Source organism: Magnetococcales bacterium, from assembly GCA_015228815.1.
Lineage (GTDB): Bacteria > Pseudomonadota > Magnetococcia > Magnetococcales > UBA8363 > UBA8363.
The window spans coordinates 42104-90052 of record JADGCV010000014.1; the positions used below are offsets into that span (position 1 = coordinate 42104).

19 protein-coding genes are annotated in these 47949 nt (G+C 58.4%); 15 read left to right on the forward strand and 4 right to left on the reverse strand.

The window, feature by feature from the left end; genetic code table 11:
- Window positions 1–357: 357 nt before the first annotated feature.
- Window positions 358–570, reverse strand: coding sequence for a hypothetical protein (locus HQL76_07805; protein MBF0109062.1), 213 nt, complete (start codon window positions 568–570; stop codon window positions 358–360).
- Window positions 571–911: 341 nt separating this feature from the next.
- Between HQL76_07805 and HQL76_07810 the strand changes: the two genes are divergently transcribed.
- Complete coding sequence (locus tag HQL76_07810; protein ID MBF0109063.1) at window positions 912–3320, forward strand: DNA internalization-related competence protein ComEC/Rec2; 2409 nt, start codon at window positions 912–914, stop codon at window positions 3318–3320.
- 13 nt (window positions 3321–3333) lie between these two features.
- Here the strand turns inward: HQL76_07810 and HQL76_07815 are convergent, their stop codons facing one another.
- Together HQL76_07815 and HQL76_07820 are read right to left on the reverse strand one after the other, a co-directional pair.
- Window positions 3334–3549: a hypothetical protein gene (locus HQL76_07815; protein MBF0109064.1), complete on the reverse strand. Its 216-nt coding sequence runs from the start codon at window positions 3547–3549 to the stop codon at window positions 3334–3336.
- Window positions 3550–3673: 124 nt separating this feature from the next.
- Window positions 3674–5656 carry a hypothetical protein gene (locus HQL76_07820; GenBank protein ID MBF0109065.1) on the reverse strand — a complete coding sequence of 661 codons (1983 nt, stop codon included), beginning with the start codon at window positions 5654–5656 and terminating at the stop codon, window positions 3674–3676.
- 310 nt (window positions 5657–5966) lie between these two features.
- Between HQL76_07820 and HQL76_07825 the strand changes: the two genes are divergently transcribed.
- The 6 genes from HQL76_07825 (at window position 5967) to HQL76_07850 (ending at window position 18769) form a co-directional block, all read left to right on the forward strand.
- Entirely contained in the window at window positions 5967–6578 is a 612-nt protein-coding gene (locus HQL76_07825; protein ID MBF0109066.1) for a response regulator, read from the forward strand.
- A gap of 191 nt (window positions 6579–6769) precedes the next feature.
- The gene (locus tag HQL76_07830) at window positions 6770–10111 is read left to right on the forward strand and encodes a PAS domain S-box protein (GenBank protein ID MBF0109067.1); all 3342 of its coding nucleotides are present in this window, start codon (window positions 6770–6772) and stop codon (window positions 10109–10111) included.
- A 19-nt stretch (window positions 10112–10130) separates the two neighbouring features.
- On the forward strand, window positions 10131–11387 hold the full coding sequence (locus tag HQL76_07835) for an extracellular solute-binding protein (GenBank protein ID MBF0109068.1): 1257 nt from the start codon (window positions 10131–10133) through the stop codon (window positions 11385–11387).
- Window positions 11388–11424: 37 nt separating this feature from the next.
- On the forward strand, window positions 11425–14289 hold the full coding sequence (locus tag HQL76_07840; GenBank protein ID MBF0109069.1) for a response regulator: 2865 nt from the start codon (window positions 11425–11427) through the stop codon (window positions 14287–14289).
- A gap of 5 nt (window positions 14290–14294) precedes the next feature.
- Window positions 14295–17648 (forward strand): response regulator, encoded by a 3354-nt coding sequence (locus tag HQL76_07845; protein ID MBF0109070.1) that lies wholly within the window; start codon window positions 14295–14297, stop codon window positions 17646–17648.
- Window positions 17645–18769 carry a cytosolic protein gene (locus HQL76_07850; protein MBF0109071.1) on the forward strand — a complete coding sequence of 375 codons (1125 nt, stop codon included), beginning with the start codon at window positions 17645–17647 and terminating at the stop codon, window positions 18767–18769. Before HQL76_07845 ends, HQL76_07850 begins: the two co-directional genes overlap by 4 nt.
- Before the next feature lie 92 nt (window positions 18770–18861).
- Here the strand turns inward: HQL76_07850 and HQL76_07855 are convergent, their stop codons facing one another.
- Window positions 18862–19191, reverse strand: coding sequence for a hypothetical protein (locus HQL76_07855; protein ID MBF0109072.1), 330 nt, complete (start codon window positions 19189–19191; stop codon window positions 18862–18864).
- Between the two features lie 42 nt (window positions 19192–19233).
- Here HQL76_07855 and HQL76_07860 point away from each other — a divergent pair, with 42 nt between their 5' ends.
- The 8 genes from HQL76_07860 (at window position 19234) to HQL76_07895 (ending at window position 47760) form a co-directional block, all read left to right on the forward strand.
- Window positions 19234–19980: a cytosolic protein gene (locus HQL76_07860; GenBank protein ID MBF0109073.1), complete on the forward strand. Its 747-nt coding sequence runs from the start codon at window positions 19234–19236 to the stop codon at window positions 19978–19980.
- Between the two features lie 90 nt (window positions 19981–20070).
- On the forward strand, window positions 20071–21579 hold the full coding sequence (locus tag HQL76_07865) for a SpoIIE family protein phosphatase (protein ID MBF0109074.1): 1509 nt from the start codon (window positions 20071–20073) through the stop codon (window positions 21577–21579).
- 85 nt (window positions 21580–21664) lie between these two features.
- Window positions 21665–21961 (forward strand): STAS domain-containing protein, encoded by a 297-nt coding sequence (locus HQL76_07870; GenBank protein MBF0109075.1) that lies wholly within the window; start codon window positions 21665–21667, stop codon window positions 21959–21961.
- 67 nt (window positions 21962–22028) lie between these two features.
- Complete coding sequence (locus HQL76_07875) at window positions 22029–22223, forward strand: hypothetical protein (protein ID MBF0109076.1); 195 nt, start codon at window positions 22029–22031, stop codon at window positions 22221–22223.
- A 273-nt stretch (window positions 22224–22496) separates the two neighbouring features.
- Complete coding sequence (locus HQL76_07880; protein ID MBF0109077.1) at window positions 22497–44921, forward strand: DUF4347 domain-containing protein; 22425 nt, start codon at window positions 22497–22499, stop codon at window positions 44919–44921.
- Window positions 44922–45280: 359 nt separating this feature from the next.
- On the forward strand, window positions 45281–45442 hold the full coding sequence (locus tag HQL76_07885) for a hypothetical protein (protein ID MBF0109078.1): 162 nt from the start codon (window positions 45281–45283) through the stop codon (window positions 45440–45442).
- A gap of 125 nt (window positions 45443–45567) precedes the next feature.
- Entirely contained in the window at window positions 45568–45873 is a 306-nt protein-coding gene (locus tag HQL76_07890; GenBank protein ID MBF0109079.1) for a DUF3467 domain-containing protein, read from the forward strand.
- An 18-nt stretch (window positions 45874–45891) separates the two neighbouring features.
- Window positions 45892–47760, forward strand: coding sequence for an efflux RND transporter periplasmic adaptor subunit (locus tag HQL76_07895; GenBank protein MBF0109080.1), 1869 nt, complete (start codon window positions 45892–45894; stop codon window positions 47758–47760).
- Window positions 47761–47949 lie beyond the last annotated feature (189 nt).

Below are 47949 nucleotides of genomic sequence, written 5' to 3' on the forward strand. Positions count from 1 at the left end.
GAAGGACGACAGGAGGGACGACAGGAGGGACGACAGGAAGAAGCCACCTCCATGCTTCTCAATCAGATGCGTCACAAGTTTGGTCAGATACCAGACTGGGTAAACGACAAGGTACGATCGGCAAGTCTGGAACTCATCGGGACATGGAGTAAGAACATCTTGTTCGCAAATTCCGTGGACGAGGTATTCTCGTCATGACACGGACCATCGGACAAAAGCGCACATGCGATTCTTCCTAAAGACATGGCGTTGAAGTCCCCATCAACGGCCATCGCCTTCCAGATTGGAAGTGGAATTGCGCCCCTGCTTAGGACCCGGTGACGCATCCGCCCTGACCCCGAACCGCCGTGAACCAGGTCATTGATGGGGGTGGACCCGGCGTTTCCAAAACATGATTTTGCCGCAATGGGCACACTTTTTGACCGTGGCAAGATAGTAAATCAGCCCGATCACGGCAAACATGGGAAACAAAATGCGCACGGCGGCGATCATGGGTCCCATGCGCACATCCTCGCGGATCAGGTCGGCATAATTGCTCGACAACCCCAGAAGGGTAACCCCCATGATCATCAGTCCTCCAATAAATATGAGAACACGACTCTTGAGCAGGGGTTTGGATTGGTGATTCATGGTTGGGCTGCCTCTTCGAGAATAGTTCCAGGGTGGCGGGTCAGGACATCCAAACCGTCTTCATCGGGATCGTTTTTTTATTGTGTCTTTATCGCACGCCGATCCTCCTTGACGACATGCTAACATGGTTCAATCATGAAGCAAGGAAAAAATCATTTTCAGATGAATGATTTACCATTATCTTTCTTTCTTGGGGTATAAATGGAACTGCTTGCGGACTCTTTACGAAAACCCTTTCTTTCCTTAAAAAAACAACTCCGCGAACAATGAATCGACCCGACATGCGGGCATCGATGACCGACTGGGAAGGGAACGCATCACCCCCTTCAGCAGATCAAAACGCCCCCTCCCGCACCGCAGCGGGTGGAGCGGCGCTCTTTCTGTGCGGCATGATCACCATTCTATTGTCATGGTTTTTCATTCATGACGAAATCGACGTTCCTCCGGTGGTTGCGAGCGGAGCGTTATCGTTCTTTTTTCTTTGGACGCAAATTGCAAAAAAAGGTTCCCTTTGGCCCGCCCCCGCCGGAATCGCGGCAGGTTTTTTTGCCATCGGTTTCAATATCACCGATCCCGGAGCGCTGCCCGATGAAGCCTATGGACCGATGCTCCGGCTCCGGGGAACGGTTCATGATCGCGTCGATCGTCGGGACTCGGTCGTCCTGGAACTGACCCGGCTGGAATGCCCCGACCAGGGATGGGCCAGTGATGCCTGGATTCGCCTGACCGGAAAAGTGGAATCCATCGGTCCGGTGGTCCCGGGAGACCGGATCGAGGCAGTCGTGCGGCTGCGGCGTCCCGAAGGACACCAGGCCCCCGGGGTTCTGGATTACGGCAAATGGTTGCGCCGTCACGGCCATGTTGCCACCGGTTGGGTCGGGAAAACTCCGGTCTCGACCATCGCCTGGGACGGCGGCGCCTATTGGAATCGCCAGCGCAACAAAATTTCCCATTGGATCATGGAACGGTTGCCGGCAGTCAGTGAAGGCCTGGCCGAGGGACTTCTCGTTGGAAAACGGGGGCTGGTCGGAACAGAACTCAACGAAGCCCTTCAGGTCACGGGAACCTACCATCTTCTGGCCATATCGGGGCAACACCTGTCGATGGTGGCGGGATGGAGTTTTCTCGTCCTGCGCTGGTTGCTGACCTTCATCATTCCCGCGTCGCGACGATGGGACATGAAAAAAATCGCGGCCATTCTTTCCTTCCCGCCGCTCCTGGTCTACAGCCAGTTGGCGGGCTGGTCGGTTTCGACGCAACGGGCCACCCTGGCCACCGGTCTGGTGTTGCTCGGTTTTCTCGTGTGGCGTCGGAGTCTGGGCGTCAACACCATGATCCTCTCCGCCATCCTGATCCTGTTCTTCTGGCCCGAGGAATTGTTTGGGGCGGGATTTCATCTGACCTATGTCGCGGTGGTGGCGCTGCTTTTTTTCTTCCATTCCATCCCTTATGGTGGAACCTACCGGCGCCGGATGTTCTGGATGGCCGCCCTGACCTTGTTCATGAGTCTCGCCACCGCTCCAATCGTCGCCTATCATTTCCATCGGTTCGCCCCCTATGGATTTCCGGCCAATCTGTTTGCGATCCCCTGGATCGGCTTCGTCTCCCTGCCGCTCGGATTCGCGGCATTGGCGACACAACCGATTCTGCCCTGGTTGTCCAACTGGCTGCTCGACGGAATGGGATTGAGTCTGGAGGTCTTTGTCCTCTGGATCGAAGGGTTGTCCCGCTTGCCCCACGCCTGGCAACGTCTTCCGGGACCATCACTTTGGGGAATTTCCCTGAGTTTGGCCCTCCTCGCCGCCTGTTTCATCCTCCCCTGGAAACGTGGACGAAGCGGATTGGCGGCACTGGCGGCACTGGCCTTGTTCTGGCCCCGAGGCACCCCTCCACCCGGAAGATTGCACGTCGCCTGTCTCGATGTCGGTCAGGCGATGGCGGCGGTGGTCCGCGGACCGGACAACGAATGGATGGTCATCGACGCGGGTGGGGTGGACACACCCCGGTTCAACGTGGGCGAGGGGGTGATTTCACCCTATCTTTGGCACCACGGGGTTCATTCCCTCGCACGTATCGTGATCAGCCATCCTGAACAGGACCACATGGCGGGCGCCCTCGCCCTGCTGCGTAATTTCCACGTCCGCGAACTTTGGCTCGGCTTTTTTCCCGAACAGGAAACAAACCGAATCTTCTACCGCCGCATCATTCGATACGCCGAAAACCATGGCGTCAAACTCCACAGAATCGATTCAGCGCTGGAAAGAAAATCCCTCATGACCGTGAACGCCGTATCACCCCGCGTCACGGGAACAGGAACAGAGGTCAACGATCGCTCGCTGATCGTCACCATCACCCTTGGCCAACAGCGATTCCTCTTTCCGGGAGACATCGAGGCCCGCGGCGAACGATGGTTTCTCGACCAGGACCCCGCCGTCCCGTTCACGGTGGTCGTCGCCCCCCACCATGGCAGCATCACCTCCAGTTCCCAACGATTTGTCACCACGCTCGCGGCGCAACACGTCGTCTTCAGCAGCGATGCCTCCCGCAACCGGAACATCCCTCATCCACGGGTCCTCGACCGATGGCAGCGATCAGGCGCCCGCCCGTGGCGCACCGACACGGCGGGAACCATCATCTGGGAAGCGGACGGGGAACAACTCTGGTTTCAACCACCCGACCGCGGCGGTTGAACCTGACAACGGTTCAGTGAAAAGAAAGACATCCAGGGACAATCCGCCAGACGCCCGCATCCCGGTCCTCCTCGCGGCATACCGGTTCGGGACGACCACTCCGCGTCAGTTCGTCAAAAATCGTCAGCGCATCCTCCATGCGCCGAATGTCGGAAACCAACTCCTGGGCGTCAATGGCGCGGGCGATGGCATAGCTGTCTTTCTTGATGAGAATTTGCAGGGGAATCATGGAACAACTCCATTGGTTCGATGGGCCACGGTCCATCGTCGGTCGGTTGGCGATCTTGATCGAACACTAAAAGTTAAAGCAAAAAACATACCAAACGACCGAAAACCGTATCCCTCCACCAGGATCAAAACCGTTCAAACGAATCCGCCTCGGCCAGCAACGCCGGTTCGGAACGGGGAGCCACCCCCCCTCTCGTTCCGGAAAGCGCCGTCCCGGCCACACCCGTCCGTCCCGGCGAAATGGCCCCCGAAGTATGCCCCGTCCTGAAAAAGCGGATGGAATTGGCGAGGATCTCCGCCTGGGAAGACAATTCCTCCGCCGTCGCCGCCATCTCTTCCGAAGACCCGGCATTTTGTTGAATCGCCAAATCCAACTGCTGCAACGCCTGGTTGACCTGGGAAATCCCCTGATTCTGCTCCGAACTGGCGGCGGCGATCTCCTGGATCAGTTCGGCGGTCTTGCCGATGTCCGGAACCAGTTTTTCGATGATTTGCCCCGCCTTCTCGGCAACCTGCACACTCGAAGAGGACAAATGGCTGATTTCCCCCGCCGCCTGCTGGCTCCGTTCGGCCAGCTTCCGGACCTCGGCCGCAACCACCGCAAATCCCTTGCCATGCTCCCCCGCCCGCGCCGCCTCGATGGCTGCATTCAATGCCAGAAGGTTGGTCTGACGTGAAATTTCCTCGATGATGGAAATCTTGCCGGCGATCTCCTTCATCGCCGCCACTGCCTGTTTGACGGCATCCCCACCTTCCCGGGCATCGTTGGACGCACGAGAGGCCAAGGTATCGGTGGTTTGGGCATTGTCGGTGTTCTGCTGCACATTGGCCCCCATTTCCTCCATGGCCGCGGAGGTCTCCTCGACCGAGGCCGCCTGTAGGGTGGTTGCTTCGGACAATTTCTGCGCGGCATCCGACATTTCATTGCTCCCCGCCGCCACCTGTTGCGACGCGGCCATGATTTCCCCAACGACCTTCAACAGATTCATCTTCATCCCCTGAATGGCGTTGGTGATCTGTCCCAGTTCGTCGTTCCGATTCAAGATGCACTCGACCGTCAAATCGCCCTGACCGATTTCATGAATGTTGCCCTTGCAGGTATGCAGCGGCTGCACGATGTCTTGCGTCAAAAACCAACCCAGAACGATGGATACCAGAAACGCGGCGATCATGGCGACAATCAGGAACGTCGAGGAATCTCCAAACACCTCATCGGCCCGTTTCATCGCCGCGTCCATTTCGCCCGCCACCACCTCCTCCAGATGCTCCAGGGCCGAATGGAGCTTGTCCCCCGATGCGTCAAGCTGCTGCATGTTTTCCCGCGCCAGGGACCGGGCCGCCAGGGCCTGGTCCTTGTTGTCCATGATGGCCAGACTGTCGGTAACGAATTGGACATATCCACTCTGAATCTCGTTTGGCAACCGTTGTTGCAATCCTTCGAAGTCCTCCTTCAATGTTTGAAATTCCTTGCGCAATTCCCGGGTCCCATCCCCCTGCGTCAGCCCCTGGTATTTCTCGACCAGCCCCTTCTGTTCGAACAGGATCGCCTTGGATTCCATGGCGGCGTCAACCCGAGGATCCACGGCAACCTCGCGGGTGATCGACTCCTCATGGCGCAACAACAGATCCCGCATCCGACCGGCCTGGGTATCGTAGCGGGAAGAAATGGCCGCTCTCGCCGATTCCAGGGTGGCATACCCTTTCTGCGCCACCATCAACCGTTGCGCCATTTCGCTCGATGCAGTCAGGTTTCCCATCTGCTCCCTGGCCATCCGGGCAATCGTTTCACTCCCCTTCGTCTCCAAAGCGCGCAGATTTTCTCCCAGACCGGTCACCGACGCGCCATGGCTCTTGGCGATCGCTTCCTGGGCCCCCGGTTCGTCGGCCAACAAAAACTCCCCCATCAGGTCACGCATCGACACCATGTCGATGATCGCCTCCATGGCGGCATCCGCCAGGGGAACCTTTTCTTCGAAAATCAGGTCCGCCTCCCGCATCAATCCCCCAAGGCTTCGCAACCCAAGCCCCCCCATCAATGCCCCGATGAGGGCCACCAGAATGAAACCGGACAACAATTTGGTACCAACCTTGAAATCGGAAAAGCGCATTTCCCCCTCCTGAACAATGATTAATATTTTTTTATATTGTTTTCGCGATTATCCTGCCGAAGCATTCATTGCGGCAAGGAACTTTTTCCGTGCGAATCATGTTTACCTTTGACAATTTAAACAATAACTTAGTGTAAAAGCAATGCTGAAACAACCATGATTTCATCATTTTTCTTGTATTATATTTTTCATGTATTTTACGAATTACACAATTTACATACTTTGCACATTTATTCTATAGTGACAGAGTTCTTTTCCAATCGAACCCATGATCGCAACGATGCAAAAGGACCCGATCCGGGAAATCACGATGGCGTCAATCCTTTCTCCCGAGCCTGAACAGGTTGTCACGGTCGGCGAGGCGTCGCTCCTCCTCGGCGTATCGCGACGGACGATTCACAATTGGCTCGAACGGAACACACTGAAATTCTGGAGAACGCCCGGTGGGCATGTCCGTATCGCCCGCGCCTCGGTGAATGATCTCCTCGAAGATCGCCAACGACAGCTCGACCGCCAGGATCAATCGACCCACTGTTGTGTTCTCGTCGTGGACGACGATCCGACGATTGTGGACTACTATGTTTCAAGCGTGGAACACTGGGGACTGCCGGTCCAGCTGGAGACGGCGGAAAACGGGTTCCAGGGTTTGATCCAACTGGCCCGGAAACGTCCCGATCTGATATTGACCGACCTGCGCATGCAGGGAATGGATGGTTTCGAACTGATCCGGCATCTCCAGTCCCGTGACGATTTTCAGGCGTTGCGCATGGTCGTGGTCACCGAACTGAGCCAAGAGACAATCCAGGAACGTGGGGGATTGCCCGAGGGAATCCTGAAACTGGACAAGCCCCCCCCCATGGATCGGATCCGGGCGATCATCGAGGAAATCCTGACCTCTCAAAAATCTGGAAAATGTTCGTGATGACCGGTTCGTTTCATGGCGGACGTCCAATCGGATTCCATCGGGAATCCATCGAGGGGGAGAGCAAAAATGTCGCAGTACCCATCACGCCCAGGGCGCCGGAAAAAAGCAACCTCGAATGCCCGAACGAATGATCGCGCCACCGGGCCTCGCTTCATCCCGGAATCGATCACCCGGTCCGAGGTGCAATCATGATCAGGATCACGGGGCAACGCCTGTCGAACGGCATCGGTATCATCTATTTCACGCTGATCGTGATTATGTTTTTGATATTGAACACCTGGTTCACCCTTTCCGATCATCGCAAGGCACTCACGGAAACGCATCACCATCACATTCAGGAAGAATTGACACTCATCGGGAACCTTGTTCGGGAAGCCTATGTCCATGGCGACCTGGTCAACGTCAAGAACATCCTGGTTCGATGGGGCGAAGCCCGCCGGGAAATCGCGTCCATCACTCTCAAATCTCCCGATGGTGTCCCATCGGTCGAATTTCACCGGGAAATCACTCATGACCGGGTTCTGTACCATCAAGAGACAATCTTGTCGAACGACCGGGTCGTCTTCCAACTGGAAATTGGTCACGATCTCGACATCATGGATCACGACATCGCCCAGATGGAGGGAAAGATCGGTCTGTTGACCGTTTTCCTGACGGGGGCGATGGGACTGGCGCTATGGCTGATCCTGCGTATTTTGTCGATGCGCCCCCTGGAACAGGAAATCCTTCGCCGCGAACTGACGGAACGGACGCTGCTTCAAGCCCAGAAGGATCATCACATCATCTTCGAATCGGTCGGGGCCATGATCTGGTTTCTCGATCGTCAACTGCAAATCCGCCAGGTCAACACACTCGCCGCCACCCTCACCGGCAACAAACCGGAGGAGATCATCGGCAAAACCGCCTTCGACCTGTTTCCCGGAGAGTTTGCCCGCAAATATCATGAAGACAATCAACGAGTCATAGACAGCGCCATTCCCATGCTGGGCATCATCGAGGCCGCTCCCCTCGCCACGGGGGAAGTGCATTGGTTCCGGACCGACAAGGTTCCCTATCTGGATGAACACAACCAGGTCGTCGGCATCACGGTCATCGCCAAGGACATCACCGACATCAAGGAAATGGAGGTCCGGTTTCGCAAAAGCGAGGAACGCTACCGGCAACTTTTCGAAAACAGCCCCGATGGTCTCTTGATCGCCGATCATGAAACCGGCCAGATCGAGACAGTCAACCTGAAAATGGCCAACATGATGGGGTATGATCGCCATGAAATGCCCGGTCTGCCGGTCCCGGTCCTTTCCATGGACCCCGACGAAACCCGAAAAGCCCTTCGGGAACTTCCCGAGGCACGTCATCTCCATATTCCCCTGAGGAAGGGACGGCGAAAAAACGGAACGATCCTGCCCCTGGAAATCACCGTTTGGACATTCCTGGAGGAAAACCGGCTGAAGTTTACCGGAAGTTTTCGCGACATCAGTCGCAAGCTGGCCATCGAGGAGACATTGAAGGACCTGCATTACCGCAATGAATTGATTCTCAGCGCCGCGGGTGAAGGCATTCATGGAATGAATGAAAAGGGGGAAACAATTTTCATCAACCCGGCGGGGGCACGAATGCTCGGGCGACGTCCGGAAGAGGTGATCGGTCGGGAAAGCCACGCCCTGGTGCATCACAGTCACCCCGATGGCACGCCATTCCCCGAAGATCGATGCCCCATTTACGCCACCTTCCGCGATGGTCGTCTGCGCCATGTCGAGGAGGATTATTTCTGGCGCGCCGACGGCACCGGTTTTCCGGTGGAATATGTCTCCTCTCCGATGATGGACGATGGCCGGATCACCGGCGCGGTCGTGGTGTTTCGCGACATTTCGGAACGGTTGCGGATGGAAAAGGAACTCAAGACCAGCCAGGAACGGTTCAAACGTCTTTCCGATTCTGCCTTCGAAGGGATTGTCATCATCGAGGATGGCATCATCCGCGATGGCAACGCCGCCTTTGCGAAACTTTTTGGTTGCACACTTCAAGAAATGCTTACGACCAGTCCCCTGCAATGGATCGCCGCCGAGGAACAAACACGGGTCGCGGCGTACATGAACGATGGGTTTTCCGAACCCTACGCCACGGTCGGACTGAAAAAGGACGGATCGGCCATCGATCTGGAAATGCAGGGCAGCACGACCTGCCTCGAAGGAAAAACGATTCGGATCACCGCCGTGCGTGACATCACTGCCGCCAAACAGGCCGAGATGGAACTGCGACAGGCCCACGAGGCCCTGAGACTGGCCAAAGAGGCGGCGGAAGAGGCCAACCGGGCCAAAAGCCGATTCTTAGCCACCATGAGCCATGACATCCGCACCCCCATGAACGCGGTCCTGGGCATGGGCGAACTGCTGGCCGACAGCGGCCTGACCGATACCCAGCAGAGTTATCTCAAAACACTCAACCGCGCCGGGGAAACCCTGCTGGCGCTGATCGAGGATATTCTCGACCTTTCCAAGATCGAAGCCAATCAATTGAATCTTGAACTCCAACCCTTCGACCTGCATCACCTGGTCTTGAGCGTTCTGGAACTGTTCCACCTTGGCGCCCATGAAAAAGGACTGGACCTGACGCTGGAAATGGATGCGTCGTCCTTGTGGAACGTCCTTGGGGATCAGGACCGGTTGCGTCAGGTTCTGATGAACCTGACCGGAAACGCCATCAAGTTTACCGACCAGGGGGCCATCAACGTCCTGGTGGCACGAGAAGAAGGAGATTTCGTCCGTTTCGAAGTGTCCGATTCCGGCATCGGCATCCCCGTGAACCGTCTGGAATCAATCTTCGATCCCTTCTGTCAGGGAGAGGCCTCCATCGCCCGCCGTTATGGCGGTACCGGCCTGGGGTTGACCATCTGCCAACGACTGGTGCATCTGATGGGAGGGACGATCGAGGTCGAAAGCACCCCTGGCCTTGGCAGTCGGTTTCATTTCACTGCCCGCCTTCCCCCCGTTTCAGCGCCCCTCGCCCGCCACGACGATCCCCCTGGGCCCCTCGAACCCGCCGTCATGCCCCCCTCCTCGCCCGCCGATGCGCCCGCCAGGGTGACAAGCGCCCCCGTGTCCCCTCCTTGCGTCCGCCGCGACCGTCTCAACATTCTCCTCGCCGATGACGCCGAGGACAATCGCATGGTCATCGAGGCGTTTCTTTCGCATACCGACCATCGTCTGACCCTCGTGGAGAACGGTCAAATGGCGCTGGAACGGTTTCAGGAGGAATCCTTCGACCTGGTCTTCATGGATATCGAGATGCCGGTGATGGATGGCCTGACGGCAACGCGCAACATACGTCTATGGGAAATGATCGAGGGATTGCACCGGGTCCCGGTCGTCGCCCTGACGGCCCACGCCATGAAAGAGGAAACCCGGCGCATCCTCGAAGCGGGATGTGATCTGCATCTGACCAAGCCGGTACGGAAAAGAAGCATTTTCCGTCTGCTGCAGGCCTTGACCGACGGTACCCCCCTGGAGTTGGAGAACGACGATGAATCATGATTCGATGCCATCCGGACCCATGTCGCGGCGGCGTTTTCTCAAGGATGCGGCAACGGCCCTGGCCGGTGGCGCGACATTGATGCATGCTCCCTTTGTCCATACCGCCCCCCGGCAACCCCTCCGCGTCCTGGGAACGGAGGTCACGCTTCGGGAGGACATCAGGCGCCGCGCCCAGAATGATCTTGGTTTTCCCATCGTCTTCGAGACCGGCGGCAGCGCCCGGGTCCAGCAGAAGGCCTCCGCCCGGCCCTATTCTTTCGACATCTACGAGCAATGGTCGAACTCGATGAACATTCTGTGGCGGGGCAACGCCATCAAACCCATCGAGATCGCCCGTCTCAAACTCTGGAACGAGGTCAATCCGCTCACCAAAACCGGACGACTCACCCCCGAGGCCTCGGTCGGTCTTGGCGATGCCCCCCATAAACTGCTCCATGTCCAACCCAATGGCGAACTCGGGTCCAAGGAAACGGAATGGATCAGTTTTCTCCCCTACGTCCACAATACCGATTCCTTCGGTTACGATACCCGGACGATTCCCAAAGCCCCCGCCTATCATGGCGAAAGCTGGCGCTGGCTGCTCGATGAACGGTGGCATGGCAAGGTGGCGGTCGTGAGTGAACCCACCATCGGCATCTTCGACATGGCGCTGGCCGCCGAAGCGATGGGTTTGATGGTTTTTTCCGACATGGGCAACATGACCGAAGCGGAAGTGGATCAGTTGTTCGACATTCTGATCCCGATGAAACGCAAGGGACACTTCCGCGGCTTCTGGAATTCGGTTCCCGAATCGAGCGAATACCTGGCCTCGGGACTGGCGGTGGTCGCCAGCATGTTCTCCCCGGCGGTGAGCGACCTGAACGAGCGGGGGATACCGGCGGTCTATGCCGCCCCCAGGGAAGGCTACCGCGCCTGGCATGGGGTGATGTGCCTGTCCTCCCGTACCACCGGTCGGGTTCAGGACATGGCCTATGAATACATGAACTGGTGGCTCGACGGCTGGGCCGGGGCTTATGTCGCCCGACAGGGATACTATATCTCGATCCCCGAACGGATCCGTCCCCATGTGACCCAGGCGGAATGGGACTACTGGTACGAAGGAAAGCCCGCGGCGGAAGATCTTCGCGGCCCGAACGGACAGGTGTGCGTGCGCCAGGGGTCGATCAGAAACGGTGGTTCCTACTGGCAACGGTTTTCCCACGTCGCCGTCTGGAACACCGTCATGGATACCTACGAATACATACTCCCCCGCTGGCATGAATTTCTTTTGGCGTGAAAACCATGCGTCATGACACCATCTGGAGCCACGACCGATGATCCACCTGCCGAACCATTTCAATCCAACCATCGGCGTCCGGATTTTTCTCGGGTTCGGCGTGGTCATGACCCTGTTTTCCGGCCAGGCCCTGGTCAGCAATCTGGGATTCGACACGGTGGTCAACCATTTTTCCCATTATGGCAAGACCAGCAAGGAGGTGCGGGACATTCTGGAGATCGAACGCATCGTCCTCGATCTTCAGCGCGCCGTCCTGGGCTTCACCCATTCGGGTTATTCCGGGGTGGCGGACAAAGTGCGCGATCTGCAACAGGTTCTCTCCCGCCAGATGGCGACGGTCAATCGTACCCTGACCGATCCGATTCGCAGCGACATCATGCGGCGGATGGAAGACCATTTCCAACAATATGCGGAAAGTTTCGAATCGGCGGTCGAGGAACGCCGCCTGAGGGATCGGATTGCCCTGGAAAAACTCGATGCGATCGGCAACAAGGCTTCCGACCTGTTGGGAGAAATCCACGAACAACTGCGGCGAAAAGGTGATTTTGGCGGAAGCATGCTGGTCGGAGCGGCGCAAAAGGAATTGTTGCTGACACAGCAGAACGCCCTCCATTTCATGATTCAACCCAATGCCCGCCTGGTTCGGGAAAACAAACAACGGTTGACCAGACTCGACGAATCCATGAAACCGCTGATCGAGCATCTGGAACGGGAAAACAGTCGCGCCGATGTCGAAAGGATCCAACTGCAATCGGGCGAATTCGAACAGGCATTCCTTGAAATGGTGGGGGCGACGCGGGCCTACATGCACCTGGTCTATGTGGTCCTGGCCAGCGAGGCGGCGGAAATCGCCCGGCTGGCCCGGGAACTCAAGGGGCTGTCCCTGCACGAGCAATCGAAGGTGGAAACCGACATCACCGATTCGATCACCCATTCCCAGTGGATCAGCCAGGGAGTCTCCCTGACAGCCATCCTGATGGGATTTTTCATGGCCTGGAGGATCACCCGCGGTACCGCGCAACCCATCCGCGACATGACCCGGACCCTGACCGACCTGGCCCGGGGAAAAAAAGATGCGGAAATCCCCGGACAGGGACGGGGCGATGAAATCGGGGCCATGGCCATGGCGGCCCATGTCTTCAAGGAAAAGGCCATGGAACTGGAGCACGCGAGCCAGTACAAATCCGAGTTCCTGGCCAACATGTCGCATGAGCTGCGCACCCCGCTCAACAGCCTGTTGATCCTGGCGCGCCTGCTGTCGGCCAACGAATCGGGCAACCTGACCGACGAACAGGTGGAATCGGCCCGGGTCATTCATGAAAGCGGCGCCGATTTGTTGCGACTGATCAACGATATTCTCGACCTTTCCAAGGTCGAGGCGGGACGGATGGACATCGTGGTCGAAAACCGGACCTTCTCCGACCTTATCCAGGGACTCCAACGGATGTTCCGCCCCATCGCGGAACAAAGAAACCTGGCGTTCGAAACGAATATTCACCCCGCCATTCCGGAAGCGCTGTTGACCGACTGGGGCAAGGTGGAACAGATCCTGAGAAATTTTCTGTCCAATGCCTGCAAATTCACCCATGAGGGCAACGTCCGCCTTCTGGTCGAACCCGCCGGGAAAAACAGGGTGTTCATGAACCAAAATCTCAAGCCGGGCACGACCCTGGCCCTCACCGTCGCCGACACGGGGATCGGAATTCCGGAGGACAAGAGAGAACAGATTTTCGAGGCGTTCCGCCAGGCGGACGGCACCACCAGCCGCAAATATGGCGGCACGGGACTGGGATTGTCCATTTCGCGGAAACTCTGCGACCTGATCGGCGGAGAAATCCAGGTCACAAGCATGGAGGGGGAAGGCTCGGAGTTCAGTCTTTTTTTGCCGATGGAACTTCCGCGACACCTGCAAAAAGCGGTCATCGGCCAACCGCTCGATGCCACCCCTCTCGACGCGGCGGCGCTGAAACGAGTGGCGGGTTTCCGGGACATGAGCCGCACCCTTCTTCTGGTCGATGACGACCCACGAAACCTTTTTGCCCTGAAGAAAATCCTGTCCACCCGCGTGGGACGGATCCTGACCGCCACCAACGGTCGGGAAGCCCTTGATACCCTTTCCGAAGCCATCGAGGTGGATCTGGTGCTCATGGACCTGATGATGCCGGTCATGAATGGTTACGATGCCATTCTGGCGATTCGCAAACAACCCCGGTTTGCCAATCTGCCGATCATCGCCCTGACCGCCAAGGCAATGCCCGAAGATCGTGACAAATCCCTGGCGGTGGGGGCCAGCGAATTTCTCACCAAACCGGTCCGCGAGGAAAAACTTGTCCTGGCCCTTTGCGAACAGATGGGCGATCCCCGTCCCGCCCCGTCACCCGCCGCTCCGGCGATCCTTGCGGCAAGCGACTCAAGCCTCCTGGAAACCAGGGCAACGACGGATGCCACGGAATCGGAGATGCCCCAGGACAACCCGGCGGGTCCCATTGAGAAAAAACCCATCACGGTATTGATCGTCGATGACGACATGAAAAACACCTTTTCCCTGACCCGGGTGCTGCAAAAGCGGGTCGAACGGGTATTGATGGCCGGAGACGGACTGGAGGCATTGAAGAAACTGGAAAAGGACCAGGAGGTCGATATCATCCTCATGGACCTGATGATGCCGATCATGGACGGATACGCGGCCATCCAGGAGATCCGGAAACGCCCCGCCATTCAGGCCATTCCGATCATTGCCCTCACCGCCCGGACCCTTCCCGAGGATCGAAAACGGTGCCTGGAAGCGGGGGCCAACGATCTGCTGCTCAAACCGGTGGAACTGGAAACACTGCTCGACACCATTTTCATTCATGGAGATCCGCGTCGGAACAAAGTGATCCGGGAACGTGCAAAGGCCTGAAGGCAATGAACACCAACGAACTGCCCAGAATTCTCATCGTCGATGACACGCCGGCCAACCTGCACGCTTTTTCCCGGTTGCTCTCCCGGTTGCCCGCCGACATCGTGACGGCGCCCAGCGGCAACGCGGCATTGCGCGAAATTGCCAGGCACTCCATCGCCCTGCTGCTCCTGGACGTGGACATGCCCGAGATGGACGGTTACGAGGTGGCCCGGATGCTCAAGGAGGTCGATACGACCGCCGACATCCCCATCATTTTCATCACCGCCGCCTACCGTGACGATCAACATCAGTTGCGGGGTTACCACTCCGGCGGCATCGATTATGTCGAGAAACCCATCAATGACGAAATTCTCCTGGCGAAGGTTTCTGTGTTCCTGGAACTCTTTCGTCAGAGGGATGAAATCAAACGATTGAACGCCCAACTCGTGGAACGGGTCGGGGAACTGGAGCGGACACGGAGCCTGCTGCAATTGAGCGAAGAACGTTTCCGTGGCCTGGTCAACAACCTGCCCGCCATCGTGTTCCGCTGTCAGATGGATCGGGATTGGACGATGATCTACATCAGCGACATGGTGGAAGCGATCACCGGCTATCCCCCGTCCGATTTCATCGACAACAGGGTTCGCAGTTTCGCCAGCATCATCCATCCCGACGATACCCAACATGTCGAAGAAACGATCGCTCTGCAAATCCGCCGCCGGCAACCTTATGAAATCGAATACCGCCTCATCGATTCATCGGGAAAAATCCATTGGGTTCATGAGCAGGGCCAAGGTATCGATTATGAGGATGGAAAACCCCGGTGGCTCGACGGGGCGTTGTTTGACACGACGGCCCGCAAGACCGCCGAGCGAGAGCGGATCAAGTTTCAACGAGCGGTCGAGCAGGCCCCGGCCTCGGTGGTCATCACCGACCTCGATGGCAAGATCGAATATGTCAATCCCCGGTTTTGCCAGGTCACCGGATACACCCCCGAAGAGGTCATCGGTCAGAATCCTCGCGTGCTTCAATCGGGCCAGACCGAGAAAAAATTATACGATGATCTGTGGAACAACCTGACCCATAATCAAGAATGGCAGGGAGAATTTCTGAACAAGAAGAAGGATGGCACCCTCTATTGGGAGCTGGCGACGATCCACCCCGTGCGCATGGACCCCAACGGACCGGTCAGCCATTACATCGGAGTCAAGGAAGACATCACCGCCCGAAAGGAGGTGGAACGATCCCTGGAAGAAGCCCGACTCAACGCGGAAGGGGCCAATCGGGCCAAAAGTGAATTTCTGGCGGTCATGAGCCATGAAATCCGAACCCCCATGAACGCCATCGTCGGCATGGCCGACCAGTTGGCGGAAATGAACCTTCCCCCCGACGGCAAACGTTATCTGGAAATCATCCAGCGCAACAGTCACAACCTTTTGGTATTGATCAATGACATTCTCGATCTTTCCCGAATCGAAGCGGGACGAATGCATCTGGAACGTAAACCGTTCGATCTGAAAAAACTCCTGGACACCGTGATCGAGGAATTTCTCCCCCGGGCGCATCGAAAAAATCTGGATCTGACCTGGATGATCGATTCGCGCCTCATCCCGTATCGCAAAGGTGATCCCCAAAGGTTGCGCCAGGTACTGGACAACCTGCTGGGCAACGCCATCAAGTTTACCCGGGAGGGAAGAATCGGCCTGTCGGTGACGATGGTACACGAAAGAGGGGAACGATTGCGCTTTTCCGTGTCCGACACCGGGATTGGCATTCCCAGCGCGCAACAGGAACACATTTTCGCCGCCTTTACCCAGGCCGACAGTTCCACCACCCGGGAATTCGGGGGGACCGGACTTGGCTTGGCCATCTGCAAACGGTTGATCGACAAGATGGAAGGAGAATTATCGGTTGAAAGCCGGGTTGGCAAGGGAAGTCTTTTTTCGTTCATTCTCCCCCTGGAACTCATTGCCCCGGAGGCGTTGGAAGGAAAAGATCATGGGAGCGCCATGCCCCGGGAAAAGGAAGCGGACCCCAGACCGGTGCGACCGCTGCGCATCCTCCTGGCGGAAGATGTCGAAGACAGTATCGCCATCATCCAATCGTTCGTGGAGCCGACCCCCCATCAATTGGAAGTGGTGGAAAACGGCCAACAGGTTGTCCAAAGGGTGCAATCAGGCCGTTTCGACCTGGTGTTGATGGACATTCAACTGCCGCTCATGGACGGACTGGAGGCGACCCGCATGATCCGGCGGTGGGAACGGGAAAACAACCGCCGTCCCCTGCCCATCATGGCACTGACGGCCAATGCCTTGATCGGCGAAGCCAAAAAATCACGTACCGCCGGTTGCGACGCCCATCTGACCAAACCGCTGCGCAAGTCGGAATTCATGGATCTGCTCCTGCGAATCACCAGAAACCTTGAAGAAGGACACGCCGTGGCGGAGCGCGAATGCGCCGCGACCGGAGAAAGGTCGAATGGTTCGAAACCGCCGCCACGGGAATGCTTCCGCATCAATCGACAGCGTTGGCAGGTCATGAAGCAGGATATGGGACCCAACATTTCCCGGATGGTTGGACGGTTTCTGCTGCGGTTGCCCGAACGAATCGAAGTCATCGCCCAACACCTGACGCGAAGACGGTTCGACCAGGTGGCCGAGGAATGCCACAAGCTCAAGGGGGCCTTGGCGACCATGGGAGCGGAACGGATGGAGGACATCTGCGCCAACATGGAACAGATGGCCCGCGAGGAAACGATGAGTTCCCTGGAACCGACGATGGAACGACTGCGGATCGAGGGCAGGGAAACAGCCCGGGAATTGGAACGCCTGATCGCCGCCGAAACGACCCCATCCACGACTTCCGTCGCCACGACCGATCATGAACCCACCACGACCATGGCCGGACTGCCCGTTTTGTCCGTGGCGCCCCAGGATTCGAACCTTCTCGCCGAACCTGTTTCCCCGACCCCATCACCCCCGGATGGCGACGATCTGCCCCTTTTGGTCGTCAACAGTGGCAAACTGGCGCAACTGAGTCAGGACATGGGAGGTTCTATAGGCATTCTCCTGGAAAAATTTCTGGAAACACTCCCAGGACGAATCGCCGCCATCACCCATGCCCTCCGGGAACACGATCATCCGAGCCTGACCCTGGAGGCCCACCGGTTGAAAGGAAGCGCCCTCTCCATTGGCGCCGAGTCTCTGGCCCACCTTTGCCTCGGGCTCGAAAAAATGGGAAGAAACAAGGATACCCCAAAAGACCTGGAGGCCAACCGATGGATCGAAGCGCTCGACAACCGCGCCAAGGCCCTTGCGGAAGTCCTCGAATCGGAACGAAAACGATTGGCCGACCAGGAAAAGGGAATGGTGACATGAGCTGGAACGCGGGTAAGAACAAATATACGAATACCGATCCCCAGAACATGATTTCCCAGGAAAACAATCCGGCCATGCCGGACAATGGCGAAAAAGGTCACCAGGACTCCTTCGATACACCATGGAAGGAGATTCTGGAAACCTGTTTCCAGGATTTTCTGGCATTTTTTCTGCCGGTCGCGCACGATGGCATCGACTGGACAAAGGGCTATGAATTCCTTGACAAGGAGTTGACGCGAATCACCCGCGAAGCCCAGACAGGCAATCGATTCATGGATCGATTGGTCAAGGTCTGGCAAAAAGATGGACAGGAGCGTTGGGTCCTGATTCATGTGGAAATCCAGGGAGATCAGGAAAAAGAATTCCCATCACGGATGTTCACCTATTTTTCCCGTGCCCGCGACCTCAAGCAGTGGCCTGTGGTCGGATTGGCCATCCTGACGGACGAAAACAAAAACTGGCGGCCCAGTGAATTTCGTCAGGAACTCTGGGGCTCCCTGGTGATCTACCGATTCAACATTGTGAAATTGCTGGATTATGCGAATGATCTGGAAACCTTGGAAACATCGGATAATCCCTTTGCCATCGTGACTCTGGCGCACCTGCACGCTAAAATGACCAGAAACCAACCGGAAAAACGCCTGCAAACAAAATGGCGGATCATCCGCAGCCTGTACCAACACCGCTTCACCAGACAGCAGATCATCGATCTGTTTCGGTTTATCGACTGGGTGCTCAGCCTGCCAAACGATGCCGACCAGCGGTTTTGGAAAGAACTGACCAAATTTGAGGAGACTCGGAACATGCCGTACATCACGAGCGTTGAGAGAATTGGGATGGAAAAGGGCTTCCAGCAGGGCATCCAACAGGGCATCCAGCAGGGCATCCAGATCGGCGAGCAGCGCGGAGAGCAGCGCGGAGAGCAGCGCGGAGAGCAACGAGGAGAACAACGAGGAACGTTGAATGGTATGATTGAAATCTTGTTGGACCAACTCCAGGAAAAGTTTGGCCCGGTACCCGAATGGGGGTCTTCCAAACTTGCCGAAGCGGACCAGGACACCCTGAAAAGGTGGAGCAAACGGATTCTCGGTGCGGAAAAAATCGAGCAGATTTTCCAGTGATCCCTGGTGCGACCTGCCGCCGACATCGCGGCCAGGAACTGTTGATCGGACATGAAAATGGTTTCCGGCCCAGGCGTTGACATGACCTGCCATCATAGAGCCATCCAATGGAGAGAAACCAGGAAAAACTTGCGAATATGGTTCCCCAGGAAAACAACCCGACCATGCCGGACAATGGCGAAAAAGGTCACCAGGACTCCTTCGATACACCCTGGAAGGAAATTCTGGAAACCTGTTTCCAGGATTTTCTGGCATTTTTTCTGCCGGTCGCGCACGATGGCATCGACTGGACAAAGGGCTATGAATTCCTTGACAAGGAGTTGACGCGAATCACCCGCGAAGCCCAGACAGGCAATCGATTCATGGATCGATTGGTCAAGGTCTGGCAAAAAGATGGACAGGAGCGTTGGGTCCTGATTCATGTGGAAATCCAGGGAGATCAGGAAAAAGAATTCCCATCACGGATGTTCACCTATTTTTCCCGTGCCCGCGACCTCAAGCAGTGGCCTGTGGTCGGATTGGCCATCCTGACGGACGAAAACAAAAACTGGCGGCCCAGTGAATTTCGTCAGGAACTCTGGGGCTCCCTGGTGATCTACCGATTCAACATTGTGAAATTGCTGGATTATGCGAATGATCTGGAAACCTTGGAAACATCGGATAATCCCTTTGCCATCGTGACTCTGGCGCACCTGCACGCTAAAATGACCAGAAACCAACCGGAAAAACGCCTGCAAACAAAATGGCGGATCATCCGCAGCCTGTACCAACACCGCTTCACCAGACAGCAGATCATCGATCTGTTTCGGTTTATCGACTGGGTGCTCAGCCTGCCAAACGATGCCGACCAGCGGTTTTGGAAAGAACTGACCAAATTTGAGGAGACTCGGAACATGCCGTACATCACGAGCGTTGAGAGAATTGGGATGGAAAAGGGCTTCCAGCAGGGCATCCAACAGGGCATCCAGCAGGGCATCCAGATCGGCGAGCAGCGCGGAGAGCAGCGCGGAGAGCAGCGCGGAGAGCAACGAGGAGAACAACGAGGAACGTTGAAGGGTATGATTGAAATCTTGTTGGACCAACTCCAGGAAAAGTTTGGCCCGGTACCCGAATGGGGGTCTTCCAAACTTGCCGAAGCGGACCAGGACACCCTGAAAAGGTGGAGCAAACGGATTCTCGGTGCGGAAAAAATCGAGCAGATCTTCCAGTGATCCCTGGTGCGACCTGCCGCCGACATCGCGGCCAGGGACTGTTGATCGGACCTGGAAATGGTTGCCCGGCCCGGAAAACGGAGCGATGACATGACCTGCCGCGGCGGGGAAGAAAAAACGCTGATTCTGGTTGCCGACGATGATGAATTCATGCGGGCGGTCATCAACCAATATCTGACCAATGCCGGCCATGAAGTATTGATGGCCGCGGACGGGGCAGTGGCGGTAGAACTTTTCCGACACAACCATCCCGACCTTGTCCTGCTGGATGCCGACATGCCGGTGACCGACGGTTTCAGCGCCTGCACCCAGATCCGGCAAATCGCGGGAGATCGCGACGTGCCGGTGATCATGGTCACTGCCCTGGATGACGATGCCTCGGTCGCCCGCGCTTTTGCCGCCGGCGCCATGGAATATGTCAATAAACCAATAAAATGGTCTGTATTGAAACAAAGAATTCGACTGCTGGTGCAACAGAGGAAAACCCTCGAAACCCTTCGGGAACGCGAGCGACAGATTCGCCTGTTCATGCACAAAACCCCGGTTTCGATTGCGATGTTCGATCGGGAAATGCGTTATCTCCAGGTCAGTCATCGGTGGCTGGATGAATTCGGTCTGGTCAACCGACCGATCCTGAACCTGTGCCACTACGACATTTGCCCTGAGGAATCCCAACATTGGCGCAATATTCATAAACGCTGCCTCGATGGCGCCTGGGAACGCCGGGAAGCGGATCCGATCACGGACAGCCAGGGTCATGTGAGCTGGTATCGCTGGGAAGCCTTTCCTTGGCAAAAGAACGATGGCGAAATCGGCGGCATCATGATGTTCACCGAGAACATCACCCGGCAGAAGGAGTTGGAAAACGAAATCCGGCAACATCAACTCCGGTTGACCATGGAACGCGATCTGGTCGAGGAGATCATCACCCGCATGCGTCGGTCGGAAGAATTCGATGCCCGGTATTTGCGTTTTCTCCAGTCACCCGTCGAAAATACCACTGGCGATCTTCTCCTGTCCGCCTTTCGTCCCGATGGCGCCCAACACCTGTTGCTGGGCGATTTTACCGGCCATGGTCTCCCGGCGGCGATCGGTGGTCCCATGGTGGCAGACATTTTCTATTCCATGACGCGCAAAAATCTTCCCCTGTTGGACATCGTCAACGAAACCAACCTGCGCCTCTGCCAAAAGACCCCCGCCGACATGTTCATGGCGGCGGGTTTTCTGGAAATCGCCCCCGACCGCCGTGGCATGACCGTCTGGAACTGCACCATTCCCGACATGCTTGTCTTCCGTCGGGGACGGCTGATCCATCGGTCGGTCTCGACCCATTTCGCCCGGGGGATGATCCACCACCCGGTCACTTCAGGGACGTTCCTGGAAGTGGAACCGGGAGATCGTATTTTCGCCTATACCGACGGATTCATCGAGGAACGCGACAGGGAGGAGCAAATGTTTGGCCAGAAACGGTTCGAAACCCTCCTCCAGCGCATGATTCAAGGCAATGAACCCCTGGAAACCCTCCGGGAGACCCTCCGAAGTTATCGGGCCGGTCCATGCCAAAGCGACGACATGACCCTGGTCGAGGTGACCGTTTGAACCGGGTGAACCGGACCGATCGCATCGGGATGATCGATCCATGAAAAACGACGTACTGTATACACCACGAAATCGGAGCCATTCCATGTATCTCGAAGTCAAAAAGCAATCGAATGAAGTGACGATCTTCATCAAAAATACGTTTGACTTCAAGATACGGACCGAATTTCGCAATGCCTATAAAGATGTTCCGCCAAACGTGGCGTATGTCGTCGATTTGCGCAACGTCGAAGCGCTCGACAGTTCAGGCATCGGCATGCTGATGCTCCTCTGGGAACACGCCGGTTCGGAGAGTTCCAATGTGACATTGGTCAACTGCCGTCCACGGATCAAACATTTATTTCACGCAGCGCAACTGGATAAGATTTTTCATATTCCCTGATCGTTCCATGGACGGGTCCCCTTGGCAACGATAAGCGACAGGTTACGAAAAAATGGAGGAACGAACGATGAACGATAAACCCTTGAGTCAGGCAGAGGACGCGGATGTCCGCCATGTCATGCAAGCCCTGGAACGGACCAGCCGTCGCGCCAGGGAAATTGCCTTTCAGACGCGCACCGCGCTGGTGGTGGTTCGGGAAGGACGATTGGTTCGGGAATATCCCGTCCATCCGGACATACAGGAAGAGGTACAAGGACCATGAAGAAGATCACCCCGGATGATCCCTTGAAAAATACCAATGTCACGGTGGTCAAACGACAGCCTCCCCAGGTCGATGTCGCTGAAGAATCATCTTGACTTGGCGGTTATCCTGTTACGATACTGATCCATGGCTGGGTCGCATGGAGAAGGGGCAACTCCGACCAATTCGTGCAATTTTTGAATGTAGATTTTTTTTGAGATATATAATTAAAGATTGTTTCTTCTCTATATAGAAAACTTTTGACACTCTTCCGCTCCGGAAGGGGAGGGATCGATGGCCAAAGACCGTATCCTTGGGAAAAAAAATGGTATCGGACGCGCCTTGAAGTCACTGATCCAAGGGTCGTCGCGACACCGCCGGGTCACGGCCATCCGCCCGCGCCTGCTGCATGTCGAGGCGATGGAACCCAGGTTTCTCCTCTCCGGAGAAGGGCTGGTCCTCCCGCCGCCGGTCCCCGAACCGGATGAGACTCTTGAAGCCCCCTTGAACCAAAGCACGGCGGATCGGTGGAATACCAGCGCAGTCGCCGCCGAACATCAAAACGATTCGGTGGGCACCCAGGGGGAAAAGGCCCAGACCGAAGGGGCCAATGAAATCATCTTTGTCGATCCCGCCGTCAGGAATCATGAAACACTGCTCGCCTCGGCCCTGCGTTCACGGCCTGGTCAATCCGAACCGGGACGGGTGGAGGTCGTCGTTCTGGACGCGAACCGGGACGGCATCGAGCAGATGACGATGTGGCTCGATGGCTACCAGAACCTTCAGGCAGTACATGTATTGAGCCATGGCGACATGGCAGCGCTGCGCCTTGGAATCACGACCCTGAATCCGACCAACCTTGAACAGTACCGCGATCAACTGGCGGCGTGGAACGTGGCCATGGCCCCCGGGGCCGACCTGCTTCTCTATGGCTGCGACATCGCCTCCGGGGTCCAGGGAGAGACCTTCGTCGAACAATTGAGCCAATTGACCGGGGTCGATGTCGCCGCCTCGACCGACGCCAGCGGCAGCGCGGAAAAAGGTGGCGACTGGATGCTGGAAAAGGCGACCGGAACCATCGAAACCACCCCCCTCCAAGCCAATGACTACAACGACCTGATGGCCGTCGTCACTCCCGTCACGTCAGGGACGACCGCAACGACCATTTCTTCCACCGGGGCCTTCGATGCCGCGGAAAAACTGGCGTTGCAACTGAACGCATCGAGCGAACTTTCCCCGACGCTCCCTCTGGTCGATCTGTCGTTTGCCTCGCTGATCAAGACCAACGATGGTCGGTCCCTCGGAGACATCATCAGTTTCAAAACAACTTCGAACACCTCCGTCCTCGATGACTACCTGGCTACGGCTGGCAGCCACACCATGGGCGGATTGATGGACCGGCTGGGGGATTATCTCAATGGCATCGGAGACTACAGCCATCTTGAATCCCTGGTGAACAACGCCGCCGGCGCCCCCGCCATCAGCTTTACGGCGACGGACGATGTCCTGGACATCAACCTGACCCTGTCCCGGGAATTTTATCAGCGCTTCGGTTTCGGCGATGATTTGAAATCATTGGGGTTTGATTTTCAAACGGGTCAAGGAATCCCCCTGGTCGCCAACATTCATTATGCCGCGAGCCTTGACTTTGCCGGCGGAACCCTTGAGGTCACCACCCTCGACGCCCAGGTCAAGGCCAAATCGGCCTCCCTCGATACCGGGGCAATCCTGGGAATTCTTGATGTCACCGCCTCGGGAACGATGGTCTTTGACACGGGAAAAGTCGAGTTTCAACCCATTGGCCCGAAAACGGCATTGGAAATCAAGGATCCGAGCGATGAAACCTTCGAAAGCGCCGACAATCTGATCGAGATCAAAACAGGAACGGTCCACAACGTCAAATCCAATTTTCATTTCGATCTGACCGGAACCGTTGGCTCCACCGCCCTTTCGACGCTTGCCGGGGGGACACCTCATGTGGATATTCTCTTCGGCGACGGCACCACCGCCGTTCCCTGGAGTTCCATCCAATCCACCCCCATCACGGTGACGGCCAGCAACTTTACCCAGGTGCAACCCTTCGCCAGTCTGACCTCGACGCAACTGGTCAACATGCTTCAGGACCTGGGCACCTATCTCGAACTGCTGCGCGACTCGGGACGGTTCGATGCCCTGATGCCCTTCACCGAACTCAAGGTCGGCCAGGCCCTTGATTTCAGCAAGGCCATCAACGATGTGATCGACAATCAACTGGCCACGACGCTGGTCTCGGGGTTGACGGCAAGCAAGGCCATCTCGCCAGTTCTCCCAGGCCAGTTTCCCCTCCCTTCCGGAAACGCCGCCTTCGACCTCTACATCAAACGACCCGGCGACGAACGGGTCTCGACGATCACCATCACCATCGACAATGGCGAAACCTCCTCCTTCATCCATATCAACCAACTGGCGGAACTGATCGGTCAGAAGATCGCCACCGCCGTCAACGGACTGCTCGCCTGGTCCGGAGATCCCTTTGAAATCGAGGAATCGCTCAAAGGTGGCGCCACCATCGTTGGTTCCGACCGGAGCAGCGAGGAACAGACCCTCAAGATTCACGCCTCCTCCGGGACCTACCAACTGAAATTGGGATCGGGAGGCACGCTGACCGGAGACATTTCAGTATCCGCCTCTCCCATCGAGGTGCAAAACGCCCTGGAATCGGTTCTCGGCGCAGGAAATGTCGTGGTGACCGGCAGGCCCAGGCATCTGCACATCGAGTTCGTCCGGTCCCTGGGGGAAACCGACCAATCAAGTCTCGTGGTGGTTCCGGGAAGTGTCACCGCGGGATCGCTGATCGATGTCTACGCCACCGAGTTCACCCTGGGCGATGATGGCCGCATGTGGGGCAAGCTCAATCTGGCCGAGGCCAATGTCGGTGACTTCACCATTCTCAGGGTCGCCCCCTCCTCGACCGTCAAGGTCAAACAGCTCACCCCCGGAGACGATGCTTCCGAGGCGACACAACGCCTGACCATCGTCCATGGTGGCGGCTCTTCGTTTTATCTCAAGGGGAAAAGGGCGGACAATTCCGATTTTACCACCGCTGCCATCCCCGGTACCGCCACCACTTCCGCCATCGCCAGCGCCCTTTCCGCGGTCCTGCCGGGGGTCACCGGATTATCGGTGACCGATGTCGGCGTCGATTATGCCGCCGACAACGCAACAAAGGTCTTCGACATCGGTTTTGGCAAGAAGGATGGGGTCAACTATGGCGCCTATCCCGTGATGACGGTCGATACCACGACCGCCGGGACCTGGACCAGTTCGGTCCCGGCCCAGGCGGTCATTTCAACGCACCAACAGGCCGTCCCTGCCGTCGGCGCCACACCGGCGAAGAATGAAATCCAACGCTTCTCCATCGGCAATGCCACCGGTGGGCAGTATTCCTTCGGGGTCAGTCTGGGAACCCTCTTTTTCCAGAGCAACGCCATCACTCTGGGCAGCAGCGCCGCGACCATCGAAGCGGCCCTCGTCGGCATGTTCCAACAGGGTGTCCCAGGCTTTTCCGACAGCGATGTCAACGTCACCGCCGTCGCTGGCAAGGCCAACACCTTCGACATCGAGTTCACCGGGATCTGGGCTGCCAAAGACTGCCCGCACCTGCGTCTGAACACCTATGCGCTCACCTCCGTCGCCGGCAGCGCCTACAATCCCCACACCCGCCTGGGCTTTCTGGCCGAGGGACAGGATTCGACCGTCAACAAGGTGACCACCTTCGATACCTTCAACGAAATGATGGACCGGTTTCAGCATGCGATCAATACAACGCTCGCTTCCGGCTCCTTCTCGGTCGCTCCGACCTACGACAGCGCCACCAAAAGTTTGATGTTCAACGTCAAATTCGCCCCATCGGCGGAAACCCTGGGGGTCCCTCTGACCTTTTCCAGCAGCATCGGCGACCTGTCGGCCCTGTCCGCCGAAACGACCCTGGACCTGTCCACCCAGACCACCTTTCAAAGCACCATCGGTTTTGATTTCGCCAACCTCAATACCTTTGGCTTGCGGGCGGGCGGGGCCTACACAGGCACGATCACCGCCAATGCGGCGAACACCGGAATCGTTCAACTGAGCGCTTCTTTTCCCTTTTCCGCCGATGCCACCTTCACCCTGAATCTTGACGGAGAAAGTTACGATCTCACGGTCGCCGCGAGCAACACCACGGCCAATACCACCCGCGACGACCTGATCGCCGACTTTCAGACGGTCCTGAACGGCACGTCGGTCGTTTCCGGGGGACTGCTATCCCGACTCGGGTTTTCAACCCTGGGCCAGGCGGTCACAATGACGAAGAACGACAGCAATCAACTTCAATTCGTCATCAAAGCCACCGTATCCTCGGTCCAACTCACACCCAGTCCCTTGAGTTCCATGGTCAGTCTCCTGGGATTCAAGAACATGACTGCCTATCCATCGGCCAAGGCGGTGACGCTGGCAAGCAACGGGCGTCTGAGCGCCGCCGCCACCTTCAATCTTAAATTTGACCAGACCACCCCGGTCACGGTCACGATGGCCGCCGATGCCAGCAACACCCAGACCAGCGATCTGGTGGATGACTTGAACACCGCCTTCGCCGCCACCAACATTGCCGCGCACAGTCATCTCGGCACCGGCGGCAAGGGCTTTTCCAACCTGGGCCAGGTAATCACAGCGATCCTGCGCAACGGCCAGATCGAGATTGTCACCCTTTCCTCCAAGATCGCCTCGCTGCAAATCCTGATCGACGGCACCAATCCCGCCACCACCGAACTTGGCTTCACTCCGGGACAGTTCGCCACGACCAACGGCGCCTATGTCTTTCTGAAAGACCCGGTCCTTGGAGGCAGCTACAGCGCCGTGGTTCACGGGCAAAGCGGGGCGACCCCCGCGACCCTCCCGACCCCGGGCCAGGCAACACTCGGCATGCTGGACATCACCTTCGATACCCTGGGGGCCGATTATCAGGGAAGCATGAATTTTGAATTGCGCAACGGTCTGGCGGGAGTCGCCGGCGACCGCATCAGCCTCAATGCCCTGTTCGACTCCGCCACCGCGCAGGAATCGCTTCTCGGTTTGGGCGGCGCCTTGCAGACAAGTACCACGGTTGCGGCAACCGGAGTTCCCTACCAGAGCAACGGCGAACTGCTGCGCGATGTCGGACTCACGGTGACCGTCGGCAGTCAGGAACTGGAGGTGGTGGTTCTCCGTTCGGCGACCCTGGGCAACACCTCGGTCAATGATCTGGCGGCGGATGTCAATGCCGCCATTCACACGGCATTGGTGGCGACTCTGGGCAGCGATCCCTACGCAGGTCACACCTTCGTCACCATCACCAACACCGGCACCGCCGGCGCCCCCAAGAATGTCCTGACCTTCGCCGCGCCGACGACCACCCTGACCCTGGCGGCCAATCCAGCCCAGATCTACAACGCCACCACGGGGGTTCTTCTGACCGACCTGCGCCTGTCCGTCACGGTGGCCGGACTGGCGCAACCGGTCGATGTCATTGTCCGTACCAGCCGCGCCAGTACCAACACCTCCCTCGACGATCTGGTAAGCGATGTTTCCGAGGCGCTCAAATCGGCCCTGAATTCCGCCAAGAACAATTCTTCCGACACGACGGTCAAGGCCAACCTTGAAACCTTGATGGCGGCGACCGATCTGGTCACCCGAACCGGCTCGGTCCTGACCCTCAAGGCGGGAGTGGTCGCTGCCAAAGAGATTACCCTAAACAACTTGGCCATCAAGGGAAGGCTTCTGGAAGGTGATTATGTCACCGATCTGGTATTTCGCAATCAGGCGGGTACTGTGGGCACCCTTCCGACCGCCAAACTGGAACTTGCGGGCATCGGCATCCGGACTCCAACCGGAGTGAGCGCGACCGGCTTGAATCCGATCACGAAGATCACCATCGACGTCAGCAACATCGTCGATGCCCTCGCAGGGTCCAACCCCATGACGGCGGTGGTGGTGGTCCCTTCGGACGGACTGGGCAATCTGACCCCCTTCAAGGATGTCTCCTGGTCGGAGGTTCGGACCGGCCTGGGTCACCTGGGAAGCCTCCTGGGCGACCTGGGGGCGCTGGGATCCTTCGGCGAGTTGGGCCGGGCGCTGCCGGTGCTGGGCCAGAGCGTTTCGGAGGTCTTCGATTTTTCGAGCCGATTCAAGAGTGTCAAAACGGAACTTGAAACCCGGGAAGGGATCGGACTCCAGGATCTGAAATCGGCCCTTGCCGCGGGATTTGGCATCTCCGAAGGGGCCATCACCCTGGAAAACGACACGACCGCCGGTCAGGAGGCGTTGCGCATCATCATCCCCTATCGGGTGCTCGTCAACGACTCGGTTCCCCTGGATCTGATTTTCAACGATCAGGCATTGTTGGATCTCCTTTCGGATGCCGCCAAGGCACAACTGGCGGGATTGATCGGCGCCATCAGGGAACTCAAGGACACCGAGGGAACCGCCAAAGCCCAACTCAACGCCGACATCACCTTCAACCTGGCGCTGGGAGTCGATCTGGGGAACACCAGTCCCAACAAGGGCAAGCTGTTCCTGTATGATCATGTCGCGGGAGGGTCCGCCGGGTTTTCGGGAGATACCGGAACCTTTGCCCGGCTTGACGCCTTTTCGCTCAATGCCGCGGGAATGGCCTTTACCTCCAATCAGGGGATCTACAGCCTGGGAGTGACGGGCGGCAGCGCAAGCCTCTCGCTGGCGGGGACCAGTGGACTGATGCTTGATTCGGACGCGGCGGACGGGGCCAGTGACGGTCGTCTCTATCTCGATGCGTTTGCCGGACTCGCCACCGCCGACGCCAAGACCCTGAAATCGTCCAACTTCGACATCATCTTCGACGGGTCGGCGGAAGCAGTGCTTCCCCTGACCCTGAGCGTCTCCGACGATCTGGGACAACTGGCGATCGAACAGATCGACGGCTTCATCAATCCCCTCCCCCTGGGAATCATGGAGGTGAAGTTCCTCAACCTGGGCGATACCTTTGCCAAAATGGGCGGCAAGACCGGATTTACCCTCCAGGAAAGCGCCGAGGGGAGCAACAGTCACACCGTCATTTCAAGCCAGATCGTTCAGGCAGCCCTGCCGGAGCGGCCCAGTTCCGGCAACGGCACCGCGGTCACGACCCCGGAAGGGGCCCCGGTGGACAACGACAATGAAGCGGCCCTGGTCGATCCAACGCTCAATCCTTTTTTCTCGTCTTCCGATGGTTCCGGCGCCACGACCACCCCCGGCGGCATCACCACCGGTTCGAGCGGTCTGTTCAGCACCACCCCCCAGGCCAACCCGCCCAGTTCCGGTTTCGACATCAGTCTGATCCTTCCCGACATCGAATACTGGCAGTTGGAGTTGACGGTCGTCCTCGAACGCGCCCTCGGTCCCAACTGCGAGCCCGATGAACCGGTCCATGGACCGCTTCTTTTCCTGTTGCGCGATCCCACCATTGTCGTCAACACCGTGGACAAGGTGCTGGAGACCATTCAGAAAGGACTCGATGCCTTCAGCGATGTCCTGTCCCTCCCCATCATCGGCGACCAGTTGCGCGATGCGACGCAGTTTGTCACCGATCTGAGGCGCAATGTCGTCAAAGCGCTCAACGATGCCCTGTCCTCGGCGATCGACACCTATGGCGGACTCGACAACGCCCTGCGCATGTTCATGTTCGACCTGCTCACCACCGACAGCAACAGCGACTACATCATCCAGTCCTCCGAGGTCAACGCCAATCCGTTCCTCAATTTTCTCCAGGACTACAACGGCGACCTCCAGGTCACCCCCGACGACATCGTGGTCGAGTACCTTGCCGGAACCGGGACCCCCAAGATCGACCCCGCCCTGGCGGATTATCTGGGCGTCACGCAACCCTCGATGATCCCGGCGGTCCTGCCGGGACAACGGACTGCCTGGGTCACCTCGGGCAAGAATGTGCCCAACCTTGACAGCCATGGCGACCCGATCCTCCATGCCGACGGCACCCCCTGCTACATCGGCGACGCAGGCGACATCATCATCGATCCAAGCCTGCGCGCCATTCTCGATGACATATCGGGGGCCATCGACAGCATGGAAGCCACCGCCGGCGATCTTCTCGGATTGATCGAAAGCACCGGGCATGACAAGAGCTTTTTCGATTCCCTGGTCAACATTGTCACCTTCATCGCCGACAAGGTCGCCCAGGGATACACCTATCAAAGCCTGTTGAAAGATGTCTTCGGCGCCGGGGTCACCGCCTCGGTGTTGACCGATGTCCTGACCGAGTTCGTCCCCTCCTCGGGGGCCCTGGCGGCGGACGCCGCGGCAACCAAGGTGGCACGGCTCACCAATCCCAACGCCATCGTCGTCAAGGCGAGCCTTGCGGAGCTGAAAGCGGCAGTCAAGGAAAAAGCGCTCCACGTCGGAACGGAAGTGGCCCTGGCGCAGAGTACCGCCATCCAATTCCGCATGCACCTGGGACAGACCTATACCCCCGCCATCGATCTCAGTTTTGATATTGGCATCCCCGGACTCCCCTTGAGTCTGGAACTCGATGGCGGCATCGCGCTTGAATTGGACTGGGATCTGTTCTTCGGCTTCGGCATCGACATCAAGGACGGCTTCTACCTGATCACCAACATGCCCGGCACCGCCGGCATCGGTGAAATCACCACCTACGACCCCGTGGACAAGGGAGTCGCCACCGGCATCGCCAGCAATCATCATGATGTTCACATCGACAACCTGTGGCTCGTCGGCAAACCGACCTTCACCCCGGCGGTCAAGGAACTGAGCGCCCAACTCAACGTTTTTCTCGCCCCCGGCGGCGGTAGCGGCCCGGCGCGGTTGAACGCGGAACTGTTCGTGCTGAATGGCACCCTGACGGACAATTGGGATGGCTGGATCAAGGACAACGACACCGGCATCTGGGGCAACGGCACCGACTCCATGGGCCGGTTGTCGGGATCGATGTCACCAACCTATGGCCGCAGCGATTCGCTGTTCGATGGCGATACCGGGGCGGACGGTTCGCGGACCCGGTTGCAGCTCAATCTGGCGGTGGATCTCAAGGACAAGGGATTGTTCGGGATTTCGGCCCTTTCGTCCCTGACCAACGGTCGTCTGACCTTCAGCGATCTGCGCACCGCCAAGCTCTCCGATCTGGTCGCGGTCGAATGGGATGCCAAGGCCCAGGTCAACATGCATATGGAACTCGGCATTTCCCTGGGAGGGGAAGGTTATCTGCCCAAGATCATGGGCGATTTCCACCTGACCTATGAAAACGGCAACAAGAACCAGTACGTCCAGAAGATCGAAAAATTCTTTTCCACCGGATACGACACCCTGTTCCACGTCGGCGCCCCCAATATATGGATGTCGGACATCTATCTCGATGTCGGTACCTTCTTCACCAAGTTCATGAATCCGATCGTCGGCTTCATCCAGGATGTGACCGACCCCATCATGCCGGTGATCGACGCCATCACCACCCCGATTCCGGGCCTTTCCGACCTCATGGGACGCGATTATTCGGCGGTGGACCTGGCGAGCGACATGTCCTCGTTGTTCGGTGGCATTTCCCAGGTCGATTTTCTCATCGCCATCGTCAACATGCTCGATGTGATCGACGACCTGCCGACCGACACCGACGGCATGTTGATTCCGGTCTCGCAGGCCTTCGTCGTCAGCGGCACCAAGGATCGCAAACTTAATCTTTCGGCGCTGCCCTCGATCCCCGGCCTGCCCAACATCGATGTCCCGGTCGATCTTCCCTATGCCCAACTGGCCGACATCGCGGTCGAAGAGGATGGCTTCGAATTCAGCCTGAACATGGGGGTGGGCTGGCATGACGACACGACACTGCTCAGCATCTTCCGCGCCGAAATGCCGCCGCTCGCCTTCGATTTCGACCTGAACGCCGATGTCGCGGTTCCGGCCCCCTACATGGATGTCACCCCCTATGATTTTACCATCGATGGCCTCAGCGGCTCGTTCCGACTGAACATCAAGGCGGGCTGGCAGGACTTGCACCTGTCAGACATCCTCTCGGGCGATTTTGCGCCGCGCTTCGATGTCACCATCGAGGTCCCCAACGGTTTCAACATCGATACCCAGGTGTTGCCCGTCCTGAAGGTCCTGTTGCCACGAATGACCTGGTCCATCGGCAGCCACACCTGGGTTTGGGCCTCGGGCGGCGAATTCGTCATCGACTGGCCCGAGGCTTTGTCGATGTTTGTCGATCCGAGCAATGTAAAGACCATCGACATGACCGGGGCCTCGTTCAACGTCAACCTGGGAAGCATCGATCCCTTTCTGCCGCAAATCCAGGTTCAATGGCCGACGGTGCGCTGGATCGGCCTCGGAAAGGAATTTGCCTGGGATCAGAGCCAAACGACAAACCTGGGTTGGTCGAGCATCATTTCCGACAATGGCCTCCTCTCGGCCCTGGTCGATCCCAACTGGACCATCACGGTCCAAATGCCCGATGTCTGGTTGCCGAGCATCAGCCTGTTCGACCTTCTGCCCGACATCGATTTCGACTTCGACTTTGGCCTGCCCGGACTGCCGTCACTCCCGGACATCAACATCGACCTTCCCGACATCGACATGCCGGGACAACAGACCGTTTCGCCGAAACAGGCGTTCGACGACTTCAAGAACAAGTTGAAAAAACCGGGCAGCGCCCTTAAATTTCCGATTCTTGAGGATCCGGTCGGGTCGGTGATCGCCATGTTGACGGGAGAACATGCCGATCTGGTCACGTTTACCCCGAACAACCTGAATCTGGAAGTCGGTTTCCGCGTCTCCTATCCGGTCTATCCGCCGTTGTATGTCGGCCTGGGTGGCAGCATCAGCATCGATGTCGCCCTGACCCTGGGTTTTGATACCTACGGCATCAGCAAGTTTTTCGACAGTCATAACCTGGTCGATATTCTCGATGGATTCTACGTCAGCGACAACATTGTCAACGGAGTGGACCAACCCGAAATCACGTTGAACGCCAAACTCTACGCCTTCGCCGAACTCAATGTGTTCGTCGCCCGCGGTGGCGTCGAGGGGGGAATCAAACTGGAAGGGACGCTCGACATCTATGACGAAAACAAGGACAACAAATACCGTGCCTCCGAACTGATCGCCGCCGTCTCCGAGGATCCTCTGGACGTGGTCGAAATGCACCTGCGCGGCTCAGCCTACATCGCCGCCTATGTGGACATCAATGTCATTTTCGACTGGGTCCGGGTGTGGGAATGGACCTTCATGGATGTGACGCTGTTCGAGTGGGAACACGATCCGGGGGCGAAAAAACCGGTCCTGGGATCGATGGATGGATCGATCCTGACCCTGCACGCCGGTTCCACCATTGGCAGCATCGATGGGGAAGATTCCGTGAACAAGGGGGCCATCGATCGCAAACGCCGCAGCACCGACGACGGCAACGAATCCTTCACCCTGACCGGAAGTGGCGGTCTGGTCGAGATCAGCGCCATTCTGACCAATGGCCAGACCTATACCAAGACCTTCGCCGGAGTGACCCGGGTCAAGGCCTTCGGCGGCGCTGGCGACGACACATTTGACGCCTCGGCCCTCGACCTGCCGGTGCTGTTCATCGCCGGCGACGGCAACGACACCTTGAAAGGCGGCTCGGGAGATGATGTCCTGATCGGTTCGGATTCAGGGACAGCCATCCTGATCGGCGGCGGCGGCAACGACCGGCTGATCGCCCGTGGGGGAACGACCGACATGCAGGGTGGGACGGGGGACGATACCTACCGCTTCCTGGAAGGATGGAACAGCGCCACCATCGACGATGCCAACGGCGACAACATGTTTGACTTCACTGCCCAAGGGAGCGCCGTCACCATCGACGATGCCTACTTCCAGGCCATGGAAGGGGGCAACCAGGTCACCTGGGACGCGACGACCTCGATCGATGTCATTCAGGGCGGTTCGGGAGATGACCTGATCGATTTTTCGGGGGATGCCGCCAATCTGCTGGTGACCCTCACCGGCACCAATGAAGGATGGGTCAAGGGAAGCGGCAGCGGCAAGACGCAAACCTCCTTCGACGCCACCACCCATCAGGACATGAAGGACGCGGGCGACAATGGCGGTCGCGGCTTCAAGTTCGAGGGATTCGAAAACATCATCGGTGGCCAGGGAAGCGATGTGTTCCGCCTCCAGGACGGTGCCTCCCTGACCGGTTCGCTGTATGGCGACACCACCCCGGGCGCCTACCATGACGCCTCGGGCAATGAGGTCGCCAATGCCCGCAACACCATCGATTTTTCCGAATACACCAACGCCATCACCCTGGATCTGGAAGGGCAGAGCGCCTTCGGCAGCGCCGGAGCGACGACGATCACCGTCCGCGGCTTTCACAATATTTTCGGCGGATCATCGAACGATCGCCTGTCGGGCGATGGCCGCAACAACATGATCGTCGGCAACAACGGTACCGACATCATCGAGGGAAAATCGGCCCATGACCTCCTGGTGGCGGATACGTTTGTCACCTACAAAAACCTGATCGGCAGCCAGACCCGTCCCGCCGATGCCGATTTAAACAATGTCACCGATTATCTGACCCTCCAGACCGCCGGGGCCGCGGAATTCGGCGCCGCCTCGCGCAACTGGATCTGGAAGGGACAAACCCTGGAAAACAAGAGCCTTTCGACCGCCGGCAAACAAACCCTCAAGGGGGGCAGCGGCAACGATGTCATCCTGGGAGCGCTCGGCGGGGATGTCATCAACATCGGCGGCTCCGGCGAAGGCAACGACACCATCATGGCCGACCTGGGCCAGGTCGCGATCGATTTCAACTTCCGTTCCGCCCTGTCCGCCACGACCTTCGGCAACAAGGGGGGCGGCGGCGACACCATCTATCTGGGAACCGGCAGCAATCTGGTATTGGCGGGCAGCGGTCGGGACACCATCTACAGCGTCGATACGGCCAACAGTTTCAATATCATCCTGGCCGACAACGGCACCGTGCAATACCGCACCACCGAGGTGACGGTTTCCGGACAGACCAAACGGACCTTCGCGGAGGTCTCGGGCCGGAGTCACCTTCTTGATTTCGTCGAAGCCCCGGTGGACGAGACGGGAGGACAAGGAAATGACGATACCTTGAGCCTGGGAAGCGCCTCGGCCATCGTCCTGGGAGGGGCCGGAAAGGATGCCATCACCTTTACCGCCGCCACCTCCACAGGCGCCAACCATCGCTTCATCTCCGGCGATCACGCCCGAATCGATACCGATGCCAACGGCGGGGCGGTCTCTTTCAAGAGCCTCGATCTTCTCGAATCGACCGGTGACGCGGATGTGATCACGGTTGGCAACCAGAACGATCTTGCGGCGCGTTATCTGGGCAGCAATTACATCATCGCCGGCGCCGGAGCGGACAAGGTGCTGGTTTCGGCAACACTGGACGCCACCACCGGGGTGATCACCGTGGGGGCAGCCAACAGCACCGATGTCATCCTCGGCGACCACGGCGAAATCACCCGTTGGGATTCCGTCGCCGCGACGACCTTCAACCAACTCAAACAGGTCAAAAGCACCCAAACCAACCAGGGAGGCGCCGATCTGATCCAGACCGCCAATGGCGGCAAGACCATCGTCGGCGGCTATGGTCAGGATTCGGTCACGGTCACCACCACCAGCAACTCGATTCGCCATGTTGTCGGTGACAACGGACAACTTGAGTTTAACAGTGTCGGCGGCATGCAGACGATGACCTCCCTGGATACGGTAAGTACCACGGGTGGCAACGACATCATCGTCATCGCCCCCACGGCATCCACCCAGGACCTGGGACACAATTTTATTATTGCCGGTATGGGGGACGACAAGGTGCTCATTGCCGCCAGCCTTGATCCGGTCAGCGGCGCCATCACCGCCAACGCCGCCAACGCCGTCGATGTCCTCCTCGGCGACAACGGCACGATCACCAACTGGGCCGCCTCCCCCGAGGTTCTTCTCCATAACCGCCAACAAGTCATCAGTACCCAGTTGAGCCTGGGAGGCAATGACGTTATTCATGCCGCTAACGGCGACAAAACCATCATCGGCGGTTTTGGCCAGGATACCGTGACCGTCACAACGACCAGCACCTCCATTCGCCAGGTCGTCGGTGATAACGGGCAGATTGAGTTTAACAGTGTCGGCGGCATGTTGAGCATGACCTCGCTCGATACCGTCACCACCACCGGCGACAACGATGTCATCGTCATCGCCCCCACGGCATCCACTCAGGACCTGGGACATAATTTTGTCATCGCCGGCATGGGCGCCGACAAGGTGCTCATTGCCGCCAGCCTCGATCCGGTCAGCGGCGCCATCACCGCCAACGCCGCCACCGCCGTCGATGTCCTCCTCGGCGACAACGGCACGATCACCAACTGGGCCGCCACCCCCGAGGTCCTTCTCCATTACCGCCAGCAGGTCATAAGCACCCAGCACGACAAGGGGGGCAATGACCTTGTTCAGGCATCCAACGGCGACAAGACCATCATCGGCGGCTACGGCCTGGATACGATCACCGTCACCACCACCAGCGCTTCGATTCGTTATATCGTCGGTGACAATGGCCAGATTGATTTCAATAGTGTCGGCGGCATGTTGAGCATGACCTCGCTCGATACCGTCACCACCACCGGCGACAACGATGTCATCGTCATCGCCCCGGCCACGACCAATGAAAACCTGGGCCATCATTACATCATCGCCGGCATGGGCGCCGACAAGGTGGTCGTCGCCGCCAGTCTGGACCCGGTGAGCGGCGCCATCACCCCGAACGGCGCCACCTCGATCGATGTCATTCTTGGCGACAACGGCACGATCACCAACTGGCCGTCTTCCCCCGCCGTGGTGATCAACGAACGGCAGCAGGTGATCAGCACCCAGTTGGACAAGGGTGGCAACGACCTGATCCAGACCGCCAACGGCGACAAAACCATCGTCGGCGGGTTTGCCCAGGATCGGGTGACGGTGACCACCACCAGCACCTCCATCCGTCACATTGCCGGCGACAATGCCCGAATCGACTTCAACAGCGTCGGCGGCATGCTCTTCATGACCTCGCTCGATACCGTGGTGACCACCGGCGACACCGACATCATCGTCGTCGCCCCGACCGCCACCACCCAAAACCTGGGCGCCAACTATATCATCGCCGGCATGGCGGCGGACGTCGTTCTGGTCGCGGCCTCCCTTGACCCCGTCACCTCCGCCATCACCGCCAACGCCGCCACCTCGGTCGATGTCATCATCAGCGACAACGGCTCCATCGAAAACTGGCCCTCGACGCCCGCAGTCCTCCTCAACGTCCGCAAACAGGTTCTAAGCCTTGAACTGGACAAGGGTGGCAACGACCTCATTCAAACCGCCAATGGCGACAAGACCATTATCGGCGGTTATGGGCAGGATGTCGCGATCGTCACCACCACCAGCCAATCGATCCGACACGTCGCCGGCGATAATGCCCGGATCGACTACAATACCGCCGGGGGCATGCTCTTCATGACCTCGCTCGATACCGTGGTGACCACCGGCGACACCGATGTCCTCGTCATCGCCCCCACCACCACGACCGAAAACCTGGGGACCAACTTTATCATCGGCGGCATGGCGGCGGACAAGATTCTGGTCGCGGCCAGCCTTGATCCGGTCAGTGGCGCCATCACCGCCAATGCCGCCACCTCGGTCGATGTCATCATCAGCGACAACGGATCGATCACCAACTGGCCTTCCACCCCCGCCGTCGCCCTCAACCTGCGCAAGCAGGTCGTCAGCCTCCAACTGGACAAAGGGGGCAACGATCTCGTGCAAACCGCCAATGGCGACAAAACCATCATCGGCGGCTACGGCCTGGATACAATCACCGTCACCACGACCAGCAATTCCATGCGCCTGATCATCGGTGACAACGGTCAGATCGATTTTGACACCGCCGGCGGCATGATCGACATGGTGACCCTCGATACCGTGGTCGAAACGGGAGGAAACGATGTCATCAAGGTCGGCCCGACCGCGACCTCGGCCCACACCCTGGGGACCAATTTTATTTTCGGCGGCATGGGAAATGATGAAATCTACATCGCCGGCGCCTACAAGAACCCGGTCACCGGAAAACTGGTTGGCGGGGCCGCGTCGAGCGAAGACGTAGTGATCGGCGACAACGGCGAAGCCCACCGTGAAGCCTTGACCAATGTCATGTTGAAGGTGTTCACCAAGGTCAACGACAAGGGCGGCAATGACATCATTGCCGGCGGCAACGGCGGCAAGGTGGTCCTGGGAGGAATCGCCAACGACCAGGTCCTGGCCATCGACGGAACGCATCTGGTCATCGGCGACAATGGTGAATTCGATTATGACCTGGTAGCCAGGAATGGCCTGTTGCGCGACATGTATGCCACCGACATCACCCTGGGCGGGGCCGATACCATCACGCTCGGGGAAGGTTTTACCGTGGTGATGGGAGGCATCGGCGCCGATGTCGTGGACATCATCGCCCAAGGGATCGCCGCGGCGACCGGATTGCACCATGTCACCGGCATCCCGACTACGGTCGGGGCCCCCAACAGTGAAAAACCGGGACGGACCGGTCGCTTCATCGCCGGCGACAACGCCCGCGCCCGCTTCGATGTCAAGGCGGGACTGACCGACTTTGAAACCATCGATGCCATTTCAGCGACGGGTGGCGATGACACGATCACCCTGGGCAAGGCGGATGTCGCCGCCGGGACCGATCTGGGATACCAGGTGGTCATGGGTGGCATGGCCGCCGATACCATCCTGGTGCGGCAGGATTACCGCAGTCAGGATGTAATCCTGGGCGACAACGGCGAACTGCACCGCAAACCCCTGGGATACGCCCATGTTTCCATCGGCAGCCTGGTGACCAATCTTGGCGGAACCGACGATATCCGCACTGGACGCGGCGACAAGATCATCCTCGGTGGTTTTTCCAGCGATGTCGTCAATGCGCGCACGGTTCGGGAAAGCGGCAAGGATGAACGGGTGATCGCTTTGGGCGATTCCGGACTTCTTTCCTACGATCTTGGTGGCGGCGGCACCCTTCAAAAGGTCGAAAGTTTGACCATCCAGTTCGGTGGCGCCGACACGGTCACCATCGGCGATGGTGATGTCACCTTCATCGGCGGTTATGGCAACGATACCCTGGCGGTGGATTCCTCGGAACTGGCCTTTCGCAGCGTCGCGGGCGACAACGCCCAGATCACCTTTGCCGCAACCGCCGTCGTCGCCGATCAGGCGGCAAGCCAGTTGAGTCTTCTGACCCTGGACCTCACCGGGGTGACGGGCGGTGTGGACAACCTGAGAATCGGCCCGGTCGGAGGGATCAGCGGTGACCTGGGCGAGGTGGTCCTGGCGGCGGGCATGGGATCGGACACGGTCCGGATCTCGGGTGAAACGGTCAAGACGACCTTGCTGGGCGACAATGGCCAGATTCTCCGCGCCTCCGGTGTCGGCGGTGCCCGTCTTTCGGTCATCAGCCTGTTGCCGGAACAGGGAGCAGGCGATTTGATCGAAACCGTCGGCGGCGACCATGTCCTGGTCGGTGGCGCCGGCGCCGATACGTTGCGCGCCGGCAAGGGGATCGGAGTGGTGTTCGGCGACTCGGGACGCATCACCTATGACGCGGGTGTGATCCGTTCCGCCGCCAGTTCCGGCATTGCCCAGGGGGGCAACGACATCGTCGAATTGGGCGCGGTGGGAAGCAGCGATGGCCTGCAAATCTTCGTCGGCGGCTTCGGCGCCGATACCCTGAACATGCAATCCCAGACCGGCAATGGCATTTCCGCGATGGAACGGGCCGTTGCGGGAGACAATGCCAGCCTCAATTTCGATACCAGCGGTCGTCTGACCGCCTTTGCCACCGCCGACTCCGATACCTCCACCGGCGGCGCCGACATCCTGACCGTGATCATGACCGGCACGGCCCCCGCGAACACCCCTTTGACCGATCTCAACATCATCGCCGGCGGCATGGGGGCCGATACCATCAATATTTTCGGGGTGACCCGCAGCATCGATGTGGTGGGCGGAGACAATCTTGACTATCGCCGCACCAGTCCCGACGCCTCCAACCTGTTCGGACAGCATATTTTCTTCGATGTCCTGCAACCGACGACCGGAGGCAACGATTCCATCCGCATCGGATCGGGCGACAAACTGGTCGCCGGCGGCGCCGGCGACGACCGCATCGATACCAGCACCCAGGAAGGGGATCGAAACATCATCTTCGGCGATGCCGGCGCCATCGCCTTCGATCCGGGCGGCAGCGGACGCCTGCAACAGATCGGTACCACCTCGGTCAGTACCGGAGGCCGGGATACCGTGGGCATCGGCGCCGGCGAAACCTACCTGATGGGGGGCATGGGGAACGATACCCTGACGGTCAGTGGCGCCGACAACGTGGTCCGGGTCGTCGCCGGTGACAACGCCCAGATCAACTTTGAAACCGCGACCGGCAGCGCCAACCTTGGAAAACCGATCCTGGTGCAAAGCACCGGGAGCGACACCGTCGATGCCTCATTGGTAGTCGATACCCTGACCCTGGGAAGCACCGGAACCAACATGGTCCTCGGAGGTCCCGGTGTGGACACCCTATCGGGAAGCCGGGGTACAAGCCATTTCGTGGTCCCCGGAAGTGGTACCATCGATCCGATCAACCGCATCGTCAGTGTGGTCCTTCTCGGGCAATACAATGAAATGGGAATCACTGACACCACATTGGTCTATCCGCTTGCGTCCTCTGGAGGCTCCGGCGGCTCCAGTGGTTCGGGCGGCTCCAGCGGTTCGGGAGGAAGTTCCGGAAGCGAGGACACAACCGCCACCGGTACCATCACGGGAGAAGGAACCGTCGCCGAAGACGGTACGATGAGTGCTTCGGGAAATATTTCCTATCCGGCGCTCGATGGTGGTCTCGCCACGTTCGTCGCTTCCGAAACGGCGGGGACTTTCGGCACTTTAAGGATGCTGAGCAATGGCAGTTGGACCTATACCCTCGACAATGCTTCGACGGCGGTTCAATCGCTGGATTCTGGAGAAAACCCCGGCGAAATGTTTCTGGTCACGACCGCCGACGGCAGCCAGACGACGGTCTCCATCACCGTCACCGGCGCCAATGACACGCCGCAATTTGCCGCCGTGACGGATGGAACCCTGACCGACAGCAGCGCGGAAGACGGTTTTGCCTCTCTGACACGCACCCTGAGCGCCACCGACGCCGATTCTGGAGACGACCTGGTCTTCGGCATCAGTGGCGGGACGGTGGTCGATGGATTGGCAACCCTGGCGGGGCTTTACGGCAACCTGAATCTGGATACCCATACCGGAGAACTCACCTATGTCCCCAACGCGACGGCGATCAACGCCCTGACCGGCACGACCTCCGAATCGTTCACCCTGAGCGCCAGCGACGGGATCGCAACGGGAACGACGATTTTCACGGTCCATCTGGCGGGAGCGGACGATGCCCCGACCCTGGGAGGGGCATTTGCAGGCGAGGTCATGGAAGATGGCGTAGTGACGGCACATGGATCCCTGTCGATTCTCGATGTCGATTCAGGACAAAGTGGATTCGTCGCCCAGAGTGCCGCCGCCGGAACTTATGGTTTATTCAGTCTGACCTCCAGTGGTGCCTGGACCTACAGTCTTGCCAACGAAAGCGCCCGGGTACAGGCCTTGGCCGGGGGCGAACGGGTCAACGACAGCTTTACCGTATCCAGCCTTGATGGGACGACCCGAACGGTCACGATCGCCCTCACCGGCGCGGCGGACACGGCTACCTTTGGCGGAACGGGCAGAGCGACGATGAGCGAAGATGGACCGACCCTGGCCACGGGAACCTTGACCGTCGTCGATGCCGATTCGGGGAGCGGCTCTTTCGTTGCCCAGAGCGACCGGGCGGGGACCTACGGCGCCTTCAGCGTCGATTCCACGGGAGCATGGCAATATCTCATGGCCAGGGAAGGTTCCGCAGTCCAGGGACTCGCGGAGGGGCAGACCGTCCAGGATACCTTCACCGTTGCCAGCCTCGATGGCACCACCACCACGGTCACGATCGACATCCAGGGGGCCAACGATGGCGCGACCATAGCAGGTGATCGTGGCGCCACGATTCTGGAGGATGGCGCCACATCGGCAAACGGGCGGTTGACGATTGCCGACCGCGACGCAGCCCAGGGGTTTTTCACAACGCAAACGGCAACCATGGGCCGGTTTGGCCAATTCAGCATCGATCGGACGGGAGAATGGAACTATGCCCTTTCCGGAGACGCCATTCAGGGATTGACGGCAGGGGAAATGGTCGCTGAAGTTTTTCAGGTAGCCAGTATCGATGGAACCACGACCGAGGTCACGGTGACGCTCCAAGGGGCTGACGATATGGCCATTCTTGGTGGTGAAAACGTGGGTCTGGTCACCGAGGATGCGTCTCCGGTCACCGGTGGTCGATTGACCCTGGTCGATCCCGATGTGGGACAAGGAGGATTCATTGCCCAGGCTGGAACGGTTGGACATTTTGGTCTGTTCGATCTGAACCCTGATGGAACCTGGGAATACCGTCTGGCCCTTGATGCCCCACGGGTGCAAGAGCTCAACGCCAGGACCCTGGTCGTCGATCTGTTTACGGTGACGAGCATCGACGGCACCGGTAGTGTCGTCACGATTGCGGTTGCCGGGAGCGGCGATCCGGCGATGATCGGAGGCGATGCAGGGGGAACAGTCACCGAGGATCGGACGCTTGAGACCTCGGGAACCCTGACCCTCGTGGATCCCGATCAGGGAGAATCGCGGTTTGAGGTCCAGACCGACACCGAGGGTACCTATGGTACGTTTACCATCGACGCCCTGGGACAGTGGAATTATTCCCTGGCCAACGATGCGATGACGGTTCAGGGATTGACGGAAAATCAAGCGGTTTCCGAAATTTTCACGGTGCGGAGCGCTGACGGAACGGTCCATGCGGTCACCATCACGGTCCTGGGATCGAACGATGCCGCCACTCTGGGAGGGAATGTTCAGGGAACGGTCACCGAGAATCAGGTGATTCGCGCCAAGGGAGATCTGACCGTGGACGACCTTGATGCCGGCGAGGCGGTGTTCCTCCCCCAAACCGCGACCCTGGGAACCTACGGTACCTTCAGCGTCGATGCCGATGGCCATTGGACCTATGATCTTGACCCGGCCAATGCAGCGGTCGAGGCCATGACGGCGGGAGAAACGGCACGGGACCTGTTCGAGGTGACGAACGCCGCTGGTGATTCTCTGGAAGTCTCGATCACGATCGCGGGCAGCAACGATCTGGCCATTCTCGGAGGGGCCAATAGCGGTACGGTAACCGAGGACGCAACGACGACCACGACCGGACGATTGACCATCATCGATACCGACCATGGCCAGGCGGCCTTCCTGGTGCAGACCCAGACCGCCGGGCTTTACGGAACCTTGTCTTTGGAAAGGGACGGAGCCTGGAGCTACTCGTTGAACAATGCCGCGGCGACAGTACAAGCGCTGACCACGGGACAACAGGTGACCGACCGGTTTGTCGCCAGCAGCGCCGACGGAGGTTCCTCACTTGGCATCACGGTCACCATCAACGGTCTTGATGAACCCGTGGTGGTGGTCGAATCGCCCCAGGTTACCGCCGCTGCCGCGGCACAAGCGGCGCAAACCGCCACTGCCCAGGCGGTGTTGGCCGCATCGGCGTCACAGGCAACCGCGGCGACCACCACGGCGACCACCACGGCGACCACCACCACCATCTTCACGGGAGGGACCCAGGGCGCCACTGGCGCCAACCCCGGTGGTGGCACGACAGGATTGGTCATCAATACCTCAACCGCTCCGACAGGCGGGACCAACGCGACCGCACCGACAACGACAACCGGTCCCGGCAATGGAGGAAACACCACTTCCGGCACATCAGGCGGTCAGGCAGGCCGGAACGATTCAGGTCCAACCGGTGGCGGCATCGGAGTCGGCACCTCCGCCCCGGCCTCGGTGGAACCACCCCCACCCGTCACGTTGACGGTGGGAAACCAGGTTTTCTTCCAATCGCCGACGATCCAGTTTCCCAATGTGGTCCCAACATCAAGTCCCACGGTCACGTTGACCGAGGGTTTTTCGACAACAAGCGTTGGTATCGCACCCCAGCTGCAACAAGGTGAACAGGGAACCGCGGAATTTCAAAATACCGGAGGAACCGGGTTCCAAATGCCGACAACGGTCACCCCAACCGTAGGCGCCACGGGTCCGACCACCACGCAGACAGGCACCGAGGGTCCCTTTGGTGACACCAATACCGCCCCAGGAGGCGAACCTCAGGGGACGACCGAACCATTGACCGCGCCTCCCGCGGAAGGACAGCCTCCAACCACGGGTGAAGCGCCTGCCGAAGGCCAACCCCCTGCCGAGGAGGCGCCTCCCGCGGAGGGACAACCGCAGGCACGAGGACCGGGACAACCCGAAGGGACCCCGACCGCTGACAACACGGGAACAACGGAAAATCCTGACGCCACTGAGAATTCAGGCGAACCCATCGCCTTCAACGCGGCGACGGGGGCTGTCGTCGGTGCGATCGTGGCCTCGGGTCAGGGTTCGCGAATCACCTGGGACAAGGCGGCCCCCCCTCCTTCCACCAATACCCGCCGTATCGTTTCGCTCGGAGGACGATCAATGCGCATGGGATGATATATTATAAACAAAGAGGGGCCATGGCTATCAAATCGATGCTACGGAATTGGAGTGCAATCCTCCCAGGGATCAGTTCATGTTGCATTCCTTAAGGCTGAAAAATTGCAAGGCTTGGGAAGATACCGGAAACATCTTCTTGAAGCCGGTCACCGTATTGCTTGGCACCAATTCCTCTGGGAAATCGTCACTTATCCAGGGCTTGTTGCTCCTGAAACAGACGGTTCAATCGCCGGGCCGCACCATTCATCTGAATCTGGGAGGAGACGAGGCGAACGATCTGTTCAATTTTGGTACTTTTTCCTCGATCTTGAAGGATGGAGCAAAGGACAGGCAATATTTCCAGGTGGCTCGCGGAAATGAAGGTTGCCGATAAACTTTATGTTCGTCAAATAGGTCGATCCAGCCGATATGAGGTCATTGTTCAACGCAACGAAGTCGCAGCCAATCTGCACGACGTCGGCATTGGAATTTCCAAGGTATTACCAGTTGCCATGTCGTTCTGGATTGTGACTGGCTGATTTGTTCAGAGTACGCAAATAAGTTGGATACCGATCAAGATTACGGTTCGAGAATATCTCTGATCGTGCAGACTGAATTCACAGACCCATCATTTGAAACCTCCAACACTCGAAAGAAGGACCCCATGACCGCATCCGTGGAAGAAGCCAAGATCACTGCCCCCACCACTTCAACCCCCGCCACCCAAATTGTCTGGGACGATAGCCAGATGCAGACAAGTTATGCCAATGTTTGCAATGTGTTGGGAACACGGGAGGAAATCATGGTTTTGTTTGGCGCCAACCAGGCCTGGCAGGCGGATCAGAAGGAGGTCAAGGTGATGCTCTCCAACCGGATCGTGCTCAATCCTTATGCGGCCAAGAGACTCCAGACGCTGTTGGAGATGGGTCTGCGCGAGTATGAATCCCGCTATGGCGTGTTGAAAATCTGATTTTTCGGCACATTTTCAGTGACGGAACAGGCACTTTCGACGCAACGGGCCGACCCCTGGTTGACCCTGGGCCGGGATGATGACGCTCGTGCCCACGCCACCTGGCTCGAATGTCTGGTGGCGGGGATGGGTGGTGGCCTTCAGGAAGCGGTCCTGGTACTTGAGGATCCAGTTTCCAGAGGATTTCACCCGGCGGCGGTGTGGCCTGCCGAAGGGGTGGTCAGTCCCGATCTGGCACAACTGTCGGAACAGGCGTTGGAAAAGCGGATTCCCCTGACGGCCTATCGTGGACGGGGCTTGATGGCATGGCTCGTCGAATACGACGGCGCGGTTCGCGGGGTGGTGGCACTGGCCTTTGCCGGAACCGTGCCACGCCATGCCGTTTCCTGGCTGCGCTGGGGTCAGGGCTGGCTGGAACGCGCCTGGCGCGAAGAAGATGGCCAGGCGGAAGCGGAATTAAGGGAACGCCTTCTCCTGGCGCTGGATCTGACCATGGTTGCCCTGGAAGCGGCCAACGCCGAGGCGGCGGTGCATGCGGTGGCGACCGAGGCGGCGGCCCGCCTGGAGTGCGATCGGGTATCGGTTGGATTTCTCAAGGGGTCGGAAATCCGGTTTGCCGCCTTGTCCCACTCGGTGGATGTGGCCCGCCGCATCGATTTGATCCATGCGATCGTCGCCTCGATGAACGAGGCCATGGAACAGGCCACTCCGATTCATGTCGGCCTATATACCCTGCCCGGAAATGCCTCCCACCCGAACGACCCAGGGGAACCGAACAATCCGGGACATTCCGACTGGATCAATATACGCGAACATCAACGTCTGGTGCGTGATTTTGGATCCGAATCGGTATTGTCGGTCCCCTTTGCCGCGGGAGACAACGACACCCGACGGATGGGGGTTTTTCTGTTCGAGTGGGCACAGGCTGTTGCCGAGGTCCGACTGCGGCAAGCAGAGACGTTGACACCGATTCTGGGACGGGTTCTGTTGAACCGGCGCCGTGTCGAACGAAGCTTATACGAACGCTTGTTGGAAGGGACAGAGGAAGAGGGTCAGCAATCGACCGGTCCATCGGGCAGGCGGCGAAAGTTGCTTGCTGCCCTGAGTCTGGCCGTGACCTTGTTTTTTTCCGTTACCGAGGGAGACTACCGACTGTCGGCGACTGCCAGCCTTGAAGGAGGAATACGTCGCGTCGTCGTCGCCCCGTTCGATGGCTATGTCGCATCGGCGCGGGTACGGGCAGGACAGGTGGTCCGCAAGGGAGAGGAACTGGCGCGATTGGACGATCGAGATATTCGTCTGGAGATTTCACGTTGGACAAGCCAGCAGGCGCAATACCAGAAACAGACCGATGACGCCCAGGCACAACACAATCTGGCGCAGATTCAGATTGCCCTGGCCCAGGCACGGCAGGCGGCGGCCCAACGTGAATTGTCCGAAGCCATGCTTGCCCGTGCCAGGATCATTGCCCCCTTTGACGGGGTTATCGTCAGCGGTGACCTGTCACAACATTTGGGCGGTTCCCTGACCAAGGGACAGACACTGTTTGAAATCGCCCCCCTGAATGCCTATCGCGTGGCCCTGCTGGTCGAGGAATTCGACATTGGGCAGGTAGCCGTCGGCCAGAAAGGAGAATTAATGCTGGCCGCCCTGCCGGGTAGAACGTTTCCATTTCACGTATCCCTGGTCACCCCCGTCGCCACCGTCAGCGACGGACGCAACCAGTTTCGCGTCGAGGCGACACTCGCGGACGGCGACGAACGGTTGCGCCCGGGAATGGAAGGAGTCGGCAAGATCGATATTGGCCGCGAACTCCTGATCTGGATCTGGACCCACCGCTTCCTGGAATGGTTGCGGCTGCAAACATGGTCCTTATTGGGCCTTTGACTGTTTCTTGTTCAGCGCAAATCCGACAAACGACCTGGAACACACCGTCCCTGGATCGGGAATTCTAACCCATCTTTCGCGATTCGACCAACTTGAATAGTATAACAAATTGATTTTTAAAGATATGGCATACAAAGGTCGGCACCACAGAGGATGAATTGGTTCAATGAGCCTGGACAGTGTTCAATG

Bases quoted from the DNA above. Each gene is read 5' to 3' on its own strand.
- HQL76_07805 (MBF0109062.1), bottom strand. From the start codon at position 570: ATGATCATGGGGGTTACCCTTCTGGGGTTGTCGAGCAATTATGCCGAC.
- HQL76_07810 (MBF0109063.1), top strand. From the start codon at position 912: ATGCGGGCATCGATGACCGACTGGGAAGGGAACGCATCACCCCCTTCA.
- HQL76_07815 (MBF0109064.1), bottom strand. From the start codon at position 3,549: ATGATTCCCCTGCAAATTCTCATCAAGAAAGACAGCTATGCCATCGCC.
- HQL76_07820 (MBF0109065.1), bottom strand. From the start codon at position 5,656: ATGCGCTTTTCCGATTTCAAGGTTGGTACCAAATTGTTGTCCGGTTTC.
- HQL76_07825 (MBF0109066.1), top strand. From the start codon at position 5,967: ATGGCGTCAATCCTTTCTCCCGAGCCTGAACAGGTTGTCACGGTCGGC.
- HQL76_07830 (MBF0109067.1), top strand. From the start codon at position 6,770: ATGATCAGGATCACGGGGCAACGCCTGTCGAACGGCATCGGTATCATC.
- HQL76_07835 (MBF0109068.1), top strand. From the start codon at position 10,131: ATGTCGCGGCGGCGTTTTCTCAAGGATGCGGCAACGGCCCTGGCCGGT.
- HQL76_07840 (MBF0109069.1), top strand. From the start codon at position 11,425: ATGATCCACCTGCCGAACCATTTCAATCCAACCATCGGCGTCCGGATT.
- HQL76_07845 (MBF0109070.1), top strand. From the start codon at position 14,295: ATGAACACCAACGAACTGCCCAGAATTCTCATCGTCGATGACACGCCG.
- HQL76_07850 (MBF0109071.1), top strand. From the start codon at position 17,645: ATGAGCTGGAACGCGGGTAAGAACAAATATACGAATACCGATCCCCAG.
- HQL76_07855 (MBF0109072.1), bottom strand. From the start codon at position 19,191: ATGAATCAGGACCCAACGCTCCTGTCCATCTTTTTGCCAGACCTTGAC.
- HQL76_07860 (MBF0109073.1), top strand. From the start codon at position 19,234: ATGTTCACCTATTTTTCCCGTGCCCGCGACCTCAAGCAGTGGCCTGTG.
- HQL76_07865 (MBF0109074.1), top strand. From the start codon at position 20,071: ATGACCTGCCGCGGCGGGGAAGAAAAAACGCTGATTCTGGTTGCCGAC.
- HQL76_07870 (MBF0109075.1), top strand. From the start codon at position 21,665: ATGTATCTCGAAGTCAAAAAGCAATCGAATGAAGTGACGATCTTCATC.
- HQL76_07875 (MBF0109076.1), top strand. From the start codon at position 22,029: ATGAACGATAAACCCTTGAGTCAGGCAGAGGACGCGGATGTCCGCCAT.
- HQL76_07880 (MBF0109077.1), top strand. From the start codon at position 22,497: ATGGCCAAAGACCGTATCCTTGGGAAAAAAAATGGTATCGGACGCGCC.
- HQL76_07885 (MBF0109078.1), top strand. From the start codon at position 45,281: ATGAAGGTTGCCGATAAACTTTATGTTCGTCAAATAGGTCGATCCAGC.
- HQL76_07890 (MBF0109079.1), top strand. From the start codon at position 45,568: ATGACCGCATCCGTGGAAGAAGCCAAGATCACTGCCCCCACCACTTCA.